We start from the raw sequence: 57,671 nt of genomic DNA on the forward strand, positions 1-57,671 counted from the left end.
GCGAACAAGCTCGGCGTGGAATATCGCGAAGGCTTCTTCAAGAACCGCTATGTGGGCCGCACCTTCATCATGCCCGGCCAGGCCATGCGCAAGAAGTCGGTGCGCCAGAAGCTCAACGCCATGGGCATCGAGTTCAAGGGCAAGAACGTGCTGATCATTGACGATTCGATCGTGCGCGGCACCACCTCGCAGGAAATCGTGCAGATGGCGCGCGACGCCGGCGCGACCAAGGTGATCTTCGCTTCGGCGGCGCCGCCCGTGAAGTACCCGAACGTCTACGGCATCGACATGCCCACGCGCGGCGAGCTCGTGGCGCACGGCCGCACGGACGAGGAAGTTGCGCGCATCATCGGCGCGGATTACCTCGTGTACCAGGACGTGGAGTCGCTCAAGCAGGCGGTGCGCGACATCAACCCCGAGCTGAAGGACTTCGAGGCATCGTGCTTCGACGGCGACTACATCACCGGCGACATCACGAGCACTTACCTCGACAACATCGAGACGGCGCGCCTCGCGCCCCAGGCGCAGTCGGACCGCGACGCCGCGAGCGACGCGATGGACGGCGGCGCGCGTTCGCAGTTGCACCTGCAACTCTCGGTGGAGTAACCCGCTCGGGGAATATCGTCCGCTATGGCCACGGTTCGTGCGTTGTTCGTCTATCCCGTGAAATCATGCGGTGCAATCGCGCTCGAACATGCGCAGCTCGGCCTGAGCGGCATCGAGTGGGACCGCCACTGGATGGTCGTCGATGAAGCCGGCCGGTTCGTTTCGCAGCGCGAATATGCGGCGATGGCGCGCATCGTGCCGGCGTTCGTCGAAGACGGCGTGCGCCTCACGATGGTGGGCATGAGTGAAGCGCTCCATCTGCCGTTCACGCCGCGCGGCAATGAGGCGCGTGTGCCGGCCTCGGTCTGGGACGACGCCTTCGAGGCGCTCGACGAAGGCGATCACGCGGCGCAGTGGTTCACGCAGGCGATCGGCGTGCCGGTGCGCCTCTTGCGGTTCGCGCACGACGTGAAGCGTCTCGCGAGCAAGAAGTGGACGAATGGCGAGGACGTACCCACGCAATTCGCCGACGGCTTTCCGATTCTTGTCACGAGCGAGGCGTCGCTCGCCGAACTCAACGAGCGCCTCGCGGCGAAGGGCGCGCCGCCCGTGCCGATGACGCGCTTTCGTCCGAACATCGTCGTCGGCGACGTCGGCGAGGCATTCGAAGAAGATTTCATCGACACGCTCGCCATCGAATCCGCAAATGGCGGCTCAGAGATCGTCCTGCGCTTCGTGAAGCCCTGCGCGCGCTGCCCGATCACGACGATCGATCAGCAAACGGGCGAGCGCGACGCGCAGTGGCCCGCCGAACCGCTCGACACGTTAGCCGTGTTTCGCGCCGACCCGCGCGTGAACGGCGGCCTCACGTTCGGCCAGAACGCCATGGTCGTGACGGGCGCGGGCGAACGCGTGGCGGTGGGCGCAAGCGCGCAGTGGGAATATCGCTTCGACGAATGAGGCGAGCGGCACGTGCAACGCGTGCCTGTCGGGATCAATGCAGGACCAATACGGGATCAACGCAGGATCATGCAGGTCCGATGCGCTCAGTGCGGCGGCAACGCCCGCCACTGTCCCGGCGCGAGCCCGAAGCGGCGCGTGAACGCGTGCGTGAATGCGCTCTGGTCGCCGAAGCCCACTTCGAGCGCGATGTCGGTGAGCGAGGCGCGCGGTTCGGCGAGCAGCGCGAGCGCAGTGTCGAGGCGCAGCCGCTGCAGATAGCGATGCGGTGTCTCGCCGAACGCTTCGATAAAAAGCTGATGAAAGCGCCGCATGCCGAAGCCGCAATGCGCGGCAAGATCGGCGATGCGCAGCGGCTCCCCGAGATGCGCGCGCAACCAGCGGTCGATGCGCGCGAAATCGAGGCCGGCCGCCGCGCCGAATTCCGCGTCCGTGGCGATACCGGTTTGCGCGAGAAATGCCGCGCACAGGCGCGTCGAGGTGTCCCAGTGGAAGCGGCGCGCGCGCAGGTCGGCGCTGTTCTGGGGCGGTGCCGTCGCGGCGCGCTGCGCGATCTGGCGCACGACCTCCGTGAGCGCCGGGTCGAGGCGCACGGCGCGCGCGGTGTCGAAAAGCCGTTCGGGTACCGCGAGCGTCGCGGCGGGCAGATCGAGCACGAGCTGCCGGTTATCGCCGATGCCCGAATAGTCGTGCCGCGCGCCCGCCGGAATGAGCCACGCGGAACAGCGGTCGATACGCTCGCCCAGGCCGTTCACGGTCATCTCCATCTCGCCGTCGAGGCCGAGCACGATCTGGTGAAAATCGTGCAGATCGGTTGCCTCTATCGTGCCATAGCGGCGCAACTCGACGCCCGGCGCATTGATGGGCGTGTGCTGATGGGGAGTCGTCATGAACGTTATGGCTGCAGAGCAGGCAAGCGCGCCGGGCGCCCTCAAACGGCGAGCAACTCGACTTCGAACACGAGCGTGGCATTCGGCGGAATCACGCCGCCCGCGCCGCGCACGCCGTAGCCCAGTTGCGGCGGGATCGTGAGCTTGCGCACGCCGCCCACCTTCATGCCCTGCACGCCTTCGTCCCAGCCCTTGATGACCATGCCGCCGCCGAGCACGAAGGCGAACGGATCGTTGCGGTCCTTGCTCGAATCGAACTTCTGGCCGTCCGTGAGCCAGCCGGTGTAGTGCACGGTGACGCTCTGGCCGGCCTTCGCTTCGGCGCCGGTGCCTTCGGTCAGGTCCTCGTACTTGAGGCCGGATGCGGTGGTCACGCTAGACATGGAAAACTCCTGATTCGGATGAAATTAGCACGCTATTGTAGGCGCTTTGCAGGACATGGCGTATAGGCCCGCTTCAGGCACGGGGAATGCGGCCTACCCCTGCCTATAATGAGGACCGCTCGCCTGGCTAGAGGCGAAACACGAGGAATCCGATGGTGTCGCTTTCGCAAACCCGTACCGAACGCACGGCGCGTCTGTGCGCCGAGGTAGCGCTTTTCATGCGCGATCAGGTGCTGTCGCGCGTCTCGCACGATCTGCGCAGCCCGCTCAACGCGATCCATAGCTGGGCCTATGTGCTCGAACGCAAGATCGACAACGCCGACACGGCCGCCCAGCGCGCGCTGGGCGGCATTCGCACGGGGGTGGAGCAGCAGGTTCAGCTGATCGAAACGCTCGTCGATACCACACGTGCAGAAACGCGCAAGCTGCGCATCGCGCGCGCGCCGTTCGAGCCCACCGTGCTGATCCCCGAAGCCGCCGACGATGCCCGCATCGCGCTGGGCGACGCCCGAGGCGTGAGCTTCGAGGTGGAGGACGCGACCGGCGCGGCGATGCTCGACGGCGACCGCGAGCGCATCGCACAGGCGCTGTGGTTGATGCTGGTCTTCGCGGCGGAAACGAGCCCGCAGGGCGCGAGCGTGGCGCTCACGGCGGGCGCGACGGCGACTGCGGCGCAGTTCGCCGTGAAATGGCAAGCCTCGCCCCGGCTGCTCACCGACGAAACGCTGGCGCACGTGCTGGAGCGGTTCGCGCGCGCCCAGGCGAGCGAGCAGCAGGAAGCGGGGCGCTACGCCTGGGTGCTGGCGCTGTGCCAGCGCGTGGCCGAGGCGCATGGTGGCCGCTTCGAAGCGCCTTCCGTGCTGGGTGAGGGCGAGGCTGTCACGCTTGCGCTGAATGTGCCGCTCAACGGTGCATGAATGCACGCTGGCGGCGCGCGGGCAACGCGTCGCCGTCTTTCGGCGCCTTTCATTCAGCTTGCACCCCTTATACTGAGCGCTTCGTCTTTCGGAGCCTTTTGTCTTGATCCAGCTTCTCGCCCTCGTCGGGGCGTTTCTGCTCGTTGCCCTCAACGGTTTCTTCGTCGCGGCCGAATTCGGCCTCGTCAAGCTGCGCGCCACGCGCGTGCAGAGCCTCGCGCATCAGCATGGCTTGCGCGGCCGGCTGCTCGCCAAAGTCCATGGCCAGCTCGACGCCTATCTTTCGGCCTGCCAGCTCGGCATCACGCTCGCCTCGCTCGGTCTTGGCTGGATCGGCGAGCCGGCTTTCGCGCAGTTGCTCGCGCCAGTCTTCGAGTGGTTCGGCGTGCAATCGGCGCAGCTGGTGCACGCTGTTTCGCTGGTGTTCGCGTTCACGGTCATCTCGTTCCTGCACATCGTGGTGGGCGAGCTTGCGCCGAAGTCACTGGCTATTCGCCAGGCCGAGAAGATTTCGCTGTGGGCGGCCATGCCGCTCTATGGCTTCTACTGGACCATGTATCCGGCGATCTGGATGCTCAATTCGAGCGCGAACGCTGTGCTGCGCCTCGCGGGCCTGTCGTCCGAACACGGCCACGACACGCATTATTCGACCGACGAACTCAAGCTGATCCTGCGCAGCCGTCGCGCCGCCGCCGAGGCCGAGGCGGAGGCGGTGGACGCCCTGCAGGCGCAGTACGGCGGCAACGGCGCAAACGGCACACACGGCGCGAATGGTTCGACCGGCGCAACCGGCGCGCAGCCGCGGCGCCCCGCGCTTGCCGCGAACGCCTATAGCGCCGACGAATGGAACACGCTCGCCCATTCGCTCGACTTCTCGCGTCTCACCATTTCGGACCTCATGCGGCCCACGCATGAGATGGTGGGCCTGCGCCGCGACCTGTCGCTGCGCGAGAACATGCAGATCGTGGCGCGCCACCGCTTCAGCCGCTACCCGCTGTTCGAAGATGCCTCGGGCGAGCGCGTGGCGGGCCTCATCCATCTGAAGGATTTGCTGCTCGCGCGCGAGGCGGGCAATGCGCTCGACGATCTCGGCAAGTTCGTGCGTCCCGTGCAATACGTGCGGCCCGATACGCCCGCGCTGGCACTGTTCCGGCGCTTCCGCAAGGGCGCGCCGCATTTCGCGCTCGTGGGGCACAAGGGCGCGCGCCCGGCGGGCTTTCTCACGCTCGACAATTTGCTCGGCGCGCTCGTCGGCCAGATTCACGACGAGTTCCACCAGGCCGACACCGACTGGACCCGCATGGACGACGGCACGCTGATGGGCCGCGGCAGTCTGCCCGTGGTGTCGCTGGAGCAGGCCCTCGGCATCGACATCGACGAGGGGCGCGCGGAATCGGTGGGGGGCCTCGTGATTCACGCGCTCAACGATCTGCCTGCCGAAGGGCAGCGCGTGGCGTTCGACCGCTTCGACGTCGTCGTGAAGAAGATGAAAGGGCCGCGCATCGTGCTCGTGCGCGTGTACCCGAAAGATCTCGAGGACGAGGGCGGCTGAGCGTGCCCCGAGTGTGGTGCTAGCCGCGCGTGAGCGTGCAGAGCACGGCCACGGGCATCGCCTTCAAGATGTCGCGCAACGCGAGCGCGTTGCCGTTGCCGACCGTATGCGTGATCTCGCTGAGCCAGTCGTGAAGCGATGCCTCGGCAAGACCCTTCGGCAACTCGACCGCCGTATCTTCCCAGCGCTCGGTCGCGACGAGCGGCGTGTCGCCGTCCAGCAGGCCGGCAGCGAGGTGCGTGCCGATCACGATCGCCCACGCGTTGCCATGACGGCGCGCGAACGCGATCACATGCGCAGCCTGTGCGCCGTTCGCCGTGAGCGGCAGATACTCGCCTTCGCGCAGCAGTTCCGGCGCGCGCTCGCGCACTGCGAGCAGGCGCCGCACAGTGGCCAGCTTCACTTGCGCGTTGCGCCATTCCTCGAGCTTTGCGGCGGGCGCTCGATCGTCGAGCGCGGCAGCGCGGGACGCGTAATCGACGGGCCGCCGGTTGTCCGGATCGACGAGGCTGAAATCCCATAGTTCGGTGCCCTGATAGAGATCCGGTATGCCGGGCGAGGTGAGCCGCAGCACCGTTTGCAGCAGGGAATTGACCGCGCCCGCGGGCGCCACGCGCGCGACGAATCCGGCGAGCGCCTGAAGGAAGCCGTCGCGCCGCTGCGGTGCCAGGATATCGAAGAGAAATGCCTGGCACTCCGACTCATATTGTTCGTCGGGCGAGAGCCAGTTGGTGCGCAGCTTCGCTTCTCGCAGCGCTTTCAACAGCCACTGCGCGACGCGTTCCGCGAGCGCATGCACGCCCGCTTCGTCGCCGGGGTCCAGGTCGGGCGGCCAGCAGCCGACCAGCGTTTGATAGAGCATCGCCTCGACCGTCGGCCCCGGCGACCAGAGCGTGCCCGCGGCGCCTTCGTTGCGGCGATGCGTCTGGTTCAGCGTCGACCAGGCGCGTAGCGTGGCGCTCCAGTCGCCCGCGATTTCGCTCAGCACCGCAAGGCGCGCACGCACGTCCTCGCCGCGCTTGTGATCGTGCGTGGCCGTGGCGAGCAGGCCGAACGGGCGCCGCTGGCGCCCCCGGTTCGCCACATGAAAGTCGTGCGGCGTGCGCGCGAAGTCATCGGGATCCGCGCCCACTTCGTTGCGCGAGAGCAGGCGGCCGTAGCGGTAGAGCGCCGTGTCCTCCGTCGCCTTTGCAGCGAGCGGCGCGGTGAGCTGCGAGAACAGCGCGAGCGCGGTGCGCTGCGCGATCAGCGCATGGCTGAGCGGCGGGTTCGACTGGGTGCTCGCCTGGGCGCTGCCAGCGCCCGCTTGCGCGGCGCGCGGCGCCTTCACGCCGCCGCCGCTGTTGCCGGCGCTGGCGGCCGCCTCGGGTGCGGAGCCGCCGAGCCAGGCGTCGACGAGCCCGAGCGCCGCGAGGCTCGCGCGCGGCAACGCCCTTCGCGCAGCTTCGAGCGCGACGTCGAAATAGCGGTTGTCGAGGGCGCTGCGCAGACCATTGACCGGATAGATCCGGTAGATCGGGAAATAGATCGCCAGATGCGCGACCACGCGATGCACGGATGCATACGTGGTGTCGCGCGTGGCCGGCAGCTCGCGTGCGATGCGATGGAGCGCGCGCGTGACATGGTCCAGCTCGGCGGGAAGATACGCGGCCAGCATCTCGCGGCGCGCGTCGAGCGCATAGTCCTGGAACGGCCTGTCGTCGCCCGAAATCGCGGCCCACGCTTCGGCGAGCGGGGCTGCGCCAGCGGGATCGTGCAGCAACGCGCCCACGTCGTTCATGAAGTCGTAACCCGTCGTACCCTCCACGGGCCAATCGTCGCGCAGCGTTTCACCGTGCGCGAGGATCTTCTCGACCACGATGAAAGGCGGCATGGCGCGCAGCGCGGCGAGCCGCTGCCGCAGCCGCTCGCAGTACTCGCGCGGATCGGCGAGGCCATCGACATGGTCGATGCGCACGCCGTCGATCACGCCGTCTGCGTAGAGCCGGAACAGGAGCTTGTGCACGGCCTCGAACACGTCATGCCGCTCCACTCGCACGCCCGCGAGCGTGGTGACGTCGAAGAAGCGCCGCCAGTTGATCTCGTCGGTGGCGGTGCGCCACCAGGCCAGACGGAAGTGCTGGCGCTCCAGGAGACGATGCAGCCTGTCGCGCGCCACCGGGTCCGCAGTTGAGTAGGATTCCAGAGCGAAATCGATCGGGTCGGTGCCGGCGCTTTCCACGAACGCGCGCAGCGCGTCGCGCCCGGCGGCGGCGCGCGCCTGATCGTCGGGCTGTGTCGTGAGGCCCTGGAACGGCCCGGCGAGCGTATTGAGGTCGGCGCGGTTCGCGGATTGCAGCAGCACGGCGTAGTCGGTCGGGCAGATCGGGCACACGTGCGGCCCGTACTGCACGTAAAAGCGTGCGGCCACAGGATCGAACTTCAGTTCGATGCGCCCCGCCGCGAGTTCCTCGCCGTACTGTGCGCCAAGAAACGGCATCAGCACCTTGCCGCGCAGCGCGGGGTCCGGGGAGTGCCAGTCCACGTCGAAGTGACGCGCATAGGCGCTGTGACGTCCCCATTCGAGGATGTCGAGCCACCATGCGTTGTGCGCGCCGCCCACGCCCATGTGATTGGGCACGAAGTCGGCAACGATGCCCATGCCGCGCTCGTGCACTTTCGCGGCCAGGCGCCGCAGCGCGCCTTCGCCGCCCAGTTCCGCGCTGACCGTGCCGTAGTCCACGGTGTCATAGCCGTGCATCGAGCCCGGCTGCGCAGTCGTGAGCGGCGAAAGATAGAGATGGCTCACGCCGAGCGCGGCGAAGTAGTCGAGCTGCGCGAGCGCGTCGTCGAAAGTGAAGCCCTGATGGAGTTGCAGGCGCAGCGTCGCGCGAGGATGTGTCATGGCGTCGGCTTCGTTTCGGGCGCGCCCGGCGCGCCGCTGGCGGTTGGGTTGGCGTCGCGCGTATCGGCGCCCGTGTCGGCTGCGCTGGCATCGGCCTGGGTGCGCGCGACGGCCTCGCGTGCCCGAACGACGGTCTCGACGCGCGCCGCAACGCCCGGATCGGCGAACAGTGATTCGACGGGCAGCGTGAGGCGGCGGCGCCAGTTCGGATGCTCGTCGATGGAGCCGGGCAGATTCGGCTGGTCGGACAACGCGAGCAGGTCTTCGAGCGGGCAGGTGACGAGCGGACACTTCGTTGCCGCCACGTAGCCGAGTGCGCCATTCACAGGCGGATCGTCGGCTGGCGGCGGGTTGGCGTCGGGCGGCGCGAAGCCGCTTTGCTGCAGCGCGTGCCAGAGCGCGAGGCGATCGGTCGCGCGTCGCGCGTGTTCGAGCGCGACGGGGTCGCGGCCGTCCGCACGCGCCAGTGTCTGGCCGATGCGGTTGCGCCAGTCGATGTCCGCGCCGCGCCACCAGCCCGCGACCGTCGCGAGATCGTGCGTGGTGGTGGTCGCGACACCGTGCGGATCCCAGCGCGAGGGGGCGATGAAGCCCTTGCCGTCATGCTCGAACCACAGCACGCGGATGCCGTAGAGGCCGTGCGCGGCGAGCCTTTCGCGCAAGCCCGGCGGCACGGTGCCGAGGTCTTCCCCGATCACGATCGCGCGATGACGCCACGACTCCAGCGCGATGAGCCGCACGAGGTCGTCGAACGGATAGCGCAGGTAGGCTCCGTGGCGCGCGCTTTCGCCTTCGGGCACGAGCCAGAGACGCCGCAGCCCGAGGATATGATCGATGCGCACGCCGCCCGCGTGGGCGAACGCGGCGCGCAGCATGTCGATGAACGCGCGAAAGCCGTTGTTGTGCATCGCGCGCGGCGAGAACGTGGTGAGGCCCCAGCTTTGCCCGGCCTGGTTGAAGATGTCGGGCGGCGCGCCCACGGAAACGCGTTGCAGCATGTCCTGCGGCAGCGACCATGCGTGCGAGCCGGCGCCGTCGCAGCCCACGGCGAGATCGGCGACGAGGCCGATCGCCATCCCGGCGTCGCGCGCGCAGCGCTGCGCGTTCGAGAGTCCTTCCGCCGCGAGCCATTGCAGGAAGCGATGAAAATCGACTTCGCGCCGATGCTCCTCTGCGAACGTCGCCACATCGGGACTGCGCGGGTCGCGCAGCGGCTCGGGCCAGTCGCGCCAGTGGCGAGGGCCGCCGGGGTCGCGCAGCATGGTCTCCTGCAGCGCTTCGAAGCGCGCGTGGTCTTCGAGCGGCTCGCCACCCTGTGCGCAGAATGCCTCGAAGGCGGCGGCAAGCGGCGAACCGCTCGGCCGCTCTTGCGTGTCGAAGCGCTCGAACAGTGCGCGCAACACCTGGAGCTTGAGCGGCAAGGCACGCTGCCAGTCGACGAGCGGCGCCGCTTCGAGTTCGCGCCAGGCGTCACCGGCATGCGCGGCCACGCTCGCGTCGTGTGCCGCCTTGGCGCCGAATACCGCAGCGGGGTCGATGTGCGCGACATTGACCCAGAGCCGCGACGAAGGCGCATAAGGGCTGAAGTGACCGGGCGCCGCGCTGAACATCGCGTGCGTCGGACTCACCGCAAGCGCTTGCGCGCCGCGTTGCGCGCTTTCTTTGGCGAGCGTGGCGAGCGCCGTATAGTCGCCGATGCCGCCATCGCCTTTGCGTCGGAGTCCATACAATTGGGCGGCGAGTCCCCAGAGCGGCGGAACCGGGCCGCTGTCGCCGTGGCGGGCGCGCCAGGCATCGGCGACGGTATGGCAGTGTGGCGGCGCAACGGCAATCGTCAGGCGATGATCGTTGACCGTGAGCGTGTGATATCCGGGCTCCGAAAGCGGCGCGAGCAAGGCGCTCTCGCCGCGCGGCGTGGTGAAGCGGCCTTCGATATGCTCGCCGCTCTCGAGGTCGATCCGGTAGTGGCTCCCCGCGCGTACGGCCGAAGGCGGCAGTTCGATCGCGCTTTCGCATTCGGCGGTGATGAGCGGCGGCAGGCGGCGCGCCGACTGCTCCGCGTTGAGCGCGGACGTGCTCTGGCGGATTTGCGTGGCGTTCGCGCAGGGCAGCCCTGCGCATTCGAGCAAGCTGGCGAGCGTGCTATCGGGCACGTGCTGCACGGTGCCATGGGCGTCGGTCCATTCGACTTCGAAGCCCGCGCGGGCGGCGAGTTTCGCGAGTGAATCGCTGCGGCGCCCCGTGCTCATGCGTACGGCTCCTCGCGGTGCACGACGCGCGCATCGTGCTTGCCCGAGAACTCGGGTACGTCGCCGGTCAGCCACGCAATGCATGCGCTTTCCGGCAGCATGCCTTTGTCCGCATAGTCGCGCGCGCGCGGCGGCGTCTCGAAGATCACCATGCCTTCGGGCCGCGGATCGAGGCGTACGCCGTCGCGGCCCAGGTTCAACGCGATCGTGAGTGTTTCGCCGTCGTCGAGCCGCCACCGTGCGACGAGCGCGGCGAGGCCGTTCGGGGCGTCGTCGGCGAGCACGCTCGCGCCGAGCGCGCGAGCGTGGCGCAGGCGCGGCATCAGCAGATGCGCGCGCACGCACAGCGCCGATTTGTAGAAGTGCATCCATTCGAGCCGCTCGCCGTCGAGCGGCGCATCGGCGGGCGGCGACGAATTCACGAAGGTCTGCAGCGCGTTCGGATCGGGAATGCGCGTGCGGCTCGCTTCGTCGCTGAACGCGCTGAACGCCTTGAATTCGCGGCGGCGGCCTTCGCGCACGGCGTCGGCGAGCGGGCCGGCGAAGTCGGTGAAGAACTGGAACGGTTGCGTCGAGCCGTACTCTTCTTCCATGAAGAGCAGCGGAATTTGCGGCGATAGCAGCAGCATCGCGGTGGCCGCGCGCAGGGCGTCGTCGTCGGTCAGCGAGCGCAGCCGCTCGCCGAGCGCGCGATTGCCGATCTGGTCGTGGTTCTGCAGAAACATCACGAAGGCGGTGGGCGGCAGGTGAGCGCTCGGCTCGCCGCGCGCCTGGCCCGCATGCACGGGCGACGGGTCGCCCTGATACGCGAAGCCTTCGCCAAGCACGCGCGCGAGCTTCGTGATCGGCGAATCGCTGAACGCGCGATAGTAGCCCTCCGATTCGCCGGTCAGCAGCACGTGAAAGCAATGATGCGCGTCGTCGTTCCATTGCGCGCTGAAATGCGATTCGAGCAGATTGGCTTCGTTGTGCTCGTTTTCCAGCACGAGGTGCACCTGGCGGCCCGGCTCCACGCGCGCCTTCACATGGTCTGCGAGCTCGCGCAGCCAGTTGGTGTTGCCGATCGCGTGCGCGGCATCGATGCGCAGACCGTCGAAACGATATTCCGTGAGCCAGTAAAGCGCGTTGTCGCAATAGAAGTCGCGCACTTCGAAGCGGTCGAAGTCGAGCGCGTCGCCCCATGGCGTCCTCACGCCCTCGCGGAAAAACGGCTTGGCATAGCGCCCGAGCCAGTTGCCGTCGGGACCGAAGTGGTTATAGACGACGTCGATGAACATCTGCAGCCCCAGCCCGTGCGCGGCGTCGATGAGGGCTTTCAGTTCGTCAGGACTGCCATAGGCCGCGTGCGGCGCATACGGCAGTATGACGTCGTAGCCCCAGCCGCGCTCGCCCGGATAGTCATTGAGCGGCATGAGTTCGACGGCCGTCACGCCCAGTTCCGCGAGTGCGGGCAGGCGCTTCACCACGCCCGTGTAGCCGCCCAGCGCGCCCACGTGGAGTTCGTAGAGCACGGTCTCCTCCCAGGGCCGTCCTTGCCAGTGCGCGTGCCGCCAGGCATATGCGCGCGGGTCGAGCACCTGACTGGGGCCGTGTATGCCCTGCGGCTGAAAGCGCGATGCGGGGTCCGGTACGCGTTGCCGATCGTCGATGCAGTAGCGGTAAAGGGTACCGGGGCCACACTGCGCCTGCGCCTCGAACCAGCCGTTGCCGCTCGGCGTCATGTCGAGGGGGGCAGGAGCGTCCGGCGCGTCCTCGAACATGATCTGCACCGCCTCGCACGACGGTGCCCAGAAGCGAAAGCGCGTATGCGGCTGTGCGTGCGCCGCGCCGATCAATTGCGCGCCGAACGGCAGGCAATGCATGTAATGTCGGACGTGCGGATCATGCGTAAGCGGGGACATGGCGGGTTCCTTGGCGTCCTTCCCTCATCCTGCGGCGGCTTCATCCGGACCCGCAAGCGGGCCCGACCCGGGCGCGCCCGGGTTGCGGCGCGGGTCGGGCGCGTTCGCGTCGCTGCGAGCGCCCGGCGGCCGGTGCGTACCGGCACGCGCCGGCCGGGCGCATAGCACGGCCAGCGCGCGCGCGGCCAGCTCGTACGTCGTGTCGGGCAGGGCATAGGGTGCCGCGTCGGGGCGCGCCGTATCGAGCAGCACCTCCCATGCCATGCGCGGGTCGGGCGCGGCGAACGTCACGGCGCCTTGCGAAGCGTTCAGCATCATCAACAATACTTCCATTTCACCGTGGAGTCCCGCCCCTGCGCGCCGCATGGTGAAGGCGCTGGCTTCGTGGTCATGCCAGGCCTCGGGCGAGAGCGGCTCGCCGCGTTCGTCGAACCAGTCGATGTCGTGCACGCCGGGCATCAGCTCGCGCTCGCCGAACAGAAAACGCGTTTCGTGCAGCAGCGGATGTTCGCGGCGCAGCGCGATGACACGCGCGACGAAGCGTGTCATGGCCTTGCCCTGGGGCGTTTCGGCGAGCGCCCAGTCGAACCACGACATATCGTTGTCCTGGCAGTACGCATTGTTGTTGCCGCGCTGCGTGCGGCACGCCTCGTCGCCGGCGAGCAGCATGGGCGTGCCGAGCGCGATCAACAACGTGGCCATCATCGAGCGGGCCACGCGTGCGCGCGTGGCGAGAATGGCGGGGTCGTCGGTCGGGCCTTCCACGCCCCAGTTCGCGCTCCAGTTCTCGTTGTGGCCGTCGCGGTTCTCTTCGCCGTTGGCCTCGTTGTGCTTGCGCTCGTACGAAACGAGGTCGGCGAGCGTGAAGCCGTCGTGCGAGGTGATGAAGTTGATCGACGCCCACGGCCGGCGCCTGCGCTTGTCGAACAGATCCGCGCTGCCGGTGAGGCGCGCCGCGAGATCCGCGCGCTGGCCCGGCGCGCCCCGCCAGTAGCGCCGCACGCTGTCGCGAAAGCGGTCGTTCCATTCGGAGAAGCCGGGCGGATGGTTGCCAAGCTGGTAGCCGCCGGGGCCCACGTCCCACGGTTCGGAAATCAGCTTGCACTGCGAGAGCACGGGGTCCTGGCGCAGCACGTCGAAGAAGCCGCCGTGCGGGTCGAAGCCCGGGGGCTCGCGCCCGAGCGTCACGCCGAGGTCGAAGCGAAAGCCGTCGATACCGTATGACGTGGCCCAGTGGCGCAGCGAATCGGCGACCATCTGCAGCACGCGCGGATGCGAAAGATCGAGCGTGTTGCCGCAGCCCGTGTCGTTGATGAAGTGGCGCTCGTCGCCGGGCACGCAGCGGTAATAGCAGGCGTTGTCGAGGCCGCGCCACGAGACGGTGGGGCCCATCTCGCCGCCTTCGCAGGTGTGGTTGTAGACCACGTCGAGAAAGACCTCGATACCCGCCGCATGAAACTGCCGCACGGCGATGCGCATTTCGTCGGTGTCGTAGCCGACCAGGTAGCTGGGTTCGGGCGCGAAGAACGCCGCTGGGTTATAGCCCCAGTAGTTGCGCAGACCACGATCGAGCAGAAAGCGCTCGGTCAGAAACGCGTGCACCGGCAACAGCTCGATCGCCGTCACGCCGAGCTTGTGCAGGTGCTCGATGAAGCGCGGCGCGGCCAGCCCCGCGAAGGTGCCCCGCATGTGCGTGCGCAAATCGTAACGCTGCATGGAGAGTCCGCGCAGATGCGCTTCATAGATCACGGTGTCGCCCCACGGCGTATTGGGCCGCCGGTCGCGCGACCAGTCGAAGTTGTCGTTGACGACCACGCACTTGGGCATGGCCGGCGCCGAGTCGCGCCGGTCGATCGAGAGGTCCACGCGGTTCGAGTGGGCGCGGTAGCCGTAGAGCGTGTCCGACCAGCGGAACTGGCCGATGAGCCGCCGCGCGTAAGGGTCGAGCAGCAGCTTGTGCGGGTTGAAGCGGTGCCCCAGATGCGGCTGATAGGGGCCGTGCGCGCGCAGGCCATAGACGGTGCCGGGATGGGCGCCGGGCAAATAGCCGTGCCACACCTCGTCGGTGCATTCGGGCAGGGTATAGCGGATGCGTTCCTTGCGGCCGGTCGGGTCGAAGAGGCACAACTCGATGCGCCAGGCGTGGGCCGAAAACACGGCGAAATTGGTGCCGAGCCCGTCCCACGTCGCCCCGAGCGGCCATGGAGCACCGGGCAGCAGGCGATCAGGCGGTCCATTCGCCATGACGATGCTCCCCATGTTGTTCTTCGTTTTGCATCGGATTCCTGATTATTTCGATGCTGCGCACCGCTAGCGGCGCAGGCGCAGGAGCAGCGTGCCGAGCGGCGGGAGAACGAGCGCGGCCGACTGCGGCTTGCCGTGGCTCGCAACGCTCTCGGTGTTGACGAGCCCCCCGTTGCCTATGTTCGAGCCGCCGTAGACCTCGGCGTCGGTGTTCAGCACCTCTTCCCACTGGCCGGGCTGCGGCATGCCGATGCGATAGCCGTGGCGCGGCACCGGCGTGAAGTTGCAGATCACGACGATCTCGCCGCCCGAGCCGTCCACGCGGCGCCATGCGAGCACGCTGTTTTCCGTGTCGTCGGAAACGAGCCACTCGAAGCCGCCGGGCTCCGAGTCGAGCGTATAGAGCGCGGGCTCGCTCGTGTAGAGGCGGTTCAGGTCGCGCACGAGCGTTTGCACGCCGCGGTGCTGCGGGTCGTCGAGCAGGTTCCAGTGCGGCGTGCCGTCGTGATCGAACTCGGCCATTTGCCCGAACTCGCCGCCCATGAAGAGCAGCTTCTTGCCGGGGTGGGCCCACATGAAGCCGAAGTAGGCGCGCAGATTCGCGAACTTCTGCCAGCGGTCGCCGGGCATCTTGCCTAGCAGCGACCCCTTGCCGTGCACCACCTCGTCGTGCGAAAGCGGCAGCACGAAACGTTCCGACCACGCGTAGACCATCGCGAACGTCATCAGATGATGGTGATAGCGGCGGTAAACGGGGTCTTCGTGCATGTAGTGAAGCGTGTCGTGCATCCAGCCCATGTTCCACTTGAACTGGAAGCCGAGGCCGCCGTCTTCGGGGCGCGCCGTGACGCCGGGCCATGCTGTCGATTCCTCGGCAATGGTGATGACGCCGGGGCGCTGGGGCACGTATTGCGTTTCGTGATTGAGGCGCTTGAGAAAGGCGATCGATTCGAGATTCTCGCGGCCGCCGTAGATATTGGGCACCCACTGGCCTTGCGCGCGCGAATAGTCGCGATAGAGCATCGAGGCGACGGCGTCCACGCGCAGTGCATCCACGTGATAGCGCAAGAGCCACGCAAGGCCCGATGCGATCAGGAACGCGCTCACCTCGCGGCGTCCCAGGTTGTAGATCATCGTGTTCCAGTCGGGGTGATAACCTTCGCGCGGATCGCCATGCTCGTAGAGCGCGGTGCCGTCGAAATCGATGAGACCGTGCGTGTCGTTCGGAAAATGCGCGGGCACCCAGTCGAGAATCACGCCAAGGCCCGCTTCGTGCGCGCGATCGACGAACGCCGCGAAGTCCACCGGGGAGCCGAGGCGCGCCGTGGGCGCGAATTGCGCAAGCGGTTGATAGCCCCACGAGCCGCCAAACGGATGCTCGGCCACGGGCAGCAATTCGAGGTGCGTGAAGCCCATGCCCTGCGCGTAGGGGATCAGGCGTTCGGCGAGCGCGGCCCAGTTCGGCGCGGGGGCGTCGGCGCCCTGCGTGGGTAGCCACGAAGGCGCGTGCACTTCGTACACCGATATCGCGGCACGCGCGTTCTGCCGTTGCACGCGCGTTTGCAGCCAGTCGTGATCGCGCCACGCGTAATGCTCGATGGCCTCGACGGGCGCCACGATCGAAGCCGTGCCCGGCGGGCATTCCGTCTGCTGCGCGCAGGGGTCCGCCTTGAGCGGCAGCACCGCGCCGCGCGCGCCGAGGATTTCATACTTGTACCGCGCGCCCGCCGCCACGCGCGGAATGAAGAGCTCCCAGACACCTGCCTCATGGCGCAGCCGCATGGGGTGGCGACGGCCGTCCCACGCATTGAAGTCGCCCACCACGGACACGCGTTTCGCATTCGGCGCCCAGACGGCGAAGCGCACGCCGGGCACGCCCTCGCAGGTGAGCGGGCGCGCACCGAGGCATTCGAGCACCGCGTAGGGGTCGCCGTCGGCGAGGCGCACCAGCGCTTCGCTTGAAAGCTGCGGACCGAATGAATAGGTGTCCTCGATTTCCTGGCTGACGCCATGCCAGTCGATCACGAGGCGGTAGGGCACGGCTTGCGCGAGCGGCCCTGCATAGAGTCCCGCGGGGTGCACGAGCGCGAGCTCGCCGAGCGTGTGCGCGCGGTCGCGCGCCACCACGCTCGCGCCTGCGGCGTTCGGCAGCCACGCGCGCACATAGGGCGCGCCGTCCACCCAATGCAGCCCGAGCACTGCGAAAGGATCGGAATGGTGTGCGCCGGCGAGCGCGTCGGCATCCTGCGGATTCAGGCCGGCGTGGGGCGCGCGGTCAGCCATGGGCACCTCCTCCGGAATGGGACTGCGTGGGGGCCAGGCCGAGCACGCGCGCCGCGATCGCCGCGAGCCCGCGCACCGGCAGTGCGAGCCACGCGGGGCGGTTCGCCGCTTCGTAGCGGATCTCGTAGGCCGCCTTCTCGATCAGGAACAGGTCGAGCAGCGCCTGTTCGTGCGACGCACTCACGAGCGTGAGCGGCGCTTCGGCCACGGCCGCGCGATATTGACTCAGGAACGCTTCGGCCGCGTAGCCGCGGAAGCGCTCGAACAGCGCGCGCTTGCGGTCGACGACCGGCTGCGGCGCGTTCTCGAGCGTCGATTGCGCAGCGGCGCCCGCATAAGAGAGCGAGCGCAGCAGGCCCGCCACGTCGCGCAACGGCGAGGTCTTCGCGCGCCGGTATTCGAGCGCTCTCGCGGGCTCGCCTTCGAAGTCGATCAGATACGCGTCGCCCTGCGAAAGCAGCACCTGACCCAGATGGAAGTCGCCGTGTATGCGTATGCGCGCCGCCTTTGCATCGAGCGGCACGAGTTCGTCGATCTTCGCGACGAGCGCCTTGCGGCGCTCGATCAGGCCGCGTGCGAGGTCGCGTGCATCGGCGTCCAGCGTCTGTTCGTCGTTGCCCGTATGCTGCGCGACGATATCGAGCGCTTCGTTGAGCATGGACTTCGCATCGGCGATCCAGGCGCGGACGTCGTCGGGCGTGGCGGCGACGGCGGCGAACGCTTCGTCTTCGGTGGGTCGCGCGAGCATCGCGTGCAATTCGCCGAGCCGCTTGCCGATCGCGCCGATCACCGAGCAGTAGCCTTGCACGGCCTCTTCTTCGTGCGCCTGATCGACGCTCGTGTCGTCGTTCATGGCGAGCGCGAGTTCGTCGATCGTACGGCGCAGGTAATCGAGCGCCCAGTCCCAGGCATTGCCCTGGTTGTCGATAAAGCCCTGAACGATGACGAGCGTGTGCGGCACGCCCGCGGGATCGACGCGCACCACTTCGCCATAGAGCGGCGCCGTGTTCGCGTAGCCAAGCTTCGTGAGGTAGCGGCTCATTTCCGCTTCGGGGTGCACCCCCGCCATCAGCCGGCGCACGATCTTGAGCACGAGTGCTTCCGCGATGACGAGCGAGCTGTTGCTCTGCTCGGCGGCGAGCCAGCGCACTTCCGGCGCTTCGCCCAGGTCCAGTTCGTCGAGCCGGTCGGTCGGCTCGAAGCGGATCGTGCTCTGTTGCACCGTGGGCACCGCGGCGTGTTCGCGCAGCTTGCGCAGCACGCCGTAGGCGAACCAAGGCAGCGAAAAGGCGTCGGTTAGATAGCCCACGGTGCGGCCGCGCCGCACGCGCGAGAGCGCGAGCTGGATATGCAACGGCGTGGTGATTTCGGCGCCCCACGTGATGGCGATCGGGAGTACGTAGCGCTCGCTCGTGCCATCCGCGAGTTCCGCCTCGATCTCGGTGAATGCAAACCCCGCGCCATGTATCGTCGTGAGCGCCGCGAGGCGCACCGAGCGCAGCGGCTTGTCCTTCGAAGCGAACCAGCGCCGCCGCGAGAGCCACGAAGGCAGCACTTCCGATTCGAGCAGCCGCACGTTTTCGGGCGTCGCACCCGTTTGTCCTTCGCGTATGACCACGGTCACGAATTCGGGCAGCTGTTCCGAAGTCGGCTGGCTCCACGAAGGCCGCTGGTTGCCGGGGCACAGGAGGAACCACAGGAAGCCGTAGGGCGGAAAGGTCAGCAGATAGGGCAACTGACCGATGGCCGGGAAGACGGAATCGGCCGTCATTTCGACGGGCGCCGTCCCGGCGAATTCGGAGAGGTCGAGTTCGACGGCCTGCGGCGCGCGCGACAGGTTCGCCACGCACAGAATGGGCGCTTCGCCGGGCATTTCGCGCAGGTACGCGAGGATCTTGCGGTTCGCGGGCCGCAGGAAGCGGATCGAGCCGCGCCCGAACGCCTGCTTCGCGCGGCGCGTGGCGAGCATGCGCCGCGTCCAGTTGAGCAGCGAATGCGGGTCGCGGCTTTGCGCTTCGACGTTGATCGCGTCGTAGCCGTAGAGCGAGCCCATGAGCGGCGGCAGCACGAGCTGTTCAGGGTCGGCGCGCGAGAAGCCGCCGTTGCGGTCCGACGACCACTGCATCGGCGTGCGCACGCCGTCGCGGTCGCCCAGATGGATGTTGTCGCCCATGCCTAGCTCGTCGCCGTAGTAGATCACCGGCGTGCCGGGCATGGAAAACAGCAGCGAGTTGATGAGCTCGATGCGGCGGCGGTCGCGCTCCATGAGCGGCGCGAGCCGCCGTCGAATGCCGAGGTTCAGGCGCGCGCGGCGGTCGCTCGCGTAGGTGTTCCAGAGATAATCACGCTCCGAGTCCGTGACCATTTCGAGCGTGAGCTCGTCGTGGTTGCGCAGGAAGATCGCCCACTGGCAGCGTTCGGGCAGATCGGGCGTCTGCTTCATGATGTCGATGATCGGAAAGCGGTCCTCGCTCGCGATCGCCATATAGAGGCGCGGCATGAGCGGGAAGTGGAACGCCATGTGGCATTCGTCTTCTTTGCCGAAGTATTCCTGCACGTCTTCGGGCCACTGGTTCGCCTCGGCAAGCAGCATGCGGTTCGGGTAGTGCTTGTCGATGGTCGCGCGAATCTGCTTGAGGATCGCGTGCGTCTCGGGCAGGTTCTCGTTGTTCGTGCCTTCGCGCTCCACGAGATAGGGCACGGCGTCGAGGCGCAGCCCGTCGATGCCCATGTCGAGCCAGAAACGCATGACCTGCAGCACTTCTCGCAGCACGGCGGGATTGTCGAAGTTCAGGTCGGGCTGGTGCGAATAGAAGCGGTGCCAGTAGTACGCGCCCGCAATGGGGTCGTGCGTCCAGTTGGACGGCTCCGTGTCGATGAAGATGATGCGCGTGCCCTGGTACTTCTGGTCGGTATCGGACCACACATAGTAGTTGCGATGATTCGAGCCGGGCTTTGCACGGCGCGCGCGCTGGAACCACGGATGCTGGTCCGAGGTATGGTTGATGACGAGCTCGGTGATCACGCGAATGCCGCGCGCGTGCGCTTCCTGGATGAAGCGGCGCACGTCGGCGAGCTGGCCGTAGTCGGGGTGCACGTTGCGATAGTCGGCGATGTCATAGCCGTCGTCGCGGCGCGGCGAGGGATAGAACGGCAGCAGCCAGATCGCCGTCACGCCAAGGCCCGCAATGTAGTCGAGCTTGGCGAGGAGGCCCGGAAAGTCGCCCACGCCATCGTTGTTCGCATCGAAGAACGATTTCACGTGCACCTGGTAGATCACCGCGTCCTTGTACCAGAGCGGGTCGTCGCCGAGCAGCGAAGGCTTGCCGCGTCGTTGCGTGGCGCGCTCTTCGCGGCGCTGCGGGTCGGACACGGTCGGGTCGCGCGTGACGGTCTGCACGTTGGTTGCCACAGGCTCGTGCGTAGCGGGGTCGCGTTTCATGTCGCACCTACGGGCGGGAAGTCCGCGTCGAGTTCGGGGTGGCCTGCTATGTGGGCTTCGGCGTGCTCATCGGCGTGTTCGGGCGGGGGTTCTTCGCGCGGCAGCCCAGTCGCCGGCTCGATGCGCCAGATTGCGAAGGGCCGCGCATGCGGATCGAGCCGCGCATGCTGCCAGCGCCCGTACCAGTCGAAGCGCTCGCCCGTCATTTCGTCGACCACGTTGAGCGTGGCATGGTCGTCGAGGTGCCAGCGCTGGAACGTCGCCCACGAGAGTTCGAAGTCGGCGCCCTGTTCGTTGAAGGCGTCAAGATTGATCGCCACGACGATCACGTTGTCGCGCGCGGGCGTGGCCTTCTCGAAGCAGAGCATGGAGTTGTTGCGCGCATCGAGGAACGTGATGCCGAGATGCGTGTGCAGCGCCGGGTTGGCGCGGCGTATGCGGTTGAGCGCGGCGATCTCCGCGACGATGTTGCCGGGCCGATGCCAGTCCCACGCGCGCAGCTGGTATTTTTCGGAGTCCAGATATTCTTCCGAGTTGGGCAGCGCACGCCCCTCGCACAATTCGAAGCCGCAATACACGCCCCAGAGCCCCGAAAGCGTTGCCGCTAGCGCCGCGCGGATCAGGAAGCTCGAACGTGCGCCGGTTTGCAGGTGGCGCGGATTGATGTCGGGCGTGTTCACGAAGAAGTTCGGGCGATAGAAGTCGCGCACCTCGGTTTGCGTGAGCTCCGTGAGGTAGTCGGTAAAGTCGCGCTTCGATTCGCGCCACGTGAAATACGTGTACGACTGCGAGAAGCCGAGCTTGGCGAGCCGGTACATGAGGCGCGGCCGCGTGAAGGCTTCGGAGAGGAAGATCACGTCGGGATGGCGCGCGCGCACGTCGGCGATCATCCATTCCCAGAATGGCAGCGGCTTCGTGTGCGGGTTGTCCACGCGGAAAATGCGCACGCCCGCGTCCACCCAGAACAGGATCGCGTCGCGCAAGGCGAGCCACAGAGCGGGTTTCGAGTCGTGCGCGTAGAACTCGGGGTTCACGATGTCCTGATACTTCTTCGGTGGGTTCTCGGCATAGCGCAGCGTGCCGTCGGGCCGCCACGCGAACCAGTTCGGATGCGCCTTGAGCCACGGATGGTCGGGCGAGCATTGAATCGCGAAGTCGAGCGCGATCTCGAGGCCTTGTTCGTGCGCCGCGGCGAGCATGCGGCGGAAGTCGTCGAGCGTGCCCAGTTGCGGATGCACGGCGGTGTGGCCGCCTTCGGCCGCGCCGATCGCATATGGGCTACCCACGTCGCCGGGCTGCGCCGTGAGCGAGTTGTTGCGCCCCTTGCGATTCGCGAGACCGATGGGGTGGATCGGCGGAAAGTACAGGACGTCGAAGCCCATTTCGCGGATGCGCGGCAATTTGGCGATCACGTCGTCGAAGGTGCCGTGGCGCGATTCGTCGTCGCTCATCGAGCGCGGGAAGATCTCGTACCAGCTCGCGAAGCGCGCGGCGCTGCGCTCCGCATCCACGCGATTGACGATCGCGTCGCGCGAGAGGAAGGGGCGGTGATGCGCCGCGCGCACGGCGGCGGCCGTGGAGGGCGCGGCGAGCAGCGCGCAACGTGTTTCGGTATCCGCACCAATGAAGCGCTTGACGATGGCGTCGAGCGTGTCGCGGGTGCGCTTGCCGGTGTCGCCGTCGGCGTCCGATGTGTCGGCGGTTGCAAGCACGAGTGCGAAAAGGCGGCTCGCTTCTTCCATCTCCAGATCGACGGCCTGGTTCGCAGCACGCTTCTTGTGCACATGTTCGGCGAGCGAGGCGAAGTCGTCGCGCCATGCGATCACCACGTATTCGTAGCGCCCCACGCGATCGAGCGGGAAGCGGCCCGCCCACAAGTCGGTCCCCGCAGGCGGCACGGGCGTCATGGGCGACTCGTGCCAGGCAGTTTCGTCGGCGGCGCGCCAGAGCACGGCGGCGTCGATGCGGTCGTGGCCTTCGGCGAAGATAGCCGCGCGCACTTCGCAACGTTCGCCCACGGTGCGCTTCGCGACAAAGCGTCCGTGATCGACAGAAGGTGTCGCGCTTTCGATCGCGATACGCGGCGCGGCGATCGCGTCGCTCACGCTCTTGTGTCCGCTCGTGCTTGACTTCCCGCGGTCCTCGGGCGGCGCGAGCACCACGGGCGGGCTCGCGAGCGCGCGAAACATCCAGCATGCGCCCGCCGGCAGCGTGAAGACATCTGGTATCGCGCTCGCGTCGCGCGTCGCGGGCATGCGCGCGCCGCGCAGCGTTTCCGCGTCGAGCGGTGCGAAGCGCGTGAAGCCGCCAGGCACGCCGTCGAGGAGGCGCGAGAGATCCACGCGCACCGCCGCGGCGAGCGCGGGATTGACGAGCGTGAGCACGGCGTCGCCAGCGTCTCGCAAGTCGGCGCGGTCGCCGCGCAGGAGCGCCGCGACGCTCGCGCCTGGACCATTGAGCGCGCGCAGCTCGCCGTTGGTCTGCAGGGGCCAGGTCTCGCGTTGCAGCGCGTTGACGTGCGCGACGTCGGCGCTCAGGTCGAACGGTGCGCGCGCTTTCGCCGCTTCCCAGGCTTGCACGCTGTTGCCGCTATGCGCTATCGCTTCGTCCACGCCATATTCGAAGCCCATCGGCATCAGCCATCCGGTGCCGAGCGCGGCCGCTGCGCGCAGCATGCGGCGATAGGCGCGCTCGACGGCGCGCGCGTCGGCTGCGCCTTCCTGGTCGTGCAGGTAGCGCTCGCCATAGGGCGCCTCCGGAAACGTGATCGGCGAGCCCACGCGGCGCAATGCAGCGTGCTCCTCGACGAGCCAGCTCGACGAGAAGTCCCACCAGCGCAGGGACGAGAACGTGGCGTCGAAGCCCGCGCCTTCCAGCTGCGTGATCGCTTCGCGAGGCAGCCCCGGCGTTGCGGCGAGCCAGCGCGTTGTTGCCGAGCGTGCGCGCACCGCATCGAAAATCGACCTCAGCACATGCGGCGGCGTGCGGTGCGGCGAGTCGATGCGAAAGCCGCCAATGCCGGCTTCGACGAGCGCGATGGCGCGCGCCGTCCACCATGCGATGAGCGGCGCCGCCGCGCGCTCGAAATCCGCGTAGGCGACGTTGGCTTCGCGATGGCCGTGGCGCGGATCGAGCCGCGCGTCTTCCGGCTCGAAAGGATGGAACCATTCGGGGTGCGCCGTGTAGAGGGCACCGTCGGCGGCGGCGCGGTCGAGCACGAGGTCCGCGAGCAGCGTGACACCCTGCGTTTGTGCCGCGCGAGCGAGTTCGCGTACGGCGTCGTCTACCGAAAGCGCGCTGGCGAAGGCCGCGTTCAGACGCGCATGATCGGCGACGATGCGGTCGTCGCCCGCCGCGCCCGCTGCGAACAGCGCGCCGATCAGGACGTGGTCGAAGCCAAGCGACGCCGCGCGGGCGAACTGCGCCGGCCACGCCTCGAGTGGTCCGACAAGGAGGGAATGGACGAAATAGATCCGCGGCGCATAGGCGTGGGGAGGTTCCATCGGTCGTATTCCAGGTACGTCAGGCGACGGGGATGCAGGACGGTTCAGCCGAAATGCGATCACGCCGCCCGGGGGCTGCCGGAGCGTGCCGCGCTGCGCGTGGTGGACAGGCACGTGCTGTTCAGAGTAGTGCAATAGCAGGCCGGAACCAAACCGCGTGCGCCGCGTGGCGACTTCCGGTGTGGCCGAGCAAGGCACATGCCCACGCGCGAACCATGCAAGCGGCGGCGCTCGAATGCGTGAAAGCGGGCAGAGAGGGGAGCGTCCGGCATCGATTGCCGGAATGCTTTCAGCGAAGCGAGACTGCGGTCAGTCTAGCTGCCGACCATGCTGGCGGCGATGTTTACGCAGAGCCCTAGCACGGCAACATTGAAATAGAACGACAGGATCGATTGCGCGAGCACCCCGCGCCGCGCGCTGCGCCCGCGCAGGCCGACATCGGCGGTTTGCGACGCGCAGGCGATGGTGAACGAGAAGTACAGGAAGTCCCAGTAATTCGGCGTGAGATGCGCGTCGGGAAACGCGAGGGCCGGCTCGCCAGGATCGGAACCGTAATAGAGGCGTGCGTAATGCAGCGTGAAAATGGTGGGAATGAGAAACCACGCGCCGATGAGCGTCAAGCCGGTGAGCACGGAATGCAGAACTTTCGAGGCCGTGCCGAGGTCTTTCGTCGTGCCCAGTTCGAGCACGATGGCGACGATGCTCGCGACCGTTGCCGTACAAATGAGAGCGAGAACCGTGACCGCGTTTTCGTCGTTGCGCCGGGCGTTTGCGCGCACGCTTTCTTCGTTTGCGAACGCCATGTGGAACCACATCAGCACGAGGTAGGTCCACACCGTTGCGTCCCAGCCGAGCAGGGTGCGCGCCAAAGGGCGGATCGAGGGGGGCGAGAGCGCGCCGAGCATGATGCCTACGGCGATGGCGATCATCAGATGCGGCCGGTTGCGCAGTACCTGTGGAATGACGTTCATGGTGTTTGGCGTGCCGCGCAAGGGGGCAATGGATGCTGGCGTGCAGTTTGCGACGGGCTTCGGGTTGCGGCGATTCTACCGTGTATGACCGGGCGTCGAGGTGCGCAGTCATGCGCGGCATCGGAGCTTGAGGCGTCCGGGAGGCCGCGTCGGATTCCACGACGAAAGCTAAGGGAAAGAGGTCGACGATGCTCGACAGAACAGCCTTCGCAAACCAGGATTCGGGCACGGCACTTGCGTACGATCACGGCCACTGCCATTCGACGCGCCGCGAAATCGCAGGTCTTACGATGTTTGGCGCTCATACGCCCCACTCACACAGCGCTATGATGAAACCATGACGCAAACACCCGACGCTCCCGTTCAGCATCATCGCGCCAACCTTGCAGGTCGCGACTTCGTCGTAGGCGATTTGCATGGTTGCGTGGAGGCGCTGCGCTATCTTTTGCGCGAGGTCGAATTCGACACCTCGCGCGACCGACTGTTCTCGGTGGGCGATCTTGTCGACCGCGGCGATCGCGAGCAGTGTGAGCAGGCGCTCGCACTGCTCGACAAACCGTGGTTCCATGCGGTGCTCGGCAACCACGAAGACGCGCTGTGCGCCGTGGCCGAAGGCCGCATGCCGCGCAATCGCTGGTACGGAATCGGCGGCGGCTGGGCGCAGACCGTCCCTGATGAGGTGCTCGTGCGTTATGCGCAACGCTTGCGCCAATTGCCGCTCGCGCGCGTGGTGGGCGATGGGGAGAAGCGTTTCAATGTGATTCACGCGGAATTCTTCGGCGACGACGCCGCCCTCGACAGCGGCCAGTTCGAGCCCGATGTGCGCGAACGCCTGCTTTGGGGGCGCGATCTCGTGCTCGGCAAGGGCGACCCGGCGCGCCATGCGCTCTCGCTGACGTTCTGCGGACATACGCCCGTGCGCGAAGTGCGGCAGATCGGCTCGCAGGTGTTCATCGACACCGGGGCTTTCATCACCGAGGGGCGCCTTACCATGGTCGAGGCGCTCACCTCGCGCATCTGGTCGGTATCGACGGTCGAGGCGCTGGCGCAGGGCGCGGCCGCGATCTTGCTGCCCTGAGGTTCGTGACTCTGCGGCCGCCTCTTTGCCGCTCCGGTCAGACGATTCTGTTCAACTCGAACACCATGTCGATGGTGTGCCCGTTCCAGTTGTATTCCAGATACGCCGCGTGATGGCACGCGCGCAGCAGCGTCGTGCTGAGCGCGGCGAGACATTCGCCGGCCGCGTCGCGCACAGACGAATACGCGATGCCCGGCGCGCGCGCCTCGCGGGCGGCGCGGCCCAGTGCCTGGCCGGCCGTGTAGTCGTCGGGCGAGAGCACGGCGGGATCCAGCGCGGGGTCATCGCGCAGATCGATGACTTTGCCATCCGCAATCACCGTATAAAGCCGCATTTGCTGGCGGATGGGCGGCTCATTCGTGGCCGCGAGAAAAAGCGCCGAGTGATAGCGCGTTTCGGCGACGGCGGTGGCGCGCGAGCGCGCGCAGTAAAACACGCCGTAGGTCCCGTCGGAAAAACGGCTGCCCTGTGGATTCAGATGCGTGAACGCCGCCATGATCGGCCCATAGCCGGGGCCGAAGCGGCGCTCCTCGCGCGGCACGAGGTCCAGTTCGCCGGTTTCGGTGCGCAGACGGTCGTTGGTGAGCGCTTCCAGCGCATAGAGCGCCTCGAAGTCTTCCGCCGAAGCCACGCGGTCGAACAGGTTCACGGCGGGAAAACGCGTGGGAATCACGCGGTACGCGGGCGACCAGGTGAGCTGGGCGCTGCGCCAGCGGTCCTGCCAGATCGTTTGCGTCACGCCCAGCCGCCTCGCATGGCGTCGAGATACTGGCGCACCGCCACGAGGTCGCTGACGTTGCCGGCCAGCATGCGGTCGAGCGCGCGCCGGCCGCCGAAGGGTGGCGCGCTGTTGGGGCGCTTGATCCAGGTGTCGGCGGAGGCGGGCTGGGGGAGGAGAATCTGCAAAGCCTTGTAGATGCCGAGCAGCAGCGAAAGGCGCTCGAGTGTGTCGCGGCCGAGGCGGGCGGTTTGCGGCGACTGTTTCCACTTGAAGAACGTGGATCGGCCCGGCGAGCCGAGCAAAATAATCTGCTCGTCGGTGCTCAGGTCCCAGGCGAGCGCGATCCTGAAAAACGCCCTCAACCCTGCCGCCGACATTTCGCTCAACGAAGGCTCGGCGCCCTGACGGCGCGATGGGGTGACGGAAGCGGTGGCGGGTGGCATGGTGGTCGAGTCCCAGATTGAACTTTTAGTAGATATTAGTCCATATATGGATTATTGCAAGCTTGACTGCCCCAGGGTTCACGCGGCGGCGTCCATGCAGGCGATTCGAGCTACCGCCGGTCCGGGGCTCGGCACCGCCTGGCGTCCCGCGCCCTGCTAGCCGGTGCCGAGCCCCGCAGCGAGCAATTGCAGCGTCGCCGCAGTCCTTGGCTCGCGCACCCGCGAGTGGAGCATGACCTGCGAAGCCGGCAGCGCGGGCAAACCGAGCCGTGTGCCCACGTCGACGAGTTCGCGCGGCGCAACGCGCCGGGCGAGCGGCGAAACCGCGAGACCGGCGACCAACGCCGCGCCCACCGCGGCGACGCCACCGCCCACGAACACCTCTGTCCAGGCGATGCCTGCGGCGTCGAGCGAGCGGAGCGCCGCTGTCCGCACCGCGCAAGGCGCGGCGAGCAGCGCGAGCGGCAGTGGCGTGCCGGGTTGCCACTGCCATTGCGGCTGGGCGAGCCAGACGAGCGGCTCGGCAAAGAGCCGGCGAGCGTCGCCGCGCGCCGCCTCCTCTTCCTCCTGGCGGACGATCACCGCCTGCAGCCGACGCTCGTCGAACTGCGCCAGCAAATGCGCCGAGAGCCCCAGATGCAGTTCGATCACGAGCCCCGGGTCATGATTGCGAAGCTGGGCGAGCTGGCGTGCCAGATTGGCATCGGCGACATGCTCACTGAGCCCCAGCGCGAGCCGCCGCTCGTCACGGGAAAGTGCGCCGAGCGCGCGTTCATGCGCCCCGAGGAGATCGCGAGCCGCGGTTAGGAACGTGCGGCCGTCGGCTGAGAGCCGCACCACACGCGGCGTGCGCTCGAGCAGTTGCTTGCCGAGATGCGCTTCGAGGCGTTTGAGCTTGAGGCTGACGGCCGACTGCGTGGTATGGAGTACGTCGGCCGCGCGGGTGAAGCTGCGAAGTTCGGCAACGAGGACGAAGGCGCGCACGCCATCGAGATCCAACGGTTTCATTTTCATCAGAAATGGATGAAATATAGATCTATATCTGTTCGTTATGATAGATCGCGCCTAAGCTGATGTCATGTCAAAACCACACAGGAGTTCGACATGCCATTCACCCGTATCGCCGTTCGCGCCGGCAAACCCGCCCCGTACCGCAAAGCGCTGATGCAAGGCGTTCATCGCGCGCTGATGGAGGTCTTCAAGGCGCCTGAAGACGACATCTTCGTGATCGTGACGGAGCATGACGCCGACAACTTCGTATTCGGTCGGCACTACTTAGGGATCGAGCGCAGTGACGATCTGGTCATGATTCAGATCGCCGTGAGCAATACGCGCGGACAAGATCAGAAGAAGGCGCTGTTCGCACAGATCGCGGACAACCTGGCGCACGAGCCGGGTGTCCGGCGAGAGGACGTGTTTGTGAATCTCGTGGACGTGGCGCGGGAGAACTGGTCGTTCGGCAACGGTATCGCGCAGTACGCGACTTGACGCACGGGTCTGCGGCTGCCTCACGTGGGGTAGCCCGGACTGATTCCAGAAAGCAGCATGCCTTGTCAGGCCGCAAAGCCTACCGGGATGAGATAGACGACGGTTTGGCCGTGAGGCAGAGCGAGCGCCCGTGCTGCCTTGGGCCCGTCAACGGCGCCAACAGGCACGGCGGCAAGCCCGAGCGCAGCGGCCTGAAGCAGGATGTTCTGCGTGGCGTGCCCGGCTTCGATGTCGGTGTAGACGTTGGCCCTGGCGCCGTACCGCTGGGTGAGCCGACCAGGGTCGGCGCCCACCGCGATCACGAGCGGCGCAGCCCCGACGGACGCTTGCCCAAGTGCAAGGGCCCTCAACTCGGGGCGCATATCGGACGTGGCCCGTGTTTCGCCCCGATGGCCATGAGGCAGGTAGTGCATCACTTCGGCGGCGGTCACCGCGTAAAGCTCGAGCGCGTACAACGCGCCGGCCGACGGTGCTGCGCGCTTGCCGTCTTCGCTGGTGACGCCCTGGCCTGCCCACAGCAACTGACCGACGGTCTCGACAGGAAGCGCGTCTGGCCTGAAGGCGCGTACGGACCTGCGCCGCTGGATGGCTTCTTCGAGGGAGACCTTGCCGGCGACGTTGGGCTTGGGCAGCGCGATCTCATTGGTGTACCGCGCCTCGCTCTCCAGTGCTTCGCTGGTGGAAACCTCGGCAATTGCGCCTGCGGCCAGCACAGCTAGTACTTCACGGCGTTTCATCGTGCGCCTCCATGAACGATGGAGCAGGCCAGCGGGCGGAACCGGGGTCTGCGCGAATCTCAGCACTTCGCTTGAGCCAGTATTGGAAACCGGTGGTCCTGCAATATGGACGATGCGATCCGAATCTTCGTGTGGAAGTTTACTTTCGTATTGCCCTGCGACCTTATCGCTGCGACCACGCGGGATGTACGTCGTCGCCATGCCGGCCCAATGGCAATGGTTATACACCGTAAATCCAATCGTGCGATGTTTGCGTGCGCCTGCATTGTTTCGTAACCGGGCCCCCGCGACTCGCCTATAAGGCCCGACTCACCAGCAACGGATCCACCACCCCCAAGGCGTCCGCATCACGACTCGCATAAGGCAGCTTGTGCAGCACGTACCGCATGGCGTTGATCCGCGCTCGCTTCTTGCAGTCCGATCGAATCACAGTCCAGGGCGCGTCGGCAGTATCGGTCTGCGAGAACATGGCCTCTTTGGCCTGCGTATAGTCGTCCCACTTGTCGAGCGAAGCGAGATCGACCGGACTCAGCTTCCACTGCTTCAGCGGATGCACCTTGCGTTCCTTGAAGCGCCGACGCTGCTCCGCACGGCTCACCGAAAACCAGAACTTGATCAAGTGAATGCCGCTACGAATCAACTGGCGCTCGAACTCGGGCACCTGCCGCATGAAATCGGAATATTCGTCAGGTGTGCAGAAGTTCATCACATGCTCGACGCCTGCGCGGTTGTACCAGGACCGATCGAACAGCACGATCTCTCCGGCCGAGGGCAAATGCTGCACGTAGCGCTGGAAATACCACTGGCCGCGCTCGACTTCCGTGGGCTTTTCGAGCGCCACGACACGCGCGCCGCGCGGGTTCAGATGCTCCATGAATCGCTTGATCGTGCCGCCCTTGCCCGCTGCATCGCGGCCCTCGAACAGGATCACGACACGCTGCCCGGTTTCGCGCACCCACGCCTGAAGCTTGAGCAGTTCCACCTGGAGCCGATACTTCTGCCGCTCATAAGCGCGCCGTGACATGAGGTTGCGATACGGATAGCCGCCTTCGCGCCAGCCGGCGGCCAGTTCCTCGTCGGGGTGGCGTGTGCGCGAGTTGCGCCAGTCGGCCGGGTTGCCTTCGAGTATCAGACTGCGCAGTTGCGCGGCTTCGTCCGGCGACATGCCTTGCATCAACGCGGCGATCGAGTCGAGCAGCGCAGTGGGCGGAGTCTGCTGGGTACGAGTTTGGGCGACGAGATCATGGACGGCGCCTGCGATGGCCTGGCTCGCGGACTCGACGGCGTCGTCGACGGTTCGCAGCTCGGCGCTGCGGGCCGTGACGAGCGGGAGCCGTGCGGCGGGGCCGCTGTCGCCGGGAGCTGGGCAGGGAATGGATTTGGGCATGGCGGTATGGGCGGATGCGGGGATGGGAGAGCCTGGCAGCAAGTGCCGGCAAAGCCCGGTGGCAACGGAGCGCTGACACCGCGCGGGTACGAGCGACGGCGGCACGGCGAAAATGCCGGCCGCCGATGTCCCGCGCCGATCCGCAGACGGCTCGCGCGGGACGCCGGCGGGCTCAGGCTGCCGCCGTTTTCCTGAGGATCAGGTACAGCGAATCCTTGAGCTGAAGTTTTTCCTTTTTTAGCTGCTCGATTTCCATGCCATGCGAAGCCACGACGCCGGCTTCCATGTTCTTTATCTGCTGGTCGAGCTCGTTGTGGCGATGAAAGATCCGGGCGAAGTGGTCATCCTGAACCTTGAGGCGCGAAATCAAATCTCTGTACTCTGGGAACACTCAATACTCCTTACAGGCGTGCAACACAGGAAAAAATGGAACGTAATTATTTTTCCACCGTCTCGACATGGCAGTCTTGACCGTCATCAGACATCGGAAAGCGGATCCCGGATGCGTCAGGGGCGCTACCTGGGGCGCCGGTGCCTTGTCGCGTGTACCATCGGGCGTGTCGTCGCCGTACGTGGCCCCTCATCCGCTTGCACCGTTCTAAGCCTCAGCGCCTACCCAAAGAACCCTGGAGTGTTCATGGCTCGCGTTCTGGAAATCGTGCTGGATGTCGTGATCCCGGCCGAGCGGGATGGAAAACGTTCAAAAGCGCTCGCCGAACCGTCCGGGGCGCCGGCTAGCCCGAAGCCTTCGGAGCGGGCGGCCAGCCTGTGCGCGGCGTTGCCGTCGCTCGTGGCGCTGCCCGATGCGCGCGAATGCGTGACGACCGTCGCTTTCGACCGCGGCGGCGCGCTGGCGCGCCTGGGCTGGCGCGTGGCCGTCGAGGCGCGCGGCGACATGCGGCGCATGGTCGTATCGAGCCGGCGCGTGCATACGCCGGGGATCACGGCGGTTGCGCCGATCTTCGAGGCGCCGCTCGATGCGACCGGCATCGCCGATTCGCTCTTCGAGGGCGCGCCGGAGCCGTTTCGCGAGGCGCTCGGCGTTGCGGACGATCTAACGCCGTCGGCCGCGCTCGTTGCCACGCGCAGCCGCTGGCGATGGCCGCGCGATCGCGTCGACGTGTTGCTCACCTTCGACGAGGATTTGCACGAGCCGCCTGTCCCGCCAGAGGAGGCGCGCGATTGGGTGCCTGGAAAGTCTGCGCCTGCGTCTGATCTGCACGAATTGCGCGTGAGCGCGCCCTGGCCGGAAGGCGAAGACGGGCGGCCTGTGATCGATGCGCTTTTTGCCTGCGCCCGCGACCTGGTCGGTGTGCTGCCGGCGTTCGTGCGCCTGACCGATGCGCTCGAACGTGCCACGGCCGGCAGCGCGACCGGCGACGCCGAGCCCGTCAAGGCCGAACCCGTGGATCTCGCCGGGGCGGCTTCGGCCGAGGCCGCGCTCGTCGCGATCGGGCGCAACGTCAGCGCGCAGTGGTTCGGCAACGACGCTGGCGTGCGCGACAGCAGCAACGGCGAATTCATCCATCAGATGCGCGTGGCGCAACGGCGGTTGCGCACGGCCATGCGGATCTTCTCGCGCTGGTGCGACGAGACCTGGGAAAAGGACATCGAGCCGGAGCTCAAATGGCTCGGCGGCTTGCTCGGCGATGCACGCGACCGCGATGTGTTCGTCGACTCGACACTGCCCGCGCTCGCTGCCGCCGATCTCGAACCGGGGCTCTGGAATGCGATACGCGACGAAGCGAACGCGCAGCGTCACGCCGCCAGGGCGCGGTTGCGCGACGCGCTGGGTTCGCAACGCTACGCGCTCGTCGCGCTCGCGTGGCTTCAGTGGCTCGATCCACTGGCGCGCCGAGCTGACGATGTGGGCGACGCCGGCCGCTCGCTGCACCGCCACGCGAAGCAGCGCGTCAAGCGCTACTACGAGCAACTCATGAGCACGCAAAAGCTCACGGCCATCGACGAGGCAAGCCGCCATCGCGCGCGCATCAACGCGAAATACCTGCGCTACACGATCGAGTTCTTCGCCACGCTCACGTCGCGCCGCACACGGGTGGAGATCGCGCGCACGCTTGCGCGGCTGCAAAGCGTGCTCGGCGATGGGAACGACGCCGCAGTGGCCTTGCGCTATCTCGAATGCATGGGGGCCGAGCCTTATCAGCTCGGCTTCGCGCGCGGCTGGTGCGAAGCCGTCAAGCGCTACACCGCGAGGGAAGGCGAGCGCCTGCTGCGCGAGCTGGACGAGCCGAAGGTGCCGCGCGGCGCTCGCGGCGCGTCTCTATAATCGCCGACGGGTTGTTGGACTCTCCTCTCATTTCGTGTTGTTTTTCACGCCCGCGCATGATGGCTCCCGCTGACTCGAATTTGCCTCCGACCGGATCCGGCGACGCCGAAGCCGAAGCCGGTTCTGCCGCGTTGCCCGCTGCGCCGGGACTGGGCCTTGGCGGCTCGGTCTGGTTCCAGTCCGGGCAGCAGATGCTTGGCGGCGCCTCGCGCATCGCGTTGCTCGAAGCGATTCGTGCGACCGGATCGATCACCGGCGCGGCGAAGGCCGTCGGCATGAGCTACAAGGGCGCCTGGGACGCCGTCGACGCGATGAACAACCTCGCGGGCGAAGCGCTCGGGGTGCGCGCGGCGGGCGGCAAGGGCGGTGGCGGGACGTCGCTCACGCCGCGTGCGCTGCGTCTCGTCCAGACGTTTCGCGCCATCGAGCATGAGCACCAACGCTTTCTCGAGCGTGCGGCGAGGGTGCTCGACACGGGTGCGACGAATAGCACAGGCGAGCCAGCCGGGGGCTTGGAGAGCGATCTGGCCATGCTCGGACGTTTCGCAATGCGCACAAGCGCACGCAACCAGCTCTTTGGCACCGTCGCCGGCGTCGTTCGGGGCGCGGTGAACGACGAGGTGTCCATCGCGCTGCCCGGCGGCGAGGCGCTCGTCGCCACGATCACGCGCGAGAGCACAGAAGCGCTCGGGCTTGCCGCGGGTGCGCCAGTGGTCGCGCTCGTGAAGGCGACTTCCATCGTGCTGGTCTCCAGTGCCGCGGACGCGGCGCGGCTTTCGGCGCGCAACCGGCTGAGCGGGACGGTGGAGGTCGTGCGGCGGGGCGCCGTGAATGCCGAGGTGACGCTCGCCCTGCCGGGCGGCGCCGTGATTGCGGCGATCGTCACCGACGCGAGCGTGGACGCGCTCGGACTCGTCCCCGGGGCAGCGGCGACGGCCGTATTCAAGGCCTCGAGCGTGTTATTGGGAGCGGCCGGCTAGGTGCGGCCGGCTGAGGTGCGGCCGGCTAGGTGCGGCCGGCTAGGTGCGGCCGGCTAGGTGCGGCCGGCTGAGGTGCGGCCGGCTGAGGTGTGGCCGGCTGAGGTGCCGCAGGGATGAGGCGCGGCTGGCGTACAGCCCTCAGGCGTGGCGCTGCGCCGGTGGCGTCAGGCCGTTGCGGGTTTGCGAGACAGGTGCGACCGGCGCGCGGTTCGCGCGGCCGGCTTTCCACTTCGCGCGCACATAGGGACGGTCGTGGCCCGAAACCGTCAGCGCGATGTTGGTGACCCAGCGATGCGTGGGCACGTGCACATTGTGCAAAGCGACGGTCAGTGCCGCGAGGCTCAGCGCGACGACCGCCGCCGAAATACGCTGTGCCTGCGCCAGCCACCAGTAGCGCGCGAAGACGAGCGCCGTGAGCGCGCCGACGATGCAGCCCGTGACGGCCTCGGAAGGCGAGTGCGCGGCGAGCACCACGCGCGAGAGCGCGACCGCGAGCCCCACTGCGAGTCCTGCGGCCACGCCTGCGGCCCGCAGGAGCGACGGGGTTCCCTGGAGCATCAGGAAAAACGCGACCGGGTAGACGGCCGTGGAGAGCATGGCGTGCCCGCTGATGCCGGTGAAATCGAGTTCGCGCACGCCCACACCCCAGCCGAGGAAGGCGATCTTCGTCAACGTCACCAGCCCGATTGCCACGCCGAGCAGCAAGGCCCAGCTCGCCGCCATACGCCACGGATAGCCCACGACGAGCCAGAGCGCAATCGCCAGCGCGAGCGGCAGGGTGAGGCCTGCGCCGCCGAGATTGGTAATGGAGTACCAAAGGTGAATGGGCAAATCTGGCATGAGTCAGCGCCGCCGAACTGTAGGATCTGCAGCTCACTGCTAGCAGGGTCTATAACAGCTACTTAACGCGCGAGCCGATGAGGCGGCCGACACACGCGTCAGACATGCGTTCAGTATAGCTGTGTCGCATTAATGAAAGCATGGCACTTCGGGGACGCCCCTCCCGGAATCGAACCGGACCGATCTGCAATCTCGTTCATTTGATGCTATTGTGCATTGCACAATGCACGGATCGCGGCACACGGTCGCAGTCCGTCCGACCCTTTTATGAGGCATCGATGACGAAAAATCTGTCGAAGCTATGGGCAGGTGGCATGCGACGTCTGCTCGCCATCCCGTCCCGGACTGCCCGCGACGCCCTGAAGGGCACGAAGGCCGTCCATGCGCCCAAGCCCCAGGCCATCTGGCGAGCCGCTCAAGCCGCGGCCGAGGAGGCGGCAAAGCGATTCGTGCCGCGCAAGGGCGCGCAGGCCCGCACCGGCGCGCCGCTGCGCGAGTCGCGAGTGGGGCCGCGGGCAGCCGCCTGGGCCGCGGGCGAATGGCGCCGCGCGGAGCACATCGTGCCGGCCAATGCTCATCATGGGAGGCGCACCATTCCCTACGGGCTTTATCTGCCGCCGGCGCGGTCGACGGCAGGCAGGCCGCTTGTCGTGATGCTGCACGGGTGCAAGCAGTCGATGGATTCGTTCGCCGAGGGCACGCGCATGAACCTGCTCGCGGACCGCCACGGTTTTGCGGTGGTCTATCCGGAGCAGACCGAGCGCGCGCACCCGCACCAGTGCTGGCATTGGTACGACTCGCGCGAAGCGGCAGGCGGCGGTGAAGCGGCGGCCGTCGTTTCGCTGGTCGATGCGCTCGTCAACGCGTACGGCTTCGACCGTTCGCGTGTTTATGTGGCGGGCTTGTCTGCCGGAGCGGGGCTAGCGATGCTGCTGGCGTTGCGCTCGCCCGGCCGCTTCGCAGCCATCGCATTGCATTCCGGCCCAGCTTTTGGAGAGGCGCGCTCGGGCGTCTCCGCGCTCGACGTCATGCGGCGCGGCGTTCACCGGGATCCGGTAGCACTCGTCGAAAGCGTGCTGGCCGGGCGCATTCACCCGGGCATGCCGGCGATCGTCGTTCAAGGCGATGCCGATTCCGTGGTCGCACCCGTGAACGCGGAACAACTCGCCGTGCAGCTGCTGCGCCTGAACGGCCTGGCCGATGCGCGCGGCGTACGGCAGGGTGTCGTGTCGCACGAGACCTTCAAGGACGGCTATCGCGAGCAGGATTACGAACTGGACGGGGAGAGCGTGGTGCGGCTATGTCGCGTAGCGGATCTCGATCACGCCTGGAGCGGGGGCGACGATGCCGTGCCGTTCCACTCGTCGACCGGTCCGGACGCGAGCGCCTTGTTCTGGGAGTTTTTCGAGAGACACCGCCGCGAGGCCATCGACGAGTCTTACAGCGACGAATCGACGCACGAGTTTCATCGAGCACGCATCAGGGCAAGATAGGGGTTTACCCGAATTAGGGTTTCCCCTATAATGGTCTCGTTCGATTACGGGCTCGTGCCCGCCAAGAGGGGCCAAATCATGTACCTGCTCAGCCGTCTTTTCCTGTTCCTGACCGAAACCGCTGAAGCTCGCCGCCAGCAGCGCGAAGAAGCGTATCTGGCGCAATCGGTCGACATTTACGACCTCGAGTTCCGCATGCGCAAGCTCGACCTGGAGAAGGCCACGCGTCATCCGTCGTGGATGAGCCACTACGGCTAAGCAGGAATGCGGCGCCCCAATGGGCGCAGGATGAGGGCGGCGCCTATGGCGCCGCTTTGCGTTTGGGCTGCTTTAACCTTTGCGCTCCCGCTCGAGCGCACCGCTCAGCGGCCGGAACCCGGCATTTCGGCGGGCTGCTTTTCCTGCACCCCGAAACAGCCGCGATAGGTCGCGTAGAACGAGCAGTAAAGCATCGTCGTGACGATGACGAGCGCGGGCATCAGGATCGCCACCGTGAACTCGCCGGCGCCGAGCGCGCGCAGCAGCGCCGACAGACCGATCGAGACGACCGTCGAAACCGCGAACCACAGCGCGCCGAACACCACGAACGCGCCCTTGTTGCGCCAGCAACTCACGATGCTGAAGAACATGGCCTTCACCGGCGGCACGTCGTGCCACGCCGTGAGCACGGGCGCGAACCAGAACAGCATCGACACCGGCACGTAGCAAAGCAGGGAAGCGAGCACCGCGAGCGGCACGTCGGTGTTTTCGAGCGACTCCGCGTCAAGCGTGCCGCCGATCGTCATCAGCCGCAACAGCGCGCCGCCGTCTACGAACGCCGACGCGGCGAGCACCAGCAGCATCGCCACCACGTAAATCCCGCCGAGCAAGAGGAGCTGCTTCGCCACGGTACTGCCGTACGAGCGAAAGCCGTCGATGAGGATGGTCGGGAACACCGGCTTGCCCGCGATCGTGTCGCGGCATGCCGCCATGAAGCCGACGGCCACGCCGGGCACGAACAGCAACGGCAGCAGGCCGCCGATGACCGGAACCGCGGAGATCAACGTCATCGCCAGCAGATAGGCGAAAAACAGCGTGAGGAACGCGAGCGGATTGCGGCGGAACAGCCAGATGCCCTGGCGGAACCAGACGTAGCCCGTTTTCGCGGGGACTTCGATTAATTGCATGGGCGATGGGGCAATGCGTGATGGGAGCCCGAGGCACTGGCGGCGAGGCGCTCGCGCAGGATGCGCTCGAAGTGGCCGGGGTCGTGAGGCTTGAGCAATTCGGCCGAGCGCGGCAGATGGAAATCATACAGGCGCGAGACCCAGAAGCGGTACGCACCGGCGCGCAGCATGTCCATCCAGTGCCGCGCTTCCTCCGGTGTGAATGGGCGCACGGTCTGGTAGGCGCGCAGCAGCGCGTCGGCGCGCGCCGTGTCGAGCTTGCCCGTGGGGAGATCGACGCACCAGTCGTTCACCGTCACGGCTACGTCGAAGAGCCACTTGTCGCAGCCGGCGAAATAGAAGTCGAAAAAGCCGCCTAGCCGCACTTCGTGGCCGGGCGCCGGGTGCGTATGCGCAAACATGGCGTTGTCGCGGAACAGGTCGCAATGGCAGGCGCCGCCCGGCAGCGCCGCATAGTCGGCCGAGGCGAAGAACGCGCGCTGGTGGTCGAGTTCGCTCGTGAGCAGCGAGCTTTGGGGCTCGTCGAGGAAGGGCAGCACCGTCGGCACCGTTTCCTCCCACCACGCCAGGCTGCGCAGATTCGGCTGGTCGCCGTGGAAGTCGCGGCCCGCAAGGTGCATGCGCGCGAGCATCTGGCCCACCTCCGCGCAGTGCTCCACGCCGGGCGCGAGTTCGGGCGCGCCTTCGAGCTTCGAGACGATCGCCGCGGGCTTGCCGTGCAGCAGGCCGAACAGTGCCCCGTCCTTACGCGGCATAGGGTCCGGAACCGGAACGCCATGCGAGGCCAGGTGCCGCATCAGGTCGAGGTAGAACGGCAGTTGTTTCGCCGTCAGTTTTTCGAAGATCGTCAGGACGTATTCGCCGCGCGTCGTCGTCAGGAAGAAATTGCTGTTTTCAATGCCTGACTGGATGCCGCGGAATTCGACGACATCGCCGAGTTCATAGTCGCGCAGCCATTGGGCAAGCTCATTGTCGGTGACAGCGGTGAAGACGGCCATGCAAGAAGGTCGGTTGATTGGTAATGGTCGGTCGGCGAACGCGGCGTCGTGATGCCCGGGGGCTCAAGAGCGTGGTCGTCTCAGGCGCGATGGCGGTGGCCCGGCTTCCGGGCGACGCACATGGCATAGCCGCGCGCATGCCCCAAAAGGGCGCGCGCGGTCAAATGACTCAGTAATGCAGGTTGATCGACGGCAGGCGCGTGCTGGCCTGGCCGTTATTGCGCACTTGCGGCGAGGTGTCGGGGTTCGCGCTCATGCTGTAGCGCGTGCCGAAGTTCGAATGCACGTTGATTTCGACGGGCTTGCCCTTGTCGCGGTATTCGGTGATTTCCGTGCCGTTCCGGCTCACTTCGTGAAAGCTGGGCTCGCGCGGGACGTCGTTGATATCGACCTTCGAGGTGACGCGCGCGGCCGGCTTGTTGTTGATCGCAGCCAGGTCGGGCAGGCCCGCGCGTTCATTTTCTGACTGCGCGGATTGTGCCTCGACGGCGGTCTTCGCGTCGTCGGCCGGCGCTGCCATGGCGACCCCGCTGAAAGCGAGCGTGAGCGCGACGGCGGCAAGAAGGTGCGACTTCATTGTGATTCTCCTGTCGACCAGAGCTGGGGGCTTAGCCGCGACTCCGGCCACATGCAAGGCTGGGATGCTTCAATTCTAGCAAATCCGGCCGCCGCGCCCCATGTCGCGCCATCGCTGCGGCCCGCGCGTGGCGGGCCGCTTGCGGCGCTCGCGGGTTGCACGCAGCCGGGGCCGCAAAAGCCCGTGCACGGCGGGGGGCAGTACTCAGAATGTCGCACCTTCCGTGGTAAGGTGGTTCCATCACACGCCAGAGGCGAACGAAGATGAACAACGATTACCTGCGGCCCCTCATGACGCCGGCGCACGACTTCCAGGACGAGTCTTTCGAAGACGCGGCCGACGCCGTGGCGCGTCTCTCGAGCATCTACGAAGCCAATACGTCTTTCCTGCGCGACGCGTTTGCGCGCTATCGCCGTGGCGAGGCGTTCGACCGGCGCGTGCGCGCCTGCTATCCGTTCGTGCGCATCCGCACAGACGTCAACACCCATATCGATTCGCGTCGCTCGTATGGCTTCGTGGCCGGCCCCGGCGTGTTCGAGACCACCGTCACGCGGCCCGACCTTTTCGGCAACTACTATCGCGAGCAGTTGCGCCTGCTCGCGAAGAACCATCACGTGGGTATCGAGGTGGGCGTTTCGGATCAGCCGATTCCCGTGCACTTCGCGTTCGCCGAGGGCATTCACCTCGAAGGCGACCTCGACCGCGATCGCCTCTTCGCCATGCGCGACGTGTTCGATACGCCCGATCTCGCGCAGCTCGACGACCGCATCGTCAACGGCACCTATGAGCCGCACCCGGGCGAGCCGCATCCGCTTGCGCTCTTCACCGCGCCGCGCGTGGACTTTTCGCTGCATCGGCTCAAGCACTACACGGCGACGTCGCCCACGCACGTGCAGAACTACGTGCTCTATACGAACTATCAGTTTTATATCGACGAGTTCGTGAAGCTCGGCCGCGCGATGATGGCGCACACGGACGACGCCGACCTGCGCAATTACCGCAGCGAATACACGTCGTTCGTCGAGCCCGGCGACGTGGTCACCTATAACGCGAACCTCGGCGAACAGGACGACGAGGGCACGGCGCCGGCGCGGCTGCCCCAGATGCCGGCGTATCACCTCAAGCGCGCGGACGGCAGCGGCATCACGATGATCAACATCGGCGTGGGGCCGTCGAATGCGAAGACGATCACCGATCACATCGCCGTGCTGCGTCCGCATGCGTGGATCATGCTGGGCCACTGCGCGGGCTTGCGCAACACGCAGCGCCTCGGCGACTACGTGCTCGCGCACGGTTATGTGCGCGAGGATCACGTGCTCGATGCCGACCTGCCGCTGTGGGTGCCGATTCCTGCGCTCGCGGAAGTGCAGCTCGCGCTCGAACGCGCGGTGGCGGAAGTCACCAGGCTCGAAGGCGTCGAACTCAAGCGCGTGATGCGTACGGGCACCGTGGCGAGCGTCGACAACCGCAACTGGGAGCTGCGCGATCATCGCGAGCCGGTGCAGCGCCTCTCGCAAAGCCGTGCGATCGCGCTCGACATGGAAAGCGCGACCATCGCCGCGAACGGATTCCGTTTTCGTGTGCCGTACGGCACCTTGCTGTGCGTGTCGGACAAGCCGCTGCACGGCGAGCTCAAACTGCCGGGCATGGCCGACTCGTTCTATCGCGCGCAGGTCGATCAGCATTTGCAGATCGGCGTGAAGGCGATGGAGATCCTGCGCACGAACGGTTTGCACAAGCTCCATAGCCGGAAGCTGCGCAGTTTTGCGGAGGTGGCGTTTCAGTGAGGAAGCGTCATCTGGCGGGGCTTTGGTGGCTCCGCCAGATCTTGCGTTGTGTAATTCGAAGGTTGGTGTCTAACTTGCGCGCTTGATTGGGCAGGGGCGACACACGTTTACATTCTCTCGTCTTCGCGTAATGCGCGATCAATTGCGCGGTCGTCTGGCCATCAAGTGACTGAGTCCTTCACAGGGGCAATTTACTGTTCGCGCAGCTGAAGCCATTTGCGCAACTGGCTGGCATCCCAGCCTTCCGAGCCAGGCCAGATGGCGATGCGCCCGGTTGCAGGCAGGCACCCATCAGTCGTTGCTTATCCGCACGGTCGAAGCTTCGCTTGCCGCCGGTACTCCCGCGTCACCCGCAAGGGCAAAAAAATTCAGGTCATCCTGGTTCATGGATTGTGTCAGCAAGTCGAGTTGCGGACGCAATCATGGGCCTTCTCAAGCGCGGAGGCCAGGTGGATGGAACCTGGCGCTTATGGATCATCGACCATGCGTCGTTGGTCCTGTCGCGAGGTAGGCCGGCAACGTTGCCAAAACGGGAACTATGAGTTGGCGCCACGGGGCTTGTAAGCCGACGGCAAGTGAATAAACTGGCGCCCGACGATCTGGCATACAGGTTCCAGGCCACGCCGGGCCGCTGTTTCGCTAACCCAGGCGACTCCCGCCGTCCCGACCTTCAACTGGCACTGAGCGAGCGCCCGCGGTAGCGAAGGGGCATTGGCCGGCGTCACCCCGAGGGTCCGAAGAACGTGCCAGAACCCGATGCTAACCACCGAGAGTGAACGACATGGCTTTGCACAAGGCAGTATTGGTAGTAGTGGCACTTGCAGCATGTATCGATGCGCACGCACAGGTTGCCGGCACACAACCGCTGAGCGTCACTATTGAGCAGTCCCAGGTGCTTTTGCAGGGATGGAGCGTAAAGAAGAGCGTGCTCGGCAAATTGGTCTACAACGACCAGAGCGAAAAAATCGGCGCGGTCAAAGATCTGATCGTGGCCCCGGACGGGTCCGTCTCGGCGGCCATCGTCGCTACAGGCGGCTTCCTCGGCGTCGCCACGCATGACGTAGCGGTGCCCATCGCCGCGCTCGACGTGCGCGGCGACAATCTATATCTGTCGGGCGCCACCAAGGTCGCCCTGAAGGCAACGCCTGAGTTCCAGTACGCGAAGGTGCAATCGCCGCCCAAGCCGAAGAAAGTCCAGGCGGAGTGACCTGTTTGCAACAGTCCCAAGCTGAGGTCGTTGCGGCTGGCAAGTCGCAAGGACCTGTCGCCGGACTCGAGCTTCGCGCTCAACCGCTTGCCCCTTCAGACTGCTTTCCCGTTTTCCCATTTCCAGGCCGGTAATCCACTATTGGCGACTGCTGATCAAACGGCCGCGTGTCTGGACGGGCCACCGCCTTTCATGGGTCACCGAATACCATGCGAAAAACCCTCGGACTCGCCGTTGCCACTCTGCTCGCCGTAGCCGCTATTGCGCTGTTGACGCTGCTTGCCCGATTCGAACCGTCCATCAAATCCGCCATCGAGACGGAAGGCGCGCTTGCGACCCAGACGCAGGTGCTCGTGGGCAGTGTCGAATTCTCGCCCTTAACCGGCGTGGGCGCCCTTGATGGACTTACCGTGGGCAACCCCACTGGTTTCTCTTCGCCCTACGCCGTAGTGGTGGACCGTATCGCGCTGCATGTCGAGAGCGGCTCACTTCCCGGCGGCGGCCCTGTCATTGTTGATTCCGCCACAGTCATCGCACCGCAGATTACTTACGAGGCGCAAAGTCCCAACGCCACCAGCAACCTGGAGACCATCAAGAACAAAGCCCAATCCTGGTCCGCCACCCCGGCCGCCATCCAGGCCGGCAGCAACGCGCGCAAGGTCATCATCCGCGACCTCACCGTCGTGGGCGGCGCGCTCTCACTTGACATTCACCTGCCCGGAGTCGCGCTGACGGTTCCGCTGCCTACGCTGCATCTCGCCAATGTCGGCGCGACCACAAACGGCGTCACTCCTGCCGAGATCATCCGTGCCGTGTGCGAGGCGCTCGCGGACGAAGCGAAAAAGGCGGTCACCGAGGCCATTGCCCAGAAGCTCAAATCCGTTATCGGCATGCTCAAGCCCCCCGTAGGTGGGTTGCCAAAGCTGCCTGCCCCGCCGTCATTGCCTTCCCCTCCGTCCCTGCCTTCGCCTCCGTCGCCGCCGTCCCCGCCATCGCTGCCACCCCCTCCATCCAGCCTACCCTTGCCGCCCCCTCCTGGCTTTTAGGGACCGGTGCCGCTGCAACAAACTCGCGCGCCACCCGGGTTGATCCGGACGACGCGCCGGAGATTACCGACGAATGGGCGAAGAGCGCTGATCTGGAAAGACCGCCACGACGATTCGCTTCGACGACGATGTGCTCGATGCCTTTGAGGCCACAGGTAAAGGGCGGCAGACGCACATGAACGCTGCCCTGAAGGACTGGCTCAAGACGCATAAGCCAGCGCAACCAGCCGTAGTCGTCGAATCTGGCGCCGCGTGTCGTCCGTGGCAAACTCCGAAGGCGGTGTTCGAGCATCATGACGAAGCCGTCAACCATTGGCGGCAACTGATCTTGTGCGCGCAAGCTGCGCAGCTTTGCGGGAGTGGCGTTTCAGCAAGAACGCTACCGCGAGAAAGTCGGAAAGGCAGCGGGTCAGCGCTCGGGTTTACTGCCCAAACCCCGTCAGCCCGATCAAACTCCCCGCACCAAGCAGCCACAGCGGATGAATCTTCGTGCGCAACGCGAGCACGGCGCACACGCCCGTGATCGCCCACGCGATCCACGAAGGATCGGATGCCCTGGCGATCAGCACCGCGCTTGCGGCCACGAGTCCTGCCGTCACCGGCACGAGGCCCTTTTGCGCGATGCGCCGCCACGGGCGGTCCTTGAAGCGGTCCCACGCATGCAGCACGGCGATCGTGACGAGTGACGACGGCCCGAACTTCGCGATGGAAGTGACCAGCATGCCCGCCCACCCGGCCACGTGCCAGCCCACCAGTGTCACGACCATCATGTTCGGCCCGGGGACGGCCTGGGCGAGCGCGAAGAGCGCGCTGAACTCGCTCGCCGGCATCCAGTGGTGCACCTCGACGACCTGGCGCTGCATCTCGGGCAGGATCGTATTGCCGCCGCCGAACGCGAGCAGCGAAAGTTGACCGAAGATCGCTGCCAGCGCAACGAGTGTGGCGTTCATCGGGAGCCTCCTTCCTTGCGCGCTGCGCGGGACGCGAGCGCGATGCCGACAGGCGTAAGCACGAGCATGGTGGGAAAGAGCGGCGTGCGCAGCACGGCGATCGCCACGAAGCCGAGTGCCGCGACGACGGCCGCGCCCGGGTCGCGCCGCAGCGGCAGCATGATCTTCACGGCCATGGAGACCAGCAGGCCGGCGGCCGCTGCGGCGAGCCCCATGAACAGATGCTGCACGTGGGGATCGTGTTGCGTGCGCTCATAGAGCACGCCAAGCCCGATCACGACCAGCGACGGGCCCGCGATCAGCCCGAGGATGCCCGCGAGCGCGCCGCGCCAGCCTTGAAACCGCATGCCGAGCGCAACTGAGAGATTGATGACGTTGCCGCCCGGCAAAAACTGGCAGAGGCCGAGCAGATCGGTGAATTCGCCGGCGCTGAGCCAGCGGCGCTGCTCGACGATGGTGCGCCGCGCCAACGGCAACGCACCGCCGAACGACGTGAACCCCAGACCGAGAAACCCGAAGAACAGATCGCGCACGCTGGGCGTGGCGAGCGCGGCGTCGGCGCCCAATCCGGTAGGGGCTGGCGGGGAAATGGCGTCTTTCATGGAAATGGAAACCTCTAATGCACGCTGCGAGGGTAAGCCGAAACGTGCATGCCGCAAAACGATTTTTATGACGTACTCTTGTGATCTACACTCACAAGGATGGCACGCTCACTTCCACCCTTTCCCGCGCTGCGAGCGTTCGAAGCCGCGGCGCGCCACAATAGTTTCTCCGCCGCGGCGGGCGAACTCAATGTGACTCACGGTGCCATCAGCCGCCAGGTGGCGGCACTCGAGGCGTGGGTCGGCGTGCAGGTGTTTCACCGGCACGGCAAGCGGGTCGCGCTGACAGAGGATGGGCGGCGCTACCTCGCCGCGGTGCAATCGGCATTCGACGACATCGTGCGCGCAACCAACCAGCTGCGCGATACGGGCGCGGTGCGCGTGCTGCGCGTCAATGCGCTGCCCACCTTCGCAATGAAATGGCTGTTGCCCCGGCTCTCGCAGTTCCAGCGCCTCGCGCCCAACGTCGAGCTGCGTCTTTCCACTTCGAATGCACCCGTTGAGTTGCTCGAAGGGTTCGACGTGGCCGTGCGGCGCGGCCCGGCTCACTGGCCCGACTGCGAGGCAGGGCATTTTCTCGACGAGATGGAATTGCCGGTATGCAGTCCGGCGCTCCTCAAGCGCGCGCCGATCCATCAGCCGGGCGATCTCGCGCGCCACGTGCTGCTGCATTCGGACACCCGGCCCGACGCGTGGCGCACCTGGCTGGCCGCCGCAGGTGTGAAAGCCAAATGCAGGAAGAAGCAATCGTTCGATCACTTCTATCTGGCCTTGCAGGCAGCCGTGGATGGTCTAGGTGTTGCGCTCGGCCCGCTGCCGCTGCTCGACGACGAACTCGCGTCGGGGCGGCTCGTCACGCCGCTCGCGGGGCCGCATCTCGATGCCCGCGGCTACTGGTGGGTGGCGCGACGCGAAGTGGCGCAGGCGCCGCTGGTCGCGCAGTTTTGCCGCTGGCTGGAGGAGCAGGCGAAGTCGCGTTCGCATGGCTAGCGGGGTGGGGCGGCCGCAAGAGGCGCAATCTGACCTGCCGAAGACCCGCAGAACGCGTGAGATGACGCAGGCGTAGAAGCGCATGCGGTACGGAGGTCTGTGAACGCTACAAACCTGCCGTCCGCACGCTGCGCCTCGCGCAAAACATCAGAGGTAGAACATCCGGTCTTCGTCGGAGTCGCGGTCGCGGTGCGCCGGGTGTTCCTTGCCAGCCTCCTCGCCCGTGTCCGCATCTTCGTAGAACTTGAGGACGGCTTCGAGCACCTGGTCCGGGTCGTCGATCACCTGCATCAGGTCCATGTCTTCGGGATTGATGAGGCCCATCGGCACGAGCGCCGAGCGGAACCAGTCGAGCAGACCCTTCCAGAATTCGGCACCCACCAGAATGATCGGTACGTGACGCGATTTCTTCGTCTGAATGAGTGTCAGCACTTCAGCCAGTTCGTCGAGCGTGCCGAAACCGCCGGGCATCACGATCACGGCATCGGAGTTCTTGACGAACGTGACCTTGCGCGTGAAGAAATGGCGAAAACGCAGCGAGATGTCCTGCCACTGGTTGCCCGACTGCTCGTGCGGCAACTCGATGTTCAGGCCGACGGAAGGCGACTTGCCGCCATGCGCGCCCTGGTTCGCTGCTTCCATGATGCCGGGGCCGCCGCCGGAGATCACGGCGAAGCCCGCGTCCGACACCTTTCGCGCGATGGTGCTGGCGAGCTGATAGTACTTCGAGTCCGGTTTCAGGCGTGCCGAGCCATAGATGCTGACCGCTGGCCGGATCTCGGACAGGTACTCGGTCGCCTCGATAAACTCTGCCATAATCGTGAACATTTGCCACGATGCGCGCGCCTTCTTGGCCGTCGCGCGCTCTTGATCTGCGAGTGAACGCAGACTGGGAATCACTTTTCTCTTGTCCATAATGCCTGAAGAACTACGCGTGGATACAAAGTTACAGCTACAGACTCGGCTGGAAGGTAAGACCCTGCTTCTGGTCGACGGTTCTAGCTATCTCTATCGCGCCTTCCATGCGATGCCCGATCTGCGCGGTCCCGACGGCGAACCGACCGGCGCGTTATACGGCATCATCAACATGCTGCGTCGCATGCGCAAGGACGTTACGGCAGAGTATAGCGCGTGCGTGTTCGATGCAAAGGGCAAGACGTTCCGCGATGACTGGTATCCCGAGTACAAGGCCAACCGGCCTTCCATGCCTGAGCCGCTCGCAGCGCAAATCGAGCCCATTCACACGGCGGTGCGCGCGCTCGGCTGGCCGCTGCTGATGATCGAAGGCGTCGAGGCCGACGACGTGATCGGCACGCTCGCCTGCCAGGCCGAGAAGCTGGGCATGAAGGTCATCGTTTCCACGGGCGACAAGGACCTCGCGCAGCTCGTGACGGACCACGTCACGCTCATCAACACGATGACGAATGAAACGCTCGATCGCGAAGGCGTGATCGCGAAGTTCGGCGTGCCGCCGGAGCGCATCATCGATTATCTCTCGCTCATCGGCGACACCGTCGACAATGTGCCGGGCGTGAACAAGTGCGGCCCGAAAACGGCGGTGAAGTGGCTCACGCAATACGATTCGCTCGACGGCGTGATTGCCCATGCCGATGAAATCAAGGGCGCCGTGGGCGGCTATCTGCGCGATGCGCTCGAGTTTCTGCCGATGGCGAGAAAGCTCGTCACGGTGGAAAGGTCATGTGACCTCAAGCCGCATCTCGAGTCGATCGAAGCGTCGCTCGCGACGCGTCCTGAAGCGCGCGAAGAACTGCGCGACATCTTCGCGCGCCACGGCTTCAAGACCTGGCTGCGTGAAATCACCGAAGCGGCTCAGCAGAGCGAGACCGTGCCCGCCGCCACCCAGGGCGATGCGCCCGAAAAAGACGCGAACGTGCAGCCTGCGCTCTTCGTGGAAGCGCCGCGCCACTACGAGACGATCCAGACGTGGCCGCAGTTCGACGCATGGCTCGCGAAGATCGAAGCCGCGGAGCTCACCGCGTTCGACACCGAAACCACGGCGCTCGACCCGATGGTCGCGAAGCTCGTTGGCATATCGTTTTCGACCGAGCCTGGCGTGGCCGCCTACTTGCCGCTCGCGCATCGCGGGCCGGACGCACCCGACCAGTTGCCGCTCGACGATGTGCTCGCACGCCTGAAGCCCTGGCTCGAAAGCGAGAAGCACAAGAAAGTCGGCCAGCACATGAAATACGACGAGCAGGTGCTCGCGAACTACGGCATCGAGCTGAACGGCGTGGAGCATGACACGCTGCTCGAATCGTACGTGCTCGAATCGCATCGCAGCCACGACATGGACAGCCTCGCGCTGCGCCATCTCGGCATCAAGACGATCAAGTATGAAGAGGTGGCGGGCAAGGGCGCGCAGCAAATCGGCTTCGATCAGGTGCCGCTCGACAAGGCCGCCGAATACGCGGCCGAAGACGCCGACGTCACGCTGCAGCTCCATCGCGCGCTCTATCCGCAGATCGCACCGGAGAAAGGCCTCGATTACGTCTATCGCAACATCGAGATGCCCACGTCGCGCGTGCTGCGCAAGATGGAACGCAACGGCGTGCTCATCGACAGCGAGCGGCTCGAAAAGCAGAGCGCGGAAATCGCCGTGCGCCTCATCGCGTTAGAACAGGAGGCGTACGCGCTCGCGGGCGGCGAATTCAACCTCGGTTCGCCGAAGCAGATCGGCCAGATCTTCTTCGAAAAACTCCAGTTGCCTGTCGTGAAGAAGACGCCGAGCGGCGCGCCTTCCACCGACGAAGAGGTGCTGCAGAAGCTCGCCGAAGACTATCCGCTGCCCAAACTCCTGCTCGAGCATCGCGGTCTCGCCAAGCTCAAGTCCACGTACACGGACAAGCTGCCGCGCATGGTCAACGCGCAAACGGGCCGCGTTCATACGAATTACGCGCAGGCCGTGGCGGTCACGGGCCGTCTTGCGTCGAACGATCCGAATCTTCAGAGCATCCCCGTGCGCACGGGCGAAGGCCGGCGCATTCGCGAGGCGTTCATCGCGCCGCCGGGCCACAAGATCGTCTCCGCCGACTATTCGCAGATCGAGCTGCGCATCATGGCGCATATCTCGGGCGACGAGTCGCTGCTCGCGGCGTTCGCACGAGGCGACGACATTCACCGCGCTACGGCATCCGAAGTATTCGGCGTGACACCGCTCGAAGTGAGCGCGGACCAGCGCCGCATCGCCAAGGTCATCAACTTCGGACTCATCTACGGCATGAGCGCATTCGGGCTCGCGTCGAATCTCGGCATCACGCGCGACGCGGCGAAGCTTTATATCGACCGCTATTTCGCCCGTTATCCGGGCGTTGCGCGCTACATGGACGAAACACGCATGGACGCGAAATCGCGCGGCTATGTGGAAACGGTGTTCGGCCGCCGTTTGTGGCTGCCCGAAATCAACGGCGGCAACGGCCCGCGCCGCCAGGCGGCCGAGCGCGCCGCCATCAACGCGCCCATGCAAGGGACGGCCGCCGATCTCATCAAGCTTTCCATGGTCGCGGTGCAGAAGTGGCTGGACGAACGCAAGATCGGCACGAAGATGATCATGCAGGTGCACGATGAACTCGTGCTCGAAGTGCCCGGCGACGAGCTTGGCGAAGTGCGCAAGCGCTTGCCCGAGTTGATGTGCTCGGTGGCGCAACTCAAGGTGCCGCTCGTGGCCGAGGTGGGCGTGGGCGATAACTGGGAAGAGGCGCACTGACGAAGCGTTCACTCTTGGGTGGAGCGAAGCTCTACTAAGCACCTGCTGAATCCGCCGTAACGCCGAAGCAACGACGTAATCGACATAAACGCGCGCGCGAGATAAGGCAAGCTTCGCGTGCTCGATGTCGCGAATGCGCGCCGCGAGGGTTGCCGCCGCGCGCTCCGTCAGCCGACAATGAAATGAATGAAGGCCGGTGCCTCGCACGTGATGTCGTCGATGCATCGGCCTTTCTATCGCCTTTCGACATGCACGGAGAGTCTATGCATCGCTTTATCGTTGTGGGAGGAGGCGCAGGCGGGCTGGAACTGGCAACCCGGCTCGGCAATCGTTATGGCGAATCGCGCCAGAAGCGGGGCAGGCCGCAAGCGGCATCGGTCACGCTGGTCGACCGCTATCCAACGCATATCTGGAAGCCGCTCCTGCACGAAGTCGCGGCGGGCAGCATGGATCCGTTCACGCATCAGCTCGAATATCCAGCGCAGGCGCGCTGGCATGGCTTCGAGTTCCAGCAGGGCGAGCTGACCGGGCTCGACCGTGCGGCGAAGCGCATCACGCTCGGGCGCGTGCTCGACGAAGACGGTGCCGAGATGCTCCCCGAGCGCGTGCTCGAATACGACACGCTCGTGCTCGCGATCGGCAGCACGACGCACTTTTTCGGCGTGCCCGGCGCGGCCGAAAACTCCATCGCACTCGACACCGTCGATCAGGCCGAGCGCTTTCGCAAGCGGCTCATCGCGGCATGCATGCGCGCCGAACATCAGGTGCCCGAAAGCGTCGCGGCGGGCGTGGCGGCGGACGACCCCACGCCGGTCTCGAGCGGCGAAGCCGAACCGCGCGTGCAGGTGGCGATCATCGGCGCGGGCGCAACGGGCGTCGAGCTTTCCGCCGAACTGCGCAACACCGCGCAGGTGCTGTCGGCGTATGGGCTGCACAAGCTCGATCCGCGCAACGACGTCGGTATCGTGCTGATCGAGGCGGGTACGCGCATCCTGCCCGCGTTGCCCGAGCGCGTCTCTTCGGCAACGGGGGAGCTGCTGAACAAGCTCGGCGTGAAGGTGCTGACCGGCGAGCGCGTCATCGAAGTCGCGCCGGGCGTCGTGCGGACCGCGAGCGGCAAGAACCTGCGCGCCGACCTCACGGTCTGGGCCGCTGGCATCACCGCGCCGGCCGTGCTCGCGCGGCTCGACGGCCTTGCCGTCAACAAGCTCGGACAACTGGTCGTGCGTCGCACGCTGCAAACGGAAAACGACGACAACATCTTCGCGCTCGGCGACTGCGCCGCCTGCGAATGGCCGGGCCATGAGCGCGGTGTCCCGCCGCGCGCGCAGGCCGCCCACCAGCAGGCCACTTTCCTGTTCAAGTCGCTCGGCAATCTGCTGGCCGGCAAGCCACTCGAAGAGTTCACCTATCGCGACTTCGGCTCGCTGGTGTCGCTCGGCCACTTCAGCGCGGTCGGCAATCTGATGGGCGGGCTGATCGGCGGGAATATGCTGATCGAAGGGCTGTTTGCCCGTTTCATGTACATGTCGCTGTACCGGCTGCACATCGCGGCGCTGCACGGCTACGCGCGCATGGTGCTCGATACTTTCGCCCACTGGCTGCGCCGCACGACGCTGCCGCGTGTGAAGCTGCATTGAGCGGCGCCTGCGTAGAGGGGCGCCGCGCTACGTTCGTTGTTTCCGATATTTCGCCTGCAAGGAGCGTTGCATGCTGAAACCCGAAGTCGATAGCCTCGTCCCGCACGTGCCGTTCGACCGCCGCACTTTCATCAAGGCGGCGCTCGGCAGCGGATTCGCCGCTGCTGTGCTGCCCGTCTCCGCCCAAACCATCCATACCGACAGCGAAGGGCTCGAAGCCGGCGAGATCGGCTTCCAGTCGGGCGGCACGCTCGTCCCGGCGTATCGCGCGCAGCCGCGCGGCAAGACGCATTTGCCGGTCATCGTCGTGATCCACGAGATCTTCGGCGTGCACGAGCATATCGCCGATGTATGCCGCCGCTTCGCGAAGCTCGGCTATCTGGCTATTGCGCCGGATTTTTTCGTGCGCCAGGGCGATGCGTCCGTCTACCCGACGATTCAGCAGATCGACGAGAACATCGCGAGCAAGGTGCCCGACGCCCAGGTGCTGGGCGACATCGACGCGGCCATTGCCTGGGCAGGTGAGCATGGTGGCGACACGAAGCGCGTGGGCATCAACGGTTTTTGCTGGGGCGGGCGCTATGCGTGGCTTTATGCGGAGCGCAATCCGCACATCGAAGCCGCGGTCGTGTGGTATGGGCGAGTCGCCGGCGATCATACGGCGAACACGCCGAGCAATCCGCTCGATCTCGCGGGCAGCCTCCAGGTTCCAGTGCTCGGGATGTACGGACTGCAAGACAAGAGCATCCCGCAGGACACGCTGGCTGAGATGAAGGCAGCCATCGCACGGGCGCCGCAAGGCGGCCGCAGTTCGCAGTTGATCGTGTATGACGATGCAGGACACGCGTTCTTCGCGGACTATCGGCCGAGCTATCGCAAGGCCGACGCGGAAGACGGCTGGAAGCGCGCGATCGCCTGGTTCAGGGAGCACGGCGTGGCTTGACGCCGTGCCCGGTTCCAGGGTGGTGAAGACTCAGGGATTCGGGCCCGTGGCGACCGGCCGCGACGGGTCGGCGCACCATTCGCTCCACGATCCGGGGTAGAGCGCCGCGCCGTGCAGGCCGGCAATCTCCATCGCAAGCGCGTTGTGGCAGGCGGTCACGCCCGAGCCGCATTGCAGGACCACATGCTCCGGTGTCGTGCCCGTCAGCACGGCCGTGAAATCCTCGCGCAGCGCGTGCGCCGACTTGAAGCGGCCGTCCGGCGTGAGATTGCCCTGATAGAAGCGGTTGCGCGCGCCAGGAATATGGCCGCCCACCGGATCGATGGTTTCGTTCTCGCCGCGATAACGGTCGGCGGCGCGCGCGTCGACAACCGTGAGTTCGTGCGTGGTGAGATTGCGCTCGAGGGCCTGTGCGTCCACGGTCACCTGGAGCGGCGCGCCGGCCTTGAAGGTGCCGCGCGCCGGCGTGGGCACATCGCGTACGAGGGGGAAGCCGGCGGCCTCCCATGCCTGCAATCCGCCGTCCAGCACGGCCACCGAGTCGTGGCCGAGCCAGCGCAGCAGCCACCATAGCCGGGCCGCGTAGGCCCCGCCTTGTGCGTCGTAGGCGACGACCTGCTGGCCTTCGTTGAGTCCGCGCAGCGAGAGCGTGGCGACGAGCGCCGAGCGGTCGGGCAACGGATGACGGCCGTTCTTGCCCGTCTTCGGTCCGGAGAGGTCGCGGTCCAGATGCAGGTATTGCGCGCCGGGCAGATGGCCGATTGCATAGGCGTTCTCGCCGGCGGCGGGATTGGCGAGATCGAAGCGGCAGTCGAAGACCAGCACGCTGCCCGGCGCGGCGGTCAGGCGTTCGTGCAGATTGGCGGCCGAAATGAGCGTGGTGTAGTGCGTGTGGGGCATGACGGCTCCTTGGAATCGTGCGCGTGGCCGGCGCAGCGGCAAATGCGGTTTGCGCCTGGGCCCGATGCCGTCAGTCTAAACAAAAAGACGGGCCGAAGCCCGTCTTTCCGCGATGCGTTGGAGCAGCCCCGGGGCCGCGCGTCAAATCGGTCCCAGCTCGCGGCGCAGGAACTCGTGGAAGTGCTGCATGCCGTCTTCCATGGGGCTCTGGTACGGGCCGACTTCCGAAACGCCGCGTTCGAACAGCGCGCGGCGGCCGGCGTCCATGCGCTCGGCGATCTCGTCGTCTTCGATGGCCGTTTCCATATAGGCGGCGCGCTCCGCCTCGACGAACTCGCGCTCGAACAGCGTGATTTCCTCGGGGTAGTAGAACTCGACGATATTCGTCGTCTTCTGCGTGCCCTGCGGAATGAGCCACGAGACCACGAGCACATGCGGATACCACTCGATCATGAGATTCGGGTAGTACACCATCCAGATCGCGCCGAATTCGGGCGGCACGCCGTTGCGAAAGCGCAGGACCTCGTCGTGCCACTTGCGGTACGTCGGGCTGCCCGGCTTGCCCAGGTGCTTGTGCACACCGACCGTCTGCACGCTATACCACTCGCCGAACTCCCACTGGAGGTCGTCGCATGACACGAAATTGCCGAGGCCCGGGTGGAACGGCACGACGTGATAGTCTTCCAGATAGACCTCGATGAAGGTCTTCCAGTTGTAGTTGCACTCGTGGACCTCGACGTGATCGAACATGTAGTCCGTGAAGTCGAGATGCTTTGCGGGCCCGAGCCGCGCAAGATCGCGCGAGATGTCGCGGCCCGCGGATTCGAACAGCAGCCCGTTCCATTTCTGCAGCGGCGAGCTGTTCAGGTTCAGGCACGGCTTGTCCGCAAAGTGCGGCGCGCCGAGCAGTTCGCCCTTGAGGTCATAGGTCCAGCGATGCAGCGGACATACGATATTGTCTGCCGTGCCGCGACCGTTTAGCATGATGGCCTGGCGATGGCGGCACACGTTGGAGAGCAGCTCGATCTCGTTGCTCTGGTTGCGAACGAGCACGCGGCCTTCTTTTTCGCTGGGCAGCGCAAAATAATTCCCCACCTCGGGCACCATGAGTTCGTGGCCGACGTAGCGAGGACCTTTCTGGAAAAGCGTCTCGATTTCGCGCTTGAGAAGCGCTTCGTCAAAATAAGCGGTGACTGGCAGCTGGCTGTGGATGGACTTCAGCTGCAATGCATTGCTCAGATTGGACATTCCCACTCCCGATGAAGACGTGAAAGCAGTGAACAACCCAACCATCGAAGATTCGATTTAGGGAGCCGGCGATTATACCCGGTTGCCCCGCCATGGGGTAGCTAAGTGACTGATTTTTGCCAAAATTGCTGCGGAAAGTCGGCGGAAATCCAGGAAATATGAGACAAACGAACGGCGAATCGGGCGGTCTGTAGCCGGTTTGTACTGGCCCCGATAGTATGGCCGAGCGGGCGGGCGTGCGGGGGATCGGGTCGATCTGGGCGCTTTTGCCGTAGAATGTCGGCCTTGTTTCATTCTGACGACAACTCATGGCGAAATCCGCAACGAAAGACCGCGTTGGCGCGGACGAAAGCGCAGCCGGGCCGGCCGAAGGCGAAGCGCTGCCCGGGAGCTACGAGGCGGCGCTTGCGGAGCTCGACGGGCTTGTCGCACGGATGGAAGGCGGTAGCCTGAGCCTGGAAGAATCGCTTGCGGCGTACCGCCGCGGTGCGGCGCTCGTGCGCTTTTGCCAGCAGCAGCTCGAAAAGGTTGAACAACAGGTGCGCGTGCTCGACGGTGAGACGCTGCGGCCCGTGCCCCTCAATACGACAGACTCCGCAGCGGGCGGAGACGACGATCTATGACATTTGACCAATGGACCCGGCAGGTACTCGACCGGGTCGAAAGCGCGCTCGATCACTACTTGCCGGCCGCCGACGTGCTGCCGGCGTCTCTGCACGACGCCATGCGCTATGCCGTGATGGGTGGCGGCAAGCGTGTACGGCCGCTCTTGTGCCACGCGGCGGGCGAACTCACGAATGCCAGGCCCGAAGCGCTCGACGCCGCGGCCTGCGCGCTGGAGATGATCCACGTCTATTCGCTCGTGCACGACGACATGCCGTGTATGGACGACGACGACATGCGTCGCGGCAAACCCACCGTGCACGTCAAGTATGACGAACCGACCGCGCTGCTGGTAGGCGACGCGCTGCAATCGCAGGCCTTCGTCACGCTGACGTCGGATGTGCCGGGTTTGAGCGATTCGGCGTCGCGCCAGGCATCGCTCGTGCGCGAACTCGCGCTTGCGAGCGGCTCGGTCGGCATGGCCGGCGGCCAGGCCATCGACCTCGCGAGCGTGGGCCATTCGCTCACGCGCGAGCAGCTCGAGACGATGCACCGTCTGAAGACGGGCGCGCTGCTGCGCGCCTCGGTCCGCATGGGCGCGCTGGCGGGCGAGACGCCTTCGGCGGAAAGCCTCGCGGCGCTCGACAAATACGCGGCGGCCGTGGGCCTCGCCTTCCAGGTCGTGGACGACATTCTCGACGTCACCGCCGACTCGGCGACGCTCGGCAAGACCGCGGGCAAGGACGCGAAGGACGGCAAGCCGACCTACGTATCGATCATTGGTCTTGATGCTTCGCGTGCGCTCGCGCAGCAGCTGCGCGCCGACGCGCACGCGGCGCTCGAACCGTTCGGCGCGCGCGCGCAGCGCCTTGCCGAACTCGCTGACCTGGTGGTGAACCGGGTGAGCTGACCGCGCCAACCCGCCCACGCGCATGAAAGGGGAGTAGTGCGCAGAACAAGTGCGGGAGCGCCAGTTTTCCTACCATGGAACGACGATGTACGACTTGCTGAAAACCATTGACGACCCGGCGGATTTGCGCCGCCTCGATCGCCGCCAGTTGCAACCGCTTGCCGACGAATTGCGTGCCTTCGTCCTCGAAAGCGTCTCGCAAACAGGGGGGCACCTGTCGTCCAACCTCGGTACGGTCGAACTGACGATCGCGCTGCACTACGTGTTCGACACGCCGCGCGATCGCATCGTCTGGGACGTTGGCCATCAGACCTATCCGCACAAGATCCTGACGGGCCGGCGCGACCAGATGCATACGCTGCGTCAGCTCGGCGGCATTTCGGGTTTCCCGAAGCGCGACGAGTCGCCGTATGACACGTTCGGCACCGCGCATTCGAGCACGTCGATCTCGGCGGCGCTCGGTATGGCCGTCGCGAGCAAGCTCAAGGGCGACAACGCCATGGGCATCGCCGTGATCGGCGACGGCGCGATGACGGCCGGCATGGCCTTCGAGGCGCTGAACAACGGCGGCGTCGAAGACGACGTGCCGCTGCTCGTGATCCTCAACGACAACGACATGTCGATTTCGCCGCCCGTCGGCGCGCTCAATCGCCATCTCGCGCGCCTCATGTCGGGTCGCTTCTACGCCGCCGCGCGCGCAGGCGTGGAGCGCGTGCTGCGCCATGCGCCGCCGGTGCTCGACCTCGCGCGCAAGCTCGAAGAGCACGCGAAGGGCATGATCGTGCCGGCCACGCTGTTCGAGGAATTCGGCTTCAACTACATCGGGCCGATCGACGGCCACGATCTCGATTCGCTCATCCCGACGCTGCAGAACATCAAGGAACTGCGCGGCCCGCAGTTCCTGCACGTCGTGACGAAGAAAGGCCAGGGCTACAAGCTCGCCGAAGCCGACCCGGTCCTGTACCACGGTCCCGGCAAGTTCAACCCGGCCGAAGGCATCAAGCCGTCCACGACGCCCGCCAAGAAGACCTACACGCAGGTCTTCGGCGAATGGCTGTGCGACGCCGCCGAGCTCGACCAGCGCGTGATCGGCATCACGCCGGCCATGCGCGAAGGCTCGGGTCTCGTGGAGTTCGAAAAGCGCTTCCCGGATCGCTATTACGACGTCGGCATCGCTGAGCAGCATGCCGTGACGTTCGCAGGCGGTCTTGCCGCCGAAGGCCTGAAGCCCGTGGTCGCGATCTACTCGACCTTCCTTCAGCGCGCCTACGACCAGCTGATTCACGACGTGGCGCTGCAGAACCTGCCGGTCGTGTTCGCGATCGACCGCGCGGGCCTCGTGGGCGCAGATGGCGCGACCCACGCCGGTGCGTACGATATCGCCTTCATGCGCTGCATCCCGAACATGATGGTCATGGCGGCCTCGGACGAAAACGAATGCCGCCAGATGCTCTATACGGCGCTCCAGCAGGACTGCCCGACGGCCGTGCGCTACCCGCGCGGCGCGGGCACGGGTGTCGCGACCGTCAAGCAGATGGCCGCGCTGCCGGTGGGCAAGGGCGAAATCCGCCGCGAGAGCAAGGCGCCGGCAGGCAGCCGTATCGCCATCCTCGCGTTCGGCACGATGGTTGCGCCGTCGCTTGCCGCAGCGCAAGAGCTGGACGCCACCGTGGCGAACATGCGCTTCGTGAAGCCGCTCGACGCGGAGCTCGTGAAGCAGCTCGCCGAAACGCACGACTACCTGGTGACCGTCGAAGAGGGCTGCATCATGGGCGGCGCGGGCTCGGCCTGCGTGGAAACCCTCCTTGAAAGTGGGGTTATCAAGCCCGTACTACAATTGGGCCTCCCCGACCGCTTCATCGATCACGGCGACCCGGCGAAGCTGCTGGCGGGCTGTGGGCTCGACGCAGCAGGGATCGCGAAGTCGATACGCGAGCGCTTCCTCGACCGCCCGGCGAACGCGTCAGGCAAGTCGGTGATGCGCGTCGCTTAAGGCCGCTCGCGGCTGATCGGCGCCTCGCGGCGCGGCGGGTCCGGACCGTTTGTGCAGCGCTGTTCCAGCGCTGTCTCCAGCGCTGTCTCCAGGTCGGCCAGCGAACCGCGGCAGCCCCATTTCACATGTGAACTGGCGGGCGGGTTTCGTACCCGGCAGTCGCCAGCAAACGCCGGCTCATGCCGGCGTTTGCTTTTTGTTTGGCCGT

At 66.2% G+C, this 57,671-nt stretch carries 45 protein-coding genes and 1 pseudogene (1 of these 46 running past the window's edge); 21 read left to right on the forward strand and 25 right to left on the reverse strand.

The window, feature by feature from the left end:
* Both purF and BMI01S_RS00750 read left to right on the forward strand, forming a co-directional pair.
* Nucleotides 1-606 carry the 3' end of an amidophosphoribosyltransferase gene (gene purF, locus BMI01S_RS00745; protein WP_028211076.1) on the forward strand. Its footprint begins 939 nt before the window's first position, so the window shows 606 of its 1,545 coding nt (coding positions 940-1,545); the start codon falls outside the window, past its left edge; its stop codon occupies nt 604-606.
* A 24-nt stretch (nt 607-630) separates the two neighbouring features.
* On the forward strand, nt 631-1,506 hold the full coding sequence (locus BMI01S_RS00750; protein ID WP_028229796.1) for an MOSC domain-containing protein: 876 nt from the start codon (nt 631-633) through the stop codon (nt 1,504-1,506).
* 86 nt (nt 1,507-1,592) lie between these two features.
* Here BMI01S_RS00750 and BMI01S_RS00755 read toward each other — a convergent pair whose 3' ends face one another.
* Together BMI01S_RS00755 and BMI01S_RS00760 are read right to left on the reverse strand one after the other, a co-directional pair.
* Nucleotides 1,593-2,396: an AraC family transcriptional regulator gene (locus BMI01S_RS00755; protein WP_028229797.1), complete on the reverse strand. Its 804-nt coding sequence runs from the start codon at nt 2,394-2,396 to the stop codon at nt 1,593-1,595.
* A gap of 41 nt (nt 2,397-2,437) precedes the next feature.
* Nucleotides 2,438-2,779: an FKBP-type peptidyl-prolyl cis-trans isomerase gene (locus BMI01S_RS00760; RefSeq protein WP_028211073.1), complete on the reverse strand. Its 342-nt coding sequence runs from the start codon at nt 2,777-2,779 to the stop codon at nt 2,438-2,440.
* Between the two features lie 152 nt (nt 2,780-2,931).
* On the opposite strand from BMI01S_RS00760, the gene BMI01S_RS00765 reads away from it, so the two are divergent.
* Both BMI01S_RS00765 and BMI01S_RS00770 read left to right on the forward strand, forming a co-directional pair.
* Entirely contained in the window at nt 2,932-3,696 is a 765-nt protein-coding gene (locus tag BMI01S_RS00765) for a sensor histidine kinase (RefSeq protein WP_036018519.1), read from the forward strand.
* Nucleotides 3,697-3,799: 103 nt separating this feature from the next.
* Complete coding sequence (locus tag BMI01S_RS00770; protein WP_028211071.1) at nt 3,800-5,248, forward strand: hemolysin family protein; 1,449 nt, start codon at nt 3,800-3,802, stop codon at nt 5,246-5,248.
* A 19-nt stretch (nt 5,249-5,267) separates the two neighbouring features.
* Here the strand turns inward: BMI01S_RS00770 and treY are convergent, their stop codons facing one another.
* The 8 genes from treY to BMI01S_RS00810 all read right to left on the reverse strand — a co-directional run bounded on the left by treY (nt 5,268) and on the right by BMI01S_RS00810 (nt 24,725).
* A complete protein-coding gene (gene treY / locus BMI01S_RS00775; protein ID WP_028229798.1) occupies nt 5,268-8,132 on the reverse strand; it encodes a malto-oligosyltrehalose synthase in 2,865 nt (954 codons plus the stop codon).
* Nucleotides 8,129-10,381, reverse strand: a complete 2,253-nt coding sequence (gene malQ / locus BMI01S_RS00780; protein ID WP_028211069.1) for a 4-alpha-glucanotransferase — start codon at nt 10,379-10,381, stop codon at nt 8,129-8,131. The genes treY and malQ overlap by 4 nt, the downstream gene beginning before the upstream one ends.
* Nucleotides 10,378-12,282: a malto-oligosyltrehalose trehalohydrolase gene (gene treZ, locus BMI01S_RS00785; RefSeq protein WP_028229799.1), complete on the reverse strand. Its 1,905-nt coding sequence runs from the start codon at nt 12,280-12,282 to the stop codon at nt 10,378-10,380. Before treZ ends, malQ begins: the two co-directional genes overlap by 4 nt.
* 24 nt (nt 12,283-12,306) lie before the next feature.
* A complete protein-coding gene (gene glgX, locus BMI01S_RS00790; protein WP_081715934.1) occupies nt 12,307-14,526 on the reverse strand; it encodes a glycogen debranching protein GlgX in 2,220 nt (739 codons plus the stop codon).
* Between the two features lie 66 nt (nt 14,527-14,592).
* The gene (gene glgB / locus BMI01S_RS00795; RefSeq protein WP_028229800.1) at nt 14,593-16,809 is read right to left on the reverse strand and encodes a 1,4-alpha-glucan branching protein GlgB; all 2,217 of its coding nucleotides are present in this window, start codon (nt 16,807-16,809) and stop codon (nt 14,593-14,595) included.
* Nucleotides 16,802-20,251: a maltose alpha-D-glucosyltransferase gene (gene treS, locus BMI01S_RS00800; protein WP_042287944.1), complete on the reverse strand. Its 3,450-nt coding sequence runs from the start codon at nt 20,249-20,251 to the stop codon at nt 16,802-16,804. The genes glgB and treS overlap by 8 nt, the downstream gene beginning before the upstream one ends.
* Complete coding sequence (locus BMI01S_RS00805; protein WP_063619572.1) at nt 20,248-23,754, reverse strand: alpha-1,4-glucan--maltose-1-phosphate maltosyltransferase; 3,507 nt, start codon at nt 23,752-23,754, stop codon at nt 20,248-20,250. Before BMI01S_RS00805 ends, treS begins: the two co-directional genes overlap by 4 nt.
* A 314-nt stretch (nt 23,755-24,068) precedes the next feature.
* Nucleotides 24,069-24,725: a DUF1345 domain-containing protein gene (locus BMI01S_RS00810; protein WP_028211066.1), complete on the reverse strand. Its 657-nt coding sequence runs from the start codon at nt 24,723-24,725 to the stop codon at nt 24,069-24,071.
* 337 nt (nt 24,726-25,062) lie between these two features.
* Here BMI01S_RS00810 and BMI01S_RS00815 point away from each other — a divergent pair, with 337 nt between their 5' ends.
* A complete protein-coding gene (locus BMI01S_RS00815) occupies nt 25,063-25,803 on the forward strand; it encodes a metallophosphoesterase (protein ID WP_028229801.1) in 741 nt (246 codons plus the stop codon).
* 37 nt (nt 25,804-25,840) lie between these two features.
* On the opposite strand, the gene BMI01S_RS00820 is transcribed toward BMI01S_RS00815, so the two are convergent.
* From BMI01S_RS00820 to BMI01S_RS00830, 3 genes are all read right to left on the reverse strand, one after another.
* A complete protein-coding gene (locus BMI01S_RS00820) occupies nt 25,841-26,542 on the reverse strand; it encodes an RES family NAD+ phosphorylase (protein ID WP_028229802.1) in 702 nt (233 codons plus the stop codon).
* Complete coding sequence (locus BMI01S_RS00825) at nt 26,539-26,901, reverse strand: MbcA/ParS/Xre antitoxin family protein (protein WP_036018516.1); 363 nt, start codon at nt 26,899-26,901, stop codon at nt 26,539-26,541. Before BMI01S_RS00825 ends, BMI01S_RS00820 begins: the two co-directional genes overlap by 4 nt.
* Nucleotides 26,902-27,123: 222 nt before the next feature.
* Nucleotides 27,124-27,975, reverse strand: a complete 852-nt coding sequence (locus BMI01S_RS00830) for a LysR family transcriptional regulator (protein ID WP_028229803.1) — start codon at nt 27,973-27,975, stop codon at nt 27,124-27,126.
* A gap of 96 nt (nt 27,976-28,071) precedes the next feature.
* Between BMI01S_RS00830 and BMI01S_RS00835 the strand changes: the two genes are divergently transcribed.
* The gene (locus BMI01S_RS00835; RefSeq protein ID WP_028229804.1) at nt 28,072-28,455 is read left to right on the forward strand and encodes a tautomerase family protein; all 384 of its coding nucleotides are present in this window, start codon (nt 28,072-28,074) and stop codon (nt 28,453-28,455) included.
* 65 nt (nt 28,456-28,520) lie between these two features.
* On the opposite strand, the gene BMI01S_RS00840 is transcribed toward BMI01S_RS00835, so the two are convergent.
* From BMI01S_RS00840 to BMI01S_RS00850, 3 genes are all read right to left on the reverse strand, one after another.
* Nucleotides 28,521-29,192 carry a SagB/ThcOx family dehydrogenase gene (locus BMI01S_RS00840; RefSeq protein WP_028229805.1) on the reverse strand — a complete coding sequence of 224 codons (672 nt, stop codon included), beginning with the start codon at nt 29,190-29,192 and terminating at the stop codon, nt 28,521-28,523.
* 295 nt (nt 29,193-29,487) lie between these two features.
* Nucleotides 29,488-30,579, reverse strand: a complete 1,092-nt coding sequence (ppk2, locus tag BMI01S_RS00845; RefSeq protein ID WP_042287949.1) for a polyphosphate kinase 2 — start codon at nt 30,577-30,579, stop codon at nt 29,488-29,490.
* Nucleotides 30,580-30,751: 172 nt separating this feature from the next.
* Complete coding sequence (locus BMI01S_RS00850) at nt 30,752-30,970, reverse strand: YdcH family protein (protein ID WP_028211058.1); 219 nt, start codon at nt 30,968-30,970, stop codon at nt 30,752-30,754.
* 246 nt (nt 30,971-31,216) lie between these two features.
* Between BMI01S_RS00850 and BMI01S_RS00855 the strand changes: the two genes are divergently transcribed.
* Both BMI01S_RS00855 and BMI01S_RS00860 read left to right on the forward strand, forming a co-directional pair.
* On the forward strand, nt 31,217-32,866 hold the full coding sequence (locus tag BMI01S_RS00855; protein ID WP_028229807.1) for a CHAD domain-containing protein: 1,650 nt from the start codon (nt 31,217-31,219) through the stop codon (nt 32,864-32,866).
* Between the two features lie 191 nt (nt 32,867-33,057).
* Nucleotides 33,058-33,846 carry a TOBE domain-containing protein gene (locus tag BMI01S_RS00860; protein WP_244145273.1) on the forward strand — a complete coding sequence of 263 codons (789 nt, stop codon included), beginning with the start codon at nt 33,058-33,060 and terminating at the stop codon, nt 33,844-33,846.
* 138 nt (nt 33,847-33,984) lie between these two features.
* Here the strand turns inward: BMI01S_RS00860 and BMI01S_RS00865 are convergent, their stop codons facing one another.
* Nucleotides 33,985-34,686: a phosphatase PAP2 family protein gene (locus BMI01S_RS00865; protein WP_028229809.1), complete on the reverse strand. Its 702-nt coding sequence runs from the start codon at nt 34,684-34,686 to the stop codon at nt 33,985-33,987.
* 278 nt (nt 34,687-34,964) lie between these two features.
* Here BMI01S_RS00865 and BMI01S_RS00870 point away from each other — a divergent pair, with 278 nt between their 5' ends.
* Nucleotides 34,965-36,179 (forward strand): extracellular catalytic domain type 1 short-chain-length polyhydroxyalkanoate depolymerase, encoded by a 1,215-nt coding sequence (locus tag BMI01S_RS00870; protein WP_036044058.1) that lies wholly within the window; start codon nt 34,965-34,967, stop codon nt 36,177-36,179.
* 78 nt (nt 36,180-36,257) lie between these two features.
* Nucleotides 36,258-36,437 (forward strand): DUF3563 family protein, encoded by a 180-nt coding sequence (locus tag BMI01S_RS00875; protein WP_028211053.1) that lies wholly within the window; start codon nt 36,258-36,260, stop codon nt 36,435-36,437.
* Between the two features lie 104 nt (nt 36,438-36,541).
* Here BMI01S_RS00875 and BMI01S_RS00880 read toward each other — a convergent pair whose 3' ends face one another.
* The 3 genes from BMI01S_RS00880 to BMI01S_RS00890 all read right to left on the reverse strand — a co-directional run bounded on the left by BMI01S_RS00880 (nt 36,542) and on the right by BMI01S_RS00890 (nt 38,920).
* Entirely contained in the window at nt 36,542-37,345 is an 804-nt protein-coding gene (locus tag BMI01S_RS00880) for a BPSS1780 family membrane protein (protein WP_028211052.1), read from the reverse strand.
* Complete coding sequence (locus BMI01S_RS00885; protein WP_028211051.1) at nt 37,336-38,343, reverse strand: homoserine kinase; 1,008 nt, start codon at nt 38,341-38,343, stop codon at nt 37,336-37,338. Before BMI01S_RS00885 ends, BMI01S_RS00880 begins: the two co-directional genes overlap by 10 nt.
* Before the next feature lie 169 nt (nt 38,344-38,512).
* A complete protein-coding gene (locus BMI01S_RS00890; protein WP_028211050.1) occupies nt 38,513-38,920 on the reverse strand; it encodes a hypothetical protein in 408 nt (135 codons plus the stop codon).
* A 290-nt stretch (nt 38,921-39,210) separates the two neighbouring features.
* On the opposite strand from BMI01S_RS00890, the gene BMI01S_RS00895 reads away from it, so the two are divergent.
* The 4 genes and pseudogenes from BMI01S_RS00895 to BMI01S_RS43815 all read left to right on the forward strand — a co-directional run.
* Entirely contained in the window at nt 39,211-40,707 is a 1,497-nt protein-coding gene (locus tag BMI01S_RS00895) for an AMP nucleosidase (protein WP_028211049.1), read from the forward strand.
* Between the two features lie 781 nt (nt 40,708-41,488).
* Nucleotides 41,489-41,914, forward strand: a complete 426-nt coding sequence (locus BMI01S_RS00900) for a PRC-barrel domain-containing protein (protein ID WP_028229810.1) — start codon at nt 41,489-41,491, stop codon at nt 41,912-41,914.
* Nucleotides 41,915-42,123: 209 nt separating this feature from the next.
* A complete protein-coding gene (locus BMI01S_RS00905) occupies nt 42,124-42,960 on the forward strand; it encodes an AsmA family protein (protein WP_028229811.1) in 837 nt (278 codons plus the stop codon).
* A gap of 62 nt (nt 42,961-43,022) precedes the next feature.
* A pseudogene (locus BMI01S_RS43815) lies at nt 43,023-43,156 on the forward strand (BrnA antitoxin family protein); the annotation flags it as partial.
* Between the two features lie 226 nt (nt 43,157-43,382).
* On the opposite strand, the gene BMI01S_RS00910 reads toward BMI01S_RS43815, so the two are convergent.
* Nucleotides 43,383-43,910: a chromate transporter gene (locus BMI01S_RS00910; RefSeq protein ID WP_028229812.1), complete on the reverse strand. Its 528-nt coding sequence runs from the start codon at nt 43,908-43,910 to the stop codon at nt 43,383-43,385.
* Nucleotides 43,907-44,512, reverse strand: coding sequence for a chromate transporter (locus BMI01S_RS00915; RefSeq protein ID WP_081723282.1), 606 nt, complete (start codon nt 44,510-44,512; stop codon nt 43,907-43,909). The genes BMI01S_RS00910 and BMI01S_RS00915 overlap by 4 nt, the downstream gene beginning before the upstream one ends.
* Before the next feature lie 99 nt (nt 44,513-44,611).
* Between BMI01S_RS00915 and BMI01S_RS00920 the strand changes: the two genes are divergently transcribed.
* Nucleotides 44,612-45,502 carry a transcriptional regulator GcvA gene (locus BMI01S_RS00920; RefSeq protein ID WP_028229814.1) on the forward strand — a complete coding sequence of 297 codons (891 nt, stop codon included), beginning with the start codon at nt 44,612-44,614 and terminating at the stop codon, nt 45,500-45,502.
* A gap of 147 nt (nt 45,503-45,649) precedes the next feature.
* Here BMI01S_RS00920 and BMI01S_RS00925 read toward each other — a convergent pair whose 3' ends face one another.
* On the reverse strand, nt 45,650-46,417 hold the full coding sequence (locus tag BMI01S_RS00925; protein ID WP_028211043.1) for an LOG family protein: 768 nt from the start codon (nt 46,415-46,417) through the stop codon (nt 45,650-45,652).
* A gap of 1 nt (nt 46,418) precedes the next feature.
* Between BMI01S_RS00925 and polA the strand changes: the two genes are divergently transcribed.
* The 3 genes from polA to BMI01S_RS00940 all read left to right on the forward strand — a co-directional run bounded on the left by polA (nt 46,419) and on the right by BMI01S_RS00940 (nt 51,809).
* Nucleotides 46,419-49,226, forward strand: coding sequence for a DNA polymerase I (polA, locus tag BMI01S_RS00930; RefSeq protein WP_042287956.1), 2,808 nt, complete (start codon nt 46,419-46,421; stop codon nt 49,224-49,226).
* A 263-nt stretch (nt 49,227-49,489) separates the two neighbouring features.
* Entirely contained in the window at nt 49,490-50,866 is a 1,377-nt protein-coding gene (locus BMI01S_RS00935; RefSeq protein ID WP_028229816.1) for an NAD(P)/FAD-dependent oxidoreductase, read from the forward strand.
* Nucleotides 50,867-50,936: 70 nt separating this feature from the next.
* Nucleotides 50,937-51,809 (forward strand): dienelactone hydrolase family protein, encoded by an 873-nt coding sequence (locus tag BMI01S_RS00940; RefSeq protein ID WP_028211040.1) that lies wholly within the window; start codon nt 50,937-50,939, stop codon nt 51,807-51,809.
* 30 nt (nt 51,810-51,839) lie between these two features.
* Here BMI01S_RS00940 and BMI01S_RS00945 read toward each other — a convergent pair whose 3' ends face one another.
* Nucleotides 51,840-52,709: a sulfurtransferase gene (locus BMI01S_RS00945; protein ID WP_028211039.1), complete on the reverse strand. Its 870-nt coding sequence runs from the start codon at nt 52,707-52,709 to the stop codon at nt 51,840-51,842.
* A 141-nt stretch (nt 52,710-52,850) separates the two neighbouring features.
* Complete coding sequence (locus tag BMI01S_RS00950; RefSeq protein WP_028211038.1) at nt 52,851-53,957, reverse strand: aromatic ring-hydroxylating oxygenase subunit alpha; 1,107 nt, start codon at nt 53,955-53,957, stop codon at nt 52,851-52,853.
* A gap of 308 nt (nt 53,958-54,265) precedes the next feature.
* Between BMI01S_RS00950 and BMI01S_RS00955 the strand changes: the two genes are divergently transcribed.
* From BMI01S_RS00955 to dxs, 3 genes are all read left to right on the forward strand, one after another.
* On the forward strand, nt 54,266-54,580 hold the full coding sequence (locus tag BMI01S_RS00955) for an exodeoxyribonuclease VII small subunit (protein WP_028229817.1): 315 nt from the start codon (nt 54,266-54,268) through the stop codon (nt 54,578-54,580).
* Nucleotides 54,577-55,470: a polyprenyl synthetase family protein gene (locus BMI01S_RS00960; RefSeq protein WP_028229818.1), complete on the forward strand. Its 894-nt coding sequence runs from the start codon at nt 54,577-54,579 to the stop codon at nt 55,468-55,470. The genes BMI01S_RS00955 and BMI01S_RS00960 overlap by 4 nt, the downstream gene beginning before the upstream one ends.
* Nucleotides 55,471-55,555: 85 nt before the next feature.
* Nucleotides 55,556-57,463, forward strand: a complete 1,908-nt coding sequence (gene dxs / locus BMI01S_RS00965; protein WP_028229819.1) for a 1-deoxy-D-xylulose-5-phosphate synthase — start codon at nt 55,556-55,558, stop codon at nt 57,461-57,463.
* Nucleotides 57,464-57,671: the final 208 nt, after the last annotated feature.

It is taken from the genome of Paraburkholderia mimosarum LMG 23256 = NBRC 106338 (genome assembly GCF_000739815.1).
Lineage (GTDB): Bacteria > Pseudomonadota > Gammaproteobacteria > Burkholderiales > Burkholderiaceae > Paraburkholderia > Paraburkholderia mimosarum.

Bases quoted from the DNA above. Each gene is read 5' to 3' on its own strand.
- BMI01S_RS00750 (WP_028229796.1), top strand. From the start codon at position 631: ATGGCCACGGTTCGTGCGTTGTTCGTCTATCCCGTGAAATCATGCGGT.
- BMI01S_RS00755 (WP_028229797.1), bottom strand. From the start codon at position 2,396: ATGACGACTCCCCATCAGCACACGCCCATCAATGCGCCGGGCGTCGAG.
- BMI01S_RS00760 (WP_028211073.1), bottom strand. From the start codon at position 2,779: ATGTCTAGCGTGACCACCGCATCCGGCCTCAAGTACGAGGACCTGACC.
- BMI01S_RS00765 (WP_036018519.1), top strand. From the start codon at position 2,932: ATGGTGTCGCTTTCGCAAACCCGTACCGAACGCACGGCGCGTCTGTGC.
- treY (WP_028229798.1), bottom strand. From the start codon at position 8,132: ATGACACATCCTCGCGCGACGCTGCGCCTGCAACTCCATCAGGGCTTC.
- malQ (WP_028211069.1), bottom strand. From the start codon at position 10,381: ATGAGCACGGGGCGCCGCAGCGATTCACTCGCGAAACTCGCCGCCCGC.
- treZ (WP_028229799.1), bottom strand. From the start codon at position 12,282: ATGTCCCCGCTTACGCATGATCCGCACGTCCGACATTACATGCATTGC.
- glgX (WP_081715934.1), bottom strand. From the start codon at position 14,526: ATGGCGAATGGACCGCCTGATCGCCTGCTGCCCGGTGCTCCATGGCCG.
- glgB (WP_028229800.1), bottom strand. From the start codon at position 16,809: ATGGCTGACCGCGCGCCCCACGCCGGCCTGAATCCGCAGGATGCCGAC.
- treS (WP_042287944.1), bottom strand. From the start codon at position 20,251: ATGAAACGCGACCCCGCTACGCACGAGCCTGTGGCAACCAACGTGCAG.
- BMI01S_RS00805 (WP_063619572.1), bottom strand. From the start codon at position 23,754: ATGGAACCTCCCCACGCCTATGCGCCGCGGATCTATTTCGTCCATTCC.
- BMI01S_RS00810 (WP_028211066.1), bottom strand. From the start codon at position 24,725: ATGAACGTCATTCCACAGGTACTGCGCAACCGGCCGCATCTGATGATC.
- BMI01S_RS00815 (WP_028229801.1), top strand. From the start codon at position 25,063: ATGACGCAAACACCCGACGCTCCCGTTCAGCATCATCGCGCCAACCTT.
- BMI01S_RS00825 (WP_036018516.1), bottom strand. From the start codon at position 26,901: ATGTCGGCGGCAGGGTTGAGGGCGTTTTTCAGGATCGCGCTCGCCTGG.
- BMI01S_RS00830 (WP_028229803.1), bottom strand. From the start codon at position 27,975: ATGAAACCGTTGGATCTCGATGGCGTGCGCGCCTTCGTCCTCGTTGCC.
- BMI01S_RS00835 (WP_028229804.1), top strand. From the start codon at position 28,072: ATGCCATTCACCCGTATCGCCGTTCGCGCCGGCAAACCCGCCCCGTAC.
- BMI01S_RS00840 (WP_028229805.1), bottom strand. From the start codon at position 29,192: ATGAAACGCCGTGAAGTACTAGCTGTGCTGGCCGCAGGCGCAATTGCC.
- ppk2 (WP_042287949.1), bottom strand. From the start codon at position 30,579: ATGCCCAAATCCATTCCCTGCCCAGCTCCCGGCGACAGCGGCCCCGCC.
- BMI01S_RS00855 (WP_028229807.1), top strand. From the start codon at position 31,217: ATGGCTCGCGTTCTGGAAATCGTGCTGGATGTCGTGATCCCGGCCGAG.
- BMI01S_RS00860 (WP_244145273.1), top strand. From the start codon at position 33,058: ATGCTTGGCGGCGCCTCGCGCATCGCGTTGCTCGAAGCGATTCGTGCG.
- BMI01S_RS00865 (WP_028229809.1), bottom strand. From the start codon at position 34,686: ATGCCAGATTTGCCCATTCACCTTTGGTACTCCATTACCAATCTCGGC.
- BMI01S_RS00870 (WP_036044058.1), top strand. From the start codon at position 34,965: ATGACGAAAAATCTGTCGAAGCTATGGGCAGGTGGCATGCGACGTCTG.
- BMI01S_RS00875 (WP_028211053.1), top strand. From the start codon at position 36,258: ATGTACCTGCTCAGCCGTCTTTTCCTGTTCCTGACCGAAACCGCTGAA.
- BMI01S_RS00880 (WP_028211052.1), bottom strand. From the start codon at position 37,345: ATGCAATTAATCGAAGTCCCCGCGAAAACGGGCTACGTCTGGTTCCGC.
- BMI01S_RS00885 (WP_028211051.1), bottom strand. From the start codon at position 38,343: ATGGCCGTCTTCACCGCTGTCACCGACAATGAGCTTGCCCAATGGCTG.
- BMI01S_RS00890 (WP_028211050.1), bottom strand. From the start codon at position 38,920: ATGAAGTCGCACCTTCTTGCCGCCGTCGCGCTCACGCTCGCTTTCAGC.
- BMI01S_RS00895 (WP_028211049.1), top strand. From the start codon at position 39,211: ATGACGCCGGCGCACGACTTCCAGGACGAGTCTTTCGAAGACGCGGCC.
- BMI01S_RS00900 (WP_028229810.1), top strand. From the start codon at position 41,489: ATGGCTTTGCACAAGGCAGTATTGGTAGTAGTGGCACTTGCAGCATGT.
- BMI01S_RS00905 (WP_028229811.1), top strand. From the start codon at position 42,124: ATGCGAAAAACCCTCGGACTCGCCGTTGCCACTCTGCTCGCCGTAGCC.
- BMI01S_RS00910 (WP_028229812.1), bottom strand. From the start codon at position 43,910: ATGAACGCCACACTCGTTGCGCTGGCAGCGATCTTCGGTCAACTTTCG.
- BMI01S_RS00915 (WP_081723282.1), bottom strand. From the start codon at position 44,512: ATGAAAGACGCCATTTCCCCGCCAGCCCCTACCGGATTGGGCGCCGAC.
- BMI01S_RS00920 (WP_028229814.1), top strand. From the start codon at position 44,612: ATGGCACGCTCACTTCCACCCTTTCCCGCGCTGCGAGCGTTCGAAGCC.
- BMI01S_RS00925 (WP_028211043.1), bottom strand. From the start codon at position 46,417: ATGGACAAGAGAAAAGTGATTCCCAGTCTGCGTTCACTCGCAGATCAA.
- polA (WP_042287956.1), top strand. From the start codon at position 46,419: ATGCCTGAAGAACTACGCGTGGATACAAAGTTACAGCTACAGACTCGG.
- BMI01S_RS00935 (WP_028229816.1), top strand. From the start codon at position 49,490: ATGCATCGCTTTATCGTTGTGGGAGGAGGCGCAGGCGGGCTGGAACTG.
- BMI01S_RS00940 (WP_028211040.1), top strand. From the start codon at position 50,937: ATGCTGAAACCCGAAGTCGATAGCCTCGTCCCGCACGTGCCGTTCGAC.
- BMI01S_RS00945 (WP_028211039.1), bottom strand. From the start codon at position 52,709: ATGCCCCACACGCACTACACCACGCTCATTTCGGCCGCCAATCTGCAC.
- BMI01S_RS00950 (WP_028211038.1), bottom strand. From the start codon at position 53,957: ATGTCCAATCTGAGCAATGCATTGCAGCTGAAGTCCATCCACAGCCAG.
- BMI01S_RS00955 (WP_028229817.1), top strand. From the start codon at position 54,266: ATGGCGAAATCCGCAACGAAAGACCGCGTTGGCGCGGACGAAAGCGCA.
- BMI01S_RS00960 (WP_028229818.1), top strand. From the start codon at position 54,577: ATGACATTTGACCAATGGACCCGGCAGGTACTCGACCGGGTCGAAAGC.
- dxs (WP_028229819.1), top strand. From the start codon at position 55,556: ATGTACGACTTGCTGAAAACCATTGACGACCCGGCGGATTTGCGCCGC.